At 70.4% G+C, this 56,776-nt stretch carries 53 protein-coding genes (2 of these 53 running past the window's edge); 16 read left to right on the forward strand and 37 right to left on the reverse strand.

The window, feature by feature from the left end; genetic code table 11:
* The 12 genes from ICC28_RS04490 to ICC28_RS04545 all read right to left on the reverse strand — a co-directional run.
* Positions 1 to 696: the 5' portion of a DEAD/DEAH box helicase gene (locus ICC28_RS04490; protein ID WP_188287056.1), read on the reverse strand. The gene continues 2,157 nt to the left of window position 1, outside the view; 696 of the gene's 2,853 nt are visible here — the first part of the coding sequence; it begins with the start codon at positions 694 to 696; its stop codon lies beyond the left edge, outside the window.
* 40 nt (positions 697 to 736) lie between these two features.
* Complete coding sequence (locus ICC28_RS04495) at positions 737 to 1,627, reverse strand: diacylglycerol kinase (protein ID WP_188287057.1); 891 nt, start codon at positions 1,625 to 1,627, stop codon at positions 737 to 739.
* Positions 1,628 to 1,658: 31 nt separating this feature from the next.
* The gene (tatC, locus tag ICC28_RS04500; protein WP_188287058.1) at positions 1,659 to 2,606 is read right to left on the reverse strand and encodes a twin-arginine translocase subunit TatC; all 948 of its coding nucleotides are present in this window, start codon (positions 2,604 to 2,606) and stop codon (positions 1,659 to 1,661) included.
* A 47-nt stretch (positions 2,607 to 2,653) separates the two neighbouring features.
* Positions 2,654 to 2,944, reverse strand: a complete 291-nt coding sequence (gene tatA, locus ICC28_RS04505) for a Sec-independent protein translocase subunit TatA (protein WP_188287059.1) — start codon at positions 2,942 to 2,944, stop codon at positions 2,654 to 2,656.
* A 276-nt stretch (positions 2,945 to 3,220) separates the two neighbouring features.
* Positions 3,221 to 3,415, reverse strand: a complete 195-nt coding sequence (locus ICC28_RS04510; RefSeq protein WP_188287060.1) for a hypothetical protein — start codon at positions 3,413 to 3,415, stop codon at positions 3,221 to 3,223.
* 10 nt (positions 3,416 to 3,425) lie between these two features.
* Positions 3,426 to 3,719, reverse strand: a complete 294-nt coding sequence (locus ICC28_RS04515) for a hypothetical protein (protein WP_188287061.1) — start codon at positions 3,717 to 3,719, stop codon at positions 3,426 to 3,428.
* Between the two features lie 120 nt (positions 3,720 to 3,839).
* Complete coding sequence (locus ICC28_RS04520) at positions 3,840 to 4,841, reverse strand: helix-turn-helix transcriptional regulator (RefSeq protein ID WP_188287062.1); 1,002 nt, start codon at positions 4,839 to 4,841, stop codon at positions 3,840 to 3,842.
* An 18-nt stretch (positions 4,842 to 4,859) separates the two neighbouring features.
* Positions 4,860 to 5,813 carry a helix-turn-helix transcriptional regulator gene (locus ICC28_RS04525; protein ID WP_188287063.1) on the reverse strand — a complete coding sequence of 318 codons (954 nt, stop codon included), beginning with the start codon at positions 5,811 to 5,813 and terminating at the stop codon, positions 4,860 to 4,862.
* Positions 5,814 to 6,061: 248 nt separating this feature from the next.
* A complete protein-coding gene (locus tag ICC28_RS04530; RefSeq protein WP_188287064.1) occupies positions 6,062 to 6,433 on the reverse strand; it encodes an FKBP-type peptidyl-prolyl cis-trans isomerase in 372 nt (123 codons plus the stop codon).
* A 61-nt stretch (positions 6,434 to 6,494) separates the two neighbouring features.
* Positions 6,495 to 7,490, reverse strand: coding sequence for an FKBP-type peptidyl-prolyl cis-trans isomerase (locus ICC28_RS04535; RefSeq protein WP_188287065.1), 996 nt, complete (start codon positions 7,488 to 7,490; stop codon positions 6,495 to 6,497).
* Between the two features lie 128 nt (positions 7,491 to 7,618).
* Positions 7,619 to 8,980 (reverse strand): Pup--protein ligase, encoded by a 1,362-nt coding sequence (gene pafA / locus ICC28_RS04540; RefSeq protein ID WP_059196529.1) that lies wholly within the window; start codon positions 8,978 to 8,980, stop codon positions 7,619 to 7,621.
* A gap of 9 nt (positions 8,981 to 8,989) precedes the next feature.
* Positions 8,990 to 10,249, reverse strand: a complete 1,260-nt coding sequence (locus tag ICC28_RS04545; protein WP_188287252.1) for an MFS transporter — start codon at positions 10,247 to 10,249, stop codon at positions 8,990 to 8,992.
* Between the two features lie 64 nt (positions 10,250 to 10,313).
* Here ICC28_RS04545 and ICC28_RS04550 point away from each other — a divergent pair, with 64 nt between their 5' ends.
* The gene (locus tag ICC28_RS04550) at positions 10,314 to 11,375 is read left to right on the forward strand and encodes a LacI family DNA-binding transcriptional regulator (RefSeq protein ID WP_188287066.1); all 1,062 of its coding nucleotides are present in this window, start codon (positions 10,314 to 10,316) and stop codon (positions 11,373 to 11,375) included.
* A gap of 69 nt (positions 11,376 to 11,444) precedes the next feature.
* On the opposite strand, the gene prcA is transcribed toward ICC28_RS04550, so the two are convergent.
* The 6 genes from prcA to arc form a co-directional block, all read right to left on the reverse strand.
* On the reverse strand, positions 11,445 to 12,191 hold the full coding sequence (gene prcA / locus ICC28_RS04555; protein ID WP_188287067.1) for a proteasome subunit alpha: 747 nt from the start codon (positions 12,189 to 12,191) through the stop codon (positions 11,445 to 11,447).
* A gap of 62 nt (positions 12,192 to 12,253) precedes the next feature.
* A complete protein-coding gene (gene prcB / locus ICC28_RS04560; RefSeq protein ID WP_188287068.1) occupies positions 12,254 to 13,099 on the reverse strand; it encodes a proteasome subunit beta in 846 nt (281 codons plus the stop codon).
* Positions 13,051 to 13,644, reverse strand: coding sequence for an endonuclease VII domain-containing protein (locus ICC28_RS04565; RefSeq protein ID WP_317453957.1), 594 nt, complete (start codon positions 13,642 to 13,644; stop codon positions 13,051 to 13,053). Before ICC28_RS04565 ends, prcB begins: the two co-directional genes overlap by 49 nt.
* 41 nt (positions 13,645 to 13,685) lie before the next feature.
* On the reverse strand, positions 13,686 to 13,904 hold the full coding sequence (locus tag ICC28_RS04570) for a ubiquitin-like protein Pup (RefSeq protein WP_188287069.1): 219 nt from the start codon (positions 13,902 to 13,904) through the stop codon (positions 13,686 to 13,688).
* A gap of 199 nt (positions 13,905 to 14,103) precedes the next feature.
* The gene (dop, locus tag ICC28_RS04575; RefSeq protein ID WP_411158567.1) at positions 14,104 to 15,615 is read right to left on the reverse strand and encodes a depupylase/deamidase Dop; all 1,512 of its coding nucleotides are present in this window, start codon (positions 15,613 to 15,615) and stop codon (positions 14,104 to 14,106) included.
* A gap of 234 nt (positions 15,616 to 15,849) precedes the next feature.
* Positions 15,850 to 17,616 carry a proteasome ATPase gene (gene arc / locus ICC28_RS04580; protein ID WP_188287070.1) on the reverse strand — a complete coding sequence of 589 codons (1,767 nt, stop codon included), beginning with the start codon at positions 17,614 to 17,616 and terminating at the stop codon, positions 15,850 to 15,852.
* 439 nt (positions 17,617 to 18,055) lie between these two features.
* Here arc and ICC28_RS04585 point away from each other — a divergent pair, with 439 nt between their 5' ends.
* Positions 18,056 to 18,361 carry a ferredoxin gene (locus ICC28_RS04585; protein ID WP_188287071.1) on the forward strand — a complete coding sequence of 102 codons (306 nt, stop codon included), beginning with the start codon at positions 18,056 to 18,058 and terminating at the stop codon, positions 18,359 to 18,361.
* A gap of 21 nt (positions 18,362 to 18,382) precedes the next feature.
* On the opposite strand, the gene ICC28_RS04590 is transcribed toward ICC28_RS04585, so the two are convergent.
* From ICC28_RS04590 to ICC28_RS04600, 3 genes are all read right to left on the reverse strand, one after another.
* Positions 18,383 to 18,961, reverse strand: coding sequence for a hypothetical protein (locus ICC28_RS04590; protein ID WP_188287072.1), 579 nt, complete (start codon positions 18,959 to 18,961; stop codon positions 18,383 to 18,385).
* A gap of 206 nt (positions 18,962 to 19,167) precedes the next feature.
* Positions 19,168 to 20,070 carry a tRNA (adenine-N1)-methyltransferase gene (locus tag ICC28_RS04595; protein WP_188287073.1) on the reverse strand — a complete coding sequence of 301 codons (903 nt, stop codon included), beginning with the start codon at positions 20,068 to 20,070 and terminating at the stop codon, positions 19,168 to 19,170.
* Positions 20,071 to 20,108: 38 nt separating this feature from the next.
* Positions 20,109 to 21,728, reverse strand: coding sequence for a site-2 protease family protein (locus ICC28_RS04600; protein ID WP_188287074.1), 1,620 nt, complete (start codon positions 21,726 to 21,728; stop codon positions 20,109 to 20,111).
* A gap of 174 nt (positions 21,729 to 21,902) precedes the next feature.
* Here ICC28_RS04600 and ICC28_RS04605 point away from each other — a divergent pair, with 174 nt between their 5' ends.
* Entirely contained in the window at positions 21,903 to 23,027 is a 1,125-nt protein-coding gene (locus ICC28_RS04605) for a RecB family exonuclease (protein ID WP_188287075.1), read from the forward strand.
* Between the two features lie 14 nt (positions 23,028 to 23,041).
* On the forward strand, positions 23,042 to 23,713 hold the full coding sequence (locus tag ICC28_RS04610; protein ID WP_188287076.1) for a response regulator: 672 nt from the start codon (positions 23,042 to 23,044) through the stop codon (positions 23,711 to 23,713).
* 86 nt (positions 23,714 to 23,799) lie between these two features.
* On the opposite strand, the gene ICC28_RS04615 is transcribed toward ICC28_RS04610, so the two are convergent.
* From ICC28_RS04615 to metH, 4 genes are all read right to left on the reverse strand, one after another.
* The gene (locus ICC28_RS04615; RefSeq protein WP_188287077.1) at positions 23,800 to 25,380 is read right to left on the reverse strand and encodes an ABC transporter substrate-binding protein; all 1,581 of its coding nucleotides are present in this window, start codon (positions 25,378 to 25,380) and stop codon (positions 23,800 to 23,802) included.
* 69 nt (positions 25,381 to 25,449) lie between these two features.
* Positions 25,450 to 27,051, reverse strand: a complete 1,602-nt coding sequence (locus ICC28_RS04620; protein WP_188287078.1) for an ABC transporter substrate-binding protein — start codon at positions 27,049 to 27,051, stop codon at positions 25,450 to 25,452.
* 420 nt (positions 27,052 to 27,471) lie between these two features.
* A complete protein-coding gene (locus tag ICC28_RS04625) occupies positions 27,472 to 28,173 on the reverse strand; it encodes an HAD family hydrolase (protein WP_188287079.1) in 702 nt (233 codons plus the stop codon).
* Positions 28,174 to 28,334: 161 nt separating this feature from the next.
* The gene (gene metH, locus ICC28_RS04630; protein ID WP_188287080.1) at positions 28,335 to 31,853 is read right to left on the reverse strand and encodes a methionine synthase; all 3,519 of its coding nucleotides are present in this window, start codon (positions 31,851 to 31,853) and stop codon (positions 28,335 to 28,337) included.
* Positions 31,854 to 32,177: 324 nt separating this feature from the next.
* On the opposite strand from metH, the gene ICC28_RS04635 reads away from it, so the two are divergent.
* The 6 genes from ICC28_RS04635 to ICC28_RS04660 all read left to right on the forward strand — a co-directional run bounded on the left by ICC28_RS04635 (position 32,178) and on the right by ICC28_RS04660 (position 39,341).
* Positions 32,178 to 32,942: an IclR family transcriptional regulator gene (locus ICC28_RS04635; RefSeq protein ID WP_188287081.1), complete on the forward strand. Its 765-nt coding sequence runs from the start codon at positions 32,178 to 32,180 to the stop codon at positions 32,940 to 32,942.
* Positions 32,943 to 33,282: 340 nt separating this feature from the next.
* Entirely contained in the window at positions 33,283 to 34,083 is an 801-nt protein-coding gene (locus ICC28_RS04640; protein WP_188287082.1) for an MIP/aquaporin family protein, read from the forward strand.
* A 91-nt stretch (positions 34,084 to 34,174) separates the two neighbouring features.
* Positions 34,175 to 35,713, forward strand: coding sequence for a glycerol kinase GlpK (glpK, locus tag ICC28_RS04645; RefSeq protein ID WP_188287083.1), 1,539 nt, complete (start codon positions 34,175 to 34,177; stop codon positions 35,711 to 35,713).
* A gap of 8 nt (positions 35,714 to 35,721) precedes the next feature.
* On the forward strand, positions 35,722 to 37,338 hold the full coding sequence (locus tag ICC28_RS04650) for a glycerol-3-phosphate dehydrogenase/oxidase (protein WP_188287084.1): 1,617 nt from the start codon (positions 35,722 to 35,724) through the stop codon (positions 37,336 to 37,338).
* A gap of 211 nt (positions 37,339 to 37,549) precedes the next feature.
* Positions 37,550 to 38,221 carry a FadR/GntR family transcriptional regulator gene (locus ICC28_RS04655; protein ID WP_188287085.1) on the forward strand — a complete coding sequence of 224 codons (672 nt, stop codon included), beginning with the start codon at positions 37,550 to 37,552 and terminating at the stop codon, positions 38,219 to 38,221.
* A 142-nt stretch (positions 38,222 to 38,363) separates the two neighbouring features.
* The gene (locus ICC28_RS04660) at positions 38,364 to 39,341 is read left to right on the forward strand and encodes a PAC2 family protein (RefSeq protein WP_188287086.1); all 978 of its coding nucleotides are present in this window, start codon (positions 38,364 to 38,366) and stop codon (positions 39,339 to 39,341) included.
* Between the two features lie 45 nt (positions 39,342 to 39,386).
* Here the strand turns inward: ICC28_RS04660 and ICC28_RS04665 are convergent, their stop codons facing one another.
* The gene (locus ICC28_RS04665) at positions 39,387 to 40,346 is read right to left on the reverse strand and encodes an SMP-30/gluconolactonase/LRE family protein (protein WP_188287087.1); all 960 of its coding nucleotides are present in this window, start codon (positions 40,344 to 40,346) and stop codon (positions 39,387 to 39,389) included.
* A 295-nt stretch (positions 40,347 to 40,641) separates the two neighbouring features.
* Between ICC28_RS04665 and ICC28_RS04670 the strand changes: the two genes are divergently transcribed.
* Complete coding sequence (locus ICC28_RS04670; protein ID WP_188287088.1) at positions 40,642 to 42,372, forward strand: S8 family peptidase; 1,731 nt, start codon at positions 40,642 to 40,644, stop codon at positions 42,370 to 42,372.
* 14 nt (positions 42,373 to 42,386) lie between these two features.
* Here the strand turns inward: ICC28_RS04670 and ICC28_RS40300 are convergent, their stop codons facing one another.
* A complete protein-coding gene (locus ICC28_RS40300) occupies positions 42,387 to 42,911 on the reverse strand; it encodes a hypothetical protein (RefSeq protein WP_223188340.1) in 525 nt (174 codons plus the stop codon).
* On the opposite strand from ICC28_RS40300, the gene ICC28_RS40305 reads away from it, so the two are divergent.
* Positions 42,906 to 43,100 carry a hypothetical protein gene (locus tag ICC28_RS40305; protein WP_223188341.1) on the forward strand — a complete coding sequence of 65 codons (195 nt, stop codon included), beginning with the start codon at positions 42,906 to 42,908 and terminating at the stop codon, positions 43,098 to 43,100. The two genes, ICC28_RS40300 and ICC28_RS40305, sit on opposite strands and share 6 nt — an antisense overlap.
* A gap of 84 nt (positions 43,101 to 43,184) precedes the next feature.
* On the opposite strand, the gene mshC is transcribed toward ICC28_RS40305, so the two are convergent.
* From mshC to ICC28_RS04695, 4 genes are all read right to left on the reverse strand, one after another.
* Positions 43,185 to 44,414, reverse strand: coding sequence for a cysteine--1-D-myo-inosityl 2-amino-2-deoxy-alpha-D-glucopyranoside ligase (gene mshC / locus ICC28_RS04680; RefSeq protein ID WP_188287090.1), 1,230 nt, complete (start codon positions 44,412 to 44,414; stop codon positions 43,185 to 43,187).
* 241 nt (positions 44,415 to 44,655) lie between these two features.
* Complete coding sequence (locus ICC28_RS04685; protein ID WP_188287091.1) at positions 44,656 to 45,474, reverse strand: SCO1664 family protein; 819 nt, start codon at positions 45,472 to 45,474, stop codon at positions 44,656 to 44,658.
* Positions 45,438 to 46,028 (reverse strand): DUF3090 domain-containing protein, encoded by a 591-nt coding sequence (locus ICC28_RS04690; RefSeq protein WP_188287092.1) that lies wholly within the window; start codon positions 46,026 to 46,028, stop codon positions 45,438 to 45,440. Before ICC28_RS04690 ends, ICC28_RS04685 begins: the two co-directional genes overlap by 37 nt.
* Before the next feature lie 97 nt (positions 46,029 to 46,125).
* Positions 46,126 to 46,812, reverse strand: coding sequence for a histidine phosphatase family protein (locus tag ICC28_RS04695; RefSeq protein ID WP_188287093.1), 687 nt, complete (start codon positions 46,810 to 46,812; stop codon positions 46,126 to 46,128).
* A gap of 62 nt (positions 46,813 to 46,874) precedes the next feature.
* Here ICC28_RS04695 and corA point away from each other — a divergent pair, with 62 nt between their 5' ends.
* Positions 46,875 to 47,870: a magnesium/cobalt transporter CorA gene (gene corA, locus ICC28_RS04700; RefSeq protein ID WP_188287094.1), complete on the forward strand. Its 996-nt coding sequence runs from the start codon at positions 46,875 to 46,877 to the stop codon at positions 47,868 to 47,870.
* Positions 47,871 to 47,882: 12 nt separating this feature from the next.
* Here corA and ICC28_RS04705 read toward each other — a convergent pair whose 3' ends face one another.
* Both ICC28_RS04705 and ICC28_RS04710 read right to left on the reverse strand, forming a co-directional pair.
* Positions 47,883 to 48,671, reverse strand: a complete 789-nt coding sequence (locus tag ICC28_RS04705; protein WP_188287095.1) for a ferritin-like domain-containing protein — start codon at positions 48,669 to 48,671, stop codon at positions 47,883 to 47,885.
* A 214-nt stretch (positions 48,672 to 48,885) separates the two neighbouring features.
* Positions 48,886 to 49,941: an LLM class F420-dependent oxidoreductase gene (locus ICC28_RS04710; RefSeq protein WP_188287096.1), complete on the reverse strand. Its 1,056-nt coding sequence runs from the start codon at positions 49,939 to 49,941 to the stop codon at positions 48,886 to 48,888.
* A gap of 132 nt (positions 49,942 to 50,073) precedes the next feature.
* Here ICC28_RS04710 and ICC28_RS04715 point away from each other — a divergent pair, with 132 nt between their 5' ends.
* Positions 50,074 to 51,057, forward strand: a complete 984-nt coding sequence (locus tag ICC28_RS04715; RefSeq protein WP_188287097.1) for an aldo/keto reductase — start codon at positions 50,074 to 50,076, stop codon at positions 51,055 to 51,057.
* Positions 51,058 to 51,545: 488 nt separating this feature from the next.
* Positions 51,546 to 53,726 carry a helix-hairpin-helix domain-containing protein gene (locus tag ICC28_RS04720; RefSeq protein ID WP_188287255.1) on the forward strand — a complete coding sequence of 727 codons (2,181 nt, stop codon included), beginning with the start codon at positions 51,546 to 51,548 and terminating at the stop codon, positions 53,724 to 53,726.
* 82 nt (positions 53,727 to 53,808) lie between these two features.
* Here ICC28_RS04720 and ICC28_RS04725 read toward each other — a convergent pair whose 3' ends face one another.
* Positions 53,809 to 54,564, reverse strand: coding sequence for a hypothetical protein (locus tag ICC28_RS04725; RefSeq protein WP_188287098.1), 756 nt, complete (start codon positions 54,562 to 54,564; stop codon positions 53,809 to 53,811).
* A gap of 47 nt (positions 54,565 to 54,611) precedes the next feature.
* Here ICC28_RS04725 and ICC28_RS04730 point away from each other — a divergent pair, with 47 nt between their 5' ends.
* On the forward strand, positions 54,612 to 54,800 hold the full coding sequence (locus ICC28_RS04730; RefSeq protein ID WP_030053310.1) for a DUF5703 family protein: 189 nt from the start codon (positions 54,612 to 54,614) through the stop codon (positions 54,798 to 54,800).
* A 67-nt stretch (positions 54,801 to 54,867) separates the two neighbouring features.
* On the opposite strand, the gene ICC28_RS04735 is transcribed toward ICC28_RS04730, so the two are convergent.
* The 3 genes from ICC28_RS04735 to ICC28_RS04745 form a co-directional block, all read right to left on the reverse strand.
* Entirely contained in the window at positions 54,868 to 55,776 is a 909-nt protein-coding gene (locus tag ICC28_RS04735) for a chaplin (protein WP_188287099.1), read from the reverse strand.
* Between the two features lie 115 nt (positions 55,777 to 55,891).
* Positions 55,892 to 56,125, reverse strand: a complete 234-nt coding sequence (gene chpH / locus ICC28_RS04740) for a chaplin ChpH (RefSeq protein WP_188287100.1) — start codon at positions 56,123 to 56,125, stop codon at positions 55,892 to 55,894.
* Between the two features lie 167 nt (positions 56,126 to 56,292).
* A protein-coding gene (locus tag ICC28_RS04745; protein ID WP_188287101.1) for a M20/M25/M40 family metallo-hydrolase crosses the window boundary here: on the reverse strand, positions 56,293 to 56,776 show its final stretch. The gene runs 842 nt beyond the window's last position; the window shows 484 of its 1,326 coding nt (coding positions 843-1,326); the start codon falls outside the window, past its right edge — the gene reads right to left on this strand; the stop codon is at positions 56,293 to 56,295.

Consider the following 56,776-nt stretch of genomic DNA (forward strand, 5'->3'; position numbering starts at 1 on the left):
CACGTGCTGGAACAGCGGCACCGGCCGGTGCTCGGAGACGATCACTTCGGTGTCGCCGCGGACGGTGTCGAGCCAGTCGCCGAACTCCTCGGCGTTGGACACGGTGGCCGAGAGGGACACCAGCGTCACCGACTCGGGCAGGTGGATGATCACCTCTTCCCATACGGCGCCCCGGAACCGGTCGGAGAGGTAGTGCACCTCGTCCATCACCACGTACCCGAGCCCGATCAGGGTCTGCGAGCCCGCGTACAGCATGTTCCGCAGCACCTCGGTGGTCATCACGACGACCGGGGCCTCGGAGTTGACGCTGTTGTCGCCGGTGAGCAGGCCGACCTTGTCGGTGCCGTAGCGGCGGCACAGGTCGGCGTACTTCTGGTTCGACAGCGCCTTGATGGGCGTGGTGTAGAAGCACTTCTTGCCCTGCTGGAGGGCGAGGTGGACGGCGAACTCGCCCACGATCGTCTTGCCGGAGCCGGTGGGCGCGGCCACCAGTACGCCCTTGCCCGTCTCAAGTGCCTGGCAGGCCTCGATCTGGAAGGGGTCGAGGCCGAAGTCGTACATCTCGCGGAAGGAGGCGAGCGCGGTGGCCTGCTCGGCAGCCCGCAGGCGGGCAGCCGCGTACCGCTCGGCCGGTGAGAGGTCCTCTGTCATCGTGCGTTCGAGCGTACCGGGCCTCACTGACAACAGGACGATCATTATCCGGATCCGGCTGCGGCAAACCCTGGATCCGCCCAGCTCACGGCCCTACGACGCGCAGCGCGCCCGGTACGCAGCGCGCGGTCAGCGGCAGCGGCCCGAGCGGCTCGCCGTCGGCGTAGCCGGTGACGTGCTCCGCCGCGATCTCGACCTTCGCGGCCCGCACCACGCTGACCTGCGGGTGGTCGACGTGCCCGCCCCGGTAGACGCTCGGGAACACCCTGAGCAAGGTGGCGCGGGAGCAGTCGCCCACGATCGTGACGTCGAACAGTCCGTCGGTCAGGTCGGCGCCCGGGCAAATGCGCATGCCGCCGCCGTACGACGGCCCGTTCCCGACGGCGACCAGGGTGGCCTCGGTCTCGCGCACCTCGCCGTCGTCGAGCGTGATCCGGTACGGCAGGGGCCGGAAGGCGGCCAGCTCGGCGAGCATGGCGAGGTCGTACTTCAGGCGGCCCGCGGGCCATCGCATGCGGTTGCCCCGGTCGTTGACCCGGGAGTCGAAGCCGGAGGCGAGGACCGTGCCGAACCAGCGACCGCCCACCTGCCCGAGGTCGATGTCGCGGACGCGGGCGCCCTTGAGGGCGGCGGCGATACCGCGTCCGGCGGCGGCCGGGTCGCGGACCGGCAGGCCGAGGGCGCGGGCGAGGTCGTTGCCGGTGCCGACGGCGACCAGGCCCAGCGGGGTCCGGGTGCCGGCCACCGCCTGGAGCGCGAGGTTCGCCATGCCGTCGCCGCCGACGGCGACCAGCGCGCCGGTGCCCTCCTCGACGGCGGCACGCGCGCGCGTGAGGGCGTCGGCGGCGTTCTCCCCGAGGACCGTGCGTACGGTGAATCCGGCCGCCCGCAAAGCGGAAGCGGCCGGCTGCGCCGCGCGGGCGCCCCGGCCGCGGCCCGCGGTGGGGTTGACGAAGAGGGTGAGCTCGCTGGTCACGTCAGAGACCTTATGAGCTGCTTGCCGATCTTCAGGTCACGTCGTCATAACCGTTGACCCGGTCCGGTCCGGCCTGCTCGGGCAGGGCGCGGGCGGCGGGGACGCTCTCGATCTCCCCGATGTCCTCGGGGGTGAGGTCCAGCTCGGAGGCCTCGTCGTCGGCGGGGCCCATCGCGTCACGCAGACGCCTGCGCCGGTCGTTGAGCAGCGAGATGGCGACCGCGCCGAAGTACAGGATCCAGATGGGTCCGGCGAGCGCCATCATGGTCAGCGGGTCGGTGCTCGGTGTCGCGACCGCCGCGAACACGGTGATGCCCATGATCATTCCGCGCCACCAGCCGAGCATGCGCTTGCCGGTGATGACGCCGCTGAAGTTGAGCATGACCAGCAGCAGCGGCAGCTCGAAGGAGAGACCGAAGACGACCACCATGCGCGTGACGAGGTCGAGCAGGTCGTCCAGCGGCAGCAGGTTCTGCACACCGAACGGCGTGAACTCGATCAGCACCTTGGCGGTGGTGGGCAGCACCTTGTACGCGAAGAAGGCACCGCCGAGGAAGAGCGGGAAGCCGGTGGCGACGAACGCGTAGGCGTACTTCCGCTCGTGCTTGTGCAGGCCGGGGGCGACGAAGGCCCACAGCTGGTAGAGCCAGACCGGGGAGGCCAGCACGATGCCGGCCATGAGCGACACCTTCAGTGCCAGGGTGAAGGGGGTGAGCAGACCGTTGATGGTGATCTGCGCGCAGCGCTTCCCTTCGGCCGCTTTGGCCAGTTCCTCGAAGCTCTCCTGGCAGCCGACCGACTTGAGGATCGGATCGGTGAAGAAGTCGATGATCTCCATGTAGAAGAAGGCGGCGACGATCGTCACGGCGACGATGGCCAGCAGCGCCTTCGCGAGCCGGTTGCGGAGCTCGCGAAGGTGTTCTCCGAGGGGCATCCGCCCCTCGGGATCCTTCTCCTGCTTGCGGGCAGACTTCAGCAACCCACGTTCCCATCTCGTGCGGCGGGCCGGAGGTCACCGGCCCTGCGTCAGCGCTTGGTCGTGTCCGTCGGCTCGGTGACCGGGCGCGAACTCGTCACGTCGCCGGGGGCCGCCTGGATGGTGCGCTGGGCCGGGGGCTGCTGCTCGTCGTTGGGCGGCGCGGCGGGCGCGGACGCGTTGTCCTGGCCGTCGGACTTCATGGCCTTCGCCTCGCTCTTGAGGATGCGGGCGGACTTGCCGAGCGACCGAGCCATGTCCGGAAGCTTCTTCGCGCCGAACAGCAGGATGATGACGACGAGGATGAGAATGATCTCGGGGGCTCCGAGCCTTCCGAACATAAGTCTTTACCTTCTCACCGAGGCGGCTTGGGTGGGGTGCTGTTGTCCGACCGGTCGGACAGGTGTCCGAACGATCGTGTTAGCAGCGATCGTAACGCTCAGGGGTGAACGTGAGGCAATCCCCGTGCGTACTCCCGGTCCGCGATCCGGGCCTCGTTCTCCGGGCCGCGACCAGCAGCGTACCCGTCGGGAGCACCAACTTGACAGGGCGAAGTGGCCCAAACCGTACGCGGCGCGGGACTCGCACCCGAACTCACACCCAACTCTCAGACGGGCTCACAGCGAGTCCGCGGCACGCGCCGTACTCACGGCCGCCCGCTCCAGATCCTCCGCCGCCCTGTTGATGCGCCGCGCGGAGTCCGACACCTGCCTGCCGAGGCGGTGCGCCTCCAGGAACACCCGCACCGCGAGCACGCCGAGAACGACGAGACCCAGGAAACCCACAGCTACCGCGAACATCGGCCAGAACATGACGCCGAGCCTAGAGGGTGGAGTGCAGCCGCAGGGTCCTGACCCCGCCGCCCGTCAGCAGCTCCACGATCCGCTCCCCGGCCGGCTTGCGGACCGAGGCGCCGCAGTCGGGGCAGGTGAAGGAGTAGAAGGTGGTGCGGCTGGTGGCACCGATGGCCAGGCGCAGGGCGCCGGCGGCCAGTTCGAAGCTGCCCCGGCAGTCCGGGCAGCCCGCCTTGAACACCACGGGGTTCACGCTCCGCATCCCCGCGAACGCGGACGCCACCGACACTCCCGACCCGCCAGACGTCGCCGACTCGCTCACAGCCCCTGCGCTCCTCTCCCTTGGTCGATCGCCCCGAGGCGCCCCGGCCGCCGGCGGCGGACGGACCGTGCCCGGCCCTGCGGGCGCCCGCGACCCTCGCCGCCGGAGCGCCCGTGCGGCTCACTCCCGCCTGTCGCCCTGCGCCGGCTCCTCGACCCCGTCGTACGCCGCCAGCGCCTCCCGGGCCGCCTGCCGGGCGCTGTCGGCCAGCTCGGGCGGGGAGACGATGCGGCCGTCGCGCCCGAGCCGCAGCGCCAGCCGGCGCAGCGACGCCGGGTCGGGGGTGCGCAGAGTGATACGCAGCCCGCCGTCGGGAAGCTCATCCGCACTGTCGTGCGGGTAGTACTCGGCGACCCAGCGCCCGCCGGGGCCGACCTCGACGACGACCTCCGGGTCCTCGGCGGCGGGCTGCACCAGCCCCTCGGACAGGTCACGCAGCTCGACCTCGGGCGGTGCGGACGGCTCGTCGAGGATCTTGATCTCGGCGACCCGGTCGAGCCGGAAGGTACGGCGCGCCTCGGAGCGGCGGCACCAGGCCTCCACATAGGTGTGGCCGACGCTGACGAGGCGGATCGGGTCGATCTCGCGCTCGGTGACCTCGTCGCGGGCGGGCGAGTAGTAGCGGATCCACAGCCGCCGCCGCTCGGAGATCGCCCGGTCGACGTCGGCGAAGACGCCGCCCTCGGACTCGAAGGTCACCGACAGCCGGGCGCTGGCCCCGGCGGCCTCGCCGGCCGCGGCCTCCACCTTCGCGGTGGCCCGCAGCAGCGCCTGCCGGTCGCCCTCCCGCAGTCCGGGCAGGGTGGACACCGCGCGGGCGGCCACCAGCAGGGCGGTGGCCTCGTCGGAGGCGAGCCTGAGCGGCTCGGCGACGTCGTCGGGGTTGTGCCACCAGATGCGCTCGCCGTCGGTGTCGATGTCGAGCAGGTCGCCGCCGCGGAAGCTGGTGCCGCACATGGGCAGCACATCGAGGTCCGAGACCAGCTCGTCCTCGGTGATGCCGAAGGCGCGCGCGACGTCCTCGACCCGGGCGCCGGGGCGCTCCTTGAGATACGTCACCAGGGAGAGCATCCGTCTGGTCTGGTCGATGGCGTTCACGGGCCTGACCGGTTTGCCTGCCACTGCTTCGTCCGCTCCCCCTCAGCCCTTGGCCACGGCACGCAGCCGGTCCACCACGTCGGCCCGCAGCTCGGCGGGCTCCAGCACCACCACGTCCGGCCCGAACTCCACCAGCCAGGCGTCCAGCCCGTGCCCGTACGGAATCTCCAACTCGTCCCAGCCGTCGCCGAGTTCCCGCACCCGGGTGGCCTTCGCCCGCAAGGGGTACCCGGCGCCGGCGCGCAGCCGGATCAGCGCGGAACGGTCGGCGGTCTCCCCCGCCCAGCTCGCGACGGTCTCGCGCACGGTGACGACATCGGGCACCGCGGCGGTGAACTTCCCCGCGCGCGACCGCACTTTGCCGGTGATCCGCGACAGCCGGAAGACCCGCTCGGCACCCCGGTCGCGGTCCCAGCCGGCCAGGTACCAGTGGCCGCGCCAGCACTCCAGCGCCCACGGCTCGACATGCCGGGGCTCGGGCCGGGCGGCGGTGGCCTTGCGGTAGTCGAAGACGACGGGACGGCGGTCGCGGCAGGCCAGCATCAGCGGCTCGAAGGCGGCCTCGTGCACGGGGATACGGGGTTCCAGGGCGCCGTGGGCCTCGTAGGGGTCGACGTCCTCGGGCAGGCCCGCCGCGCGCAGCTTCTGCAGGGCGCCGCTGGCGGCTCCGGCGAGCCGGGCCTGCTGCCACACCTTGGCGGCCAGGCCCAGCGCGGCGGCCTCCTCGGCGTCGAGGGTGATGGGCGGCAGGCGGTTGCTGTCCCGGCGGGCCAGGTAGCCGACCTCGCCGTCGAGGTTCTCGACGGTCTCGATGACCAGGCCGAGCTCGCGCAGGTCGTCCTTGTCGCGCTCGAACATGCGGCTGAAGGAGTCGTCGCTGCCCGCTTCGAGATAGGCCTCGATGGACTCACGCAGCTCGCGCTTGCTCAGCGGCCGTCGCGTCCCGAGCAGACACAGCGACAGATTCATGAGCCGCTCGGCCTTGGCAATGGCCATCGATGCCCTTCGCCTTCCTATGGTGCTTACGACCGATGACCGTACCGCCCCGCGGTGGCGCGGCAAAAGCCGAGGGCCCATGCCCGGACAGGCATGGGCCCCAGGTGATCGGGTCCGGTCGTATGACGATCAGACCCCACATGATCAGACGTCCAGTGATCAGACGCCCGGCGATCGGACATCCAGTGATCAGACGCCCGGCGATCGGACGTCCAGCGGTCGGACGTCCAGCATCGGACGCCGGGAGATCAGACCCCGAGGAGGTCGACCACGAAGATCAGCGTCTCGCCCGGCTGGATCGCCGGAGTCGGGCTCTGGTTGCCGTAGGCGAGGTGCGCCGGAATGGTCAGCTGGCGGCGGCCGCCGACCTTCATGCCCTGCACACCCTGGTCCCAGCCCTTGATGACACGGCCGGCACCCAGCGGGAAACGGAACGGCGTACCGCGGTTCCAGCTGGCGTCGAACTCCTCACCCGTGCTGAAGGCGACACCCACATAGTGCACGGTGACGTTCTGGCCCGCCTGGGCCACCTCGCCGTCGCCCTCCCAGATGTCCTTGATCTCCAGATCCGCCGGGGGCTCGCCGCCCGGGAAGTCGATCTCGGGCTTGTCGATGCTCACGTCTCTAGCTCCATGCTTGGTGTCGAAAGGCAACGGACACACTCTCACATCCCCGACCAGGTCACATCTTCGCCAGGATGTCCACCGAGAACACCAGCGTGGAGTCCTTCTTGATCTCGCTGCCCTGCGGAGGGTTGTCGCCGTAGCCCAGGTCCGGCGGGACGACGACGAGGACACGGCTGCCGACCTTCTTGCCCGTCAGACCCTGCGACCAGCCCTTGACGACCTGCTGCAGGGAGAACGACGCGAGCTGCTTGTTCGTGTACGTCGCGTCGAACTCCTTGCCGCCGTCCCACAGCACGCCCTTGTACTGCACGAGCACAGTGTCCTCGGCGCCGACCTTCTCCCCGTCGCCCTCCAGGACATAGTTCGCCACCAGCTTCGTCGGCGCGTCGCTGTCGGGGATCTCGATGGAGGGCGCCTTGCCGTCGGTGTTGACACCGACCTTGGGCAGGTCGATGTTGTCCTGGGCGACCGGCGTGCCCTCCGCGGAACTCTTGGCGTTGAACGTGCCCTTCAGGTCCACCACGAACACCAGCGTGTCGGTGCCCTTGATCCCCGCCTGGCTGTTGCCCTGCTCGCCGTAGCCCATCGCCGGCGGCACCGCCATCTCCACCCGGCTGCCGACCTTCCGGCCCGCGAGCCCATGACGCCAGCCGTCGATGATGCTGCCCTGGGCGAGCTGGATGACCAGCGGGGTCTTGCGGTCGTAGGAGTTGTCGAACACCTTCGCCGTGGCCCAGACCTGACCGAGGTAGTGCGCCTGCACATAGTCGTTCTCCGCGACCGTCCGGCCGCTGCCCGCGATCACCGTCTTCACCGCGAGATCCTTCGACGGATCACCGCTGCCCTTGGCCACGGTCGGCTTCTCGTCGAACTTCGTGCCCGCCGTGATCGCCGGCAGCGGACCGTCCACAATCTTCGTCGACGGGCCGGCCGACGAGTCCGAGGGCGACACGCTGTCACCGGGCTCGGCGGAATCCGCCTTGTCGTCGCCACACGCGGCGAGCGTGGCCAGTCCAGCGGGAACGGCAATGAGAAGTGAGCGTCGGCGCACGGTGGGGGCCTCGTAATCGGTCGATCTTGCAGATGGCGTGCGCGCAACTCTACGGCGTGAGAAGGGCGCCGTACGGTAAACGTACGGCGCCCGTGTTGCGTTCCGGCGCTTGGGCCGAAACGCATCGCTCACATACCGGCGATCAGCTTCTCCACCCGGTCGTCCACCGAACGGAACGGGTCCTTGCACAACACGGTGCGCTGCGCCTGGTCGTTGAGCTTCAGATGGACCCAGTCGACGGTGAAGTCCCGGCGCTGCTCCTGGGCCCTGCGGATGAAGTCACCGCGCAGCCGGGCCCGAGTCGTCTGCGGTGGAACGGACTTGCCCTCGAAGATCTTCAAGTCGTTGCAGATCCGGGCTGCTTGCCCCTTCCTCTCCAGCAGGTAGTACAGACCGCGACGGCGGTGGATGTCGTGATACGCGAGGTCTATCTGCGCGACCCGCGGATGCGACATCGTCATGTTGTGCTTCGCCCGGTACCGCTCGATGAGCTTGTACTTCATCACCCAGTCGATCTCGGTGCCGATCCGGTCCAGATCCTCCGCCTCGATCGCGTCCAGCGTCCGGCCCCACAGCTCCAGCACCTGCTCCACCGTGCCGGTCCGGATACCGCGACGCTCGCAGAAGTCCACCGCCTTCTCGTAGTACTCCCGCTGCACCTCCAGCGCCGACGCCTCCCGGCCACTGGCCAGCCGCACCTTGCGCCGGCCCGTGATGTCGTGACTGACCTCCCGGATCGCCCGGATCGGGTTCTCCAGCGTCAGGTCCCGCATCACCGTGCCCGCCTCGATCATGCGCAGCACCAGGTCCGTCGCACCGACCTTCAGCAGCATCGTCGTCTCGGACATGTTCGAGTCGCCCACGATGACATGCAGCCGCCGGTAGCGCTCCGCGTCCGCGTGCGGCTCATCACGCGTGTTGATGATCGGCCTCGAACGCGTCGTCGCCGAGGAGACGCCCTCCCAGATGTGCTCGGCCCGCTGACTCACGCAGTACACGGCACCGCGCGGCGTCTGCAGCACCTTGCCCGCACCGCACAGCAACTGGCGCGTGACAAGGAACGGAATGAGGATGTCCGCGAGCCGGGAGAACTCCCCGTGCCGCGCCACCAGATAGTTCTCGTGACAACCGTAGGAGTTGCCCGCCGAGTCGGTGTTGTTCTTGAAGAGGTAGACGTCGCCCGCGATTCCCTCCTCGTGCAGGCGTCGTTCGGCGTCCACCAGGAGTCCTTCCAGAATGCGTTCGCCGGCCTTGTCGTGCGTGACCAGCTCGGTCACGTTGTCACATTCGGGTGTCGCGTATTCCGGATGTGATCCCACGTCTAGATACAGGCGAGCGCCGTTCCGCAGAAAGACATTGCTGCTGCGGCCCCATGACACGACACGGCGGAAGAGGTACCGCGCCACCTCGTCAGGCGACAGGCGGCGCTGTCCCCTGAACGTGCACGTGACGCCGTACTCGTTCTCCAGCCCGAAAATGCGGCGGTCCATGACTGAACATTACGCCCGATCCCCTGCGCTGAAACGGGGTTCGACGGCACGGTTTGGATCATTTTCCGATGAAGCCGCAACAACCGCTCCACCGGCGGACGCTGCCAGAACCCGCCCCGTGGCCAGCAGGACCAGCAACGACACACCCCCCGCGACACCCGGAACCGCGAACCCCCACAAGGTCCCGCCCGTCTCCACGACCGGACCCGTCAGCCCCGTACCCACCGACGCCCCCACGGTGAACGTCGTCACAAGCCAGGAGAACGCCTCGGTGACCGTACCCCGCGGCGCGTGCCGGTCCACCAGCACGAACGCCACCGCGATGACCGGCGCCAGGAACACACCCGACAGCACCGACAACAGCACCATCGACACCGTCCCCGGCATCAGCATCAACGGCAGGTAACACACCGCCAGAAGTGCCACCAGCACCGTCAGTCGCCGCGCCGGCTCACCCGCCCACTGCCGCGCCCCGTACACCAGACCGCCCACCAGCGCACCGAGCCCGAGCCCCGCCATCAGCCAGCCGTACACCGCGTCCCCGCCGTGGTCGTCCGCGTACGACACCGATGCCACCGTGATCGAACCCAGCGCGATCCCCACGAACAGGAACGCGCCCAGCAGCGCCAGCAGCCCCCGCGAACGCAGCGCGCCCAGCCAGTGCGCCTCACGCGGCGCCGAACGCCACGCGCGCGAAGGCGGCGAGAGGACCACGGACAGGGCACCGAGCACACCGATGACGTTCAGGACCAGCAGAGCCGCCTGCGCCGACCACAGCGCCGTGCACAGCGTCACCAGCAGCGGCCCGACCGTGAACATCACCTCCTGCGCCACCGCGTCCATCGCGTACGCCGTGTGCACCTGGTCCTCCCTGCGCAGGACCGACGGCCACAGCGCCCGCAGACCGCCCTCCAGCGGCGGCGTGAAGAGCCCCGCCGCCGCCACCGCCGCGTACGCCAGCGGCAACGGCCCGACCCCGACGAACGCGAACACGGCCATCGCCAGCGCCGACAGCACCGCCGCCGGCAACTGCACCCGCGGCTGCCCGTGCAGATCCACCAGCCGGCCCAGCAACGGCTGCCCGACGGCATTGGACACGCCGTACACCGCCGCCAGCGCCCCGGCCAGGCTGTACGTACCGCCCTCCGCCCGCACGAACAGCACGATCGCGATCGCACCCGTGGCGTTCGGCAACCGGCCCACCAGCGTCCCGGCAAGCAGGCGCGTGGCATGCCTCGCTCTGAGGATCTCCAGATACCCCGCGGCCATGATCCGCCCTCTCCTCGCCGTACCACCGGAAGTTTTACGTATAACTTCGCCCGTCATACGTACCATGAGCGCTGTTCACGAGTCCAGACGAAAGCGCAGGCACACAGTGGCACGAGGCAGCAGCACCCGCCCCACGAGCCGCGACGTCGCCCACGCCGCCGGCGTCTCCCAAGCCGCCGTCTCCCTCGTACTCGGCGACAAATGGCGCGGCCGCGTCTCACCCGCCACCGCCGAACGCGTACGCCAAGCCGCCCGCGACCTCGGCTACCGCCCCAACCTCGCCGCCCGCAACCTCCGCCTCGGCCGCACCCGCACCGTCCTCCTCGTCGTCCCCGCCCTCACCACCGAATTCTTCGCCGGCGTCTACACCGGCGCCGCCCGCATCGCCGCCACCCACGGCTTCGGCGTCGTCCTCTACCCCTCCCCCGAAGGCATCGGCCCCGCCCGCGACCCCTTCGCCTCCGCCCAAGCCGCCCTCGACGGCGTCATCGCCTCCTCCATGGCCGCCGACGCCCTCACCGCCATCCGCGGCGACCAACTCCCCCTCGTCATGCTCGACAGCGACCCCACAGGCAGCCTCGGCGCCGCCACCGTCAACCTCGACATCGCCGACGGCATACGCCAGATCGCCGACCACCTCCTGGACCTGGGCCACCACCGCTTCCTCCACCTGGCCGCCGACGTACCCTCCTGGACCTTCGAAGTCCGCGCCCGCGAACTCCACACGCGCCTGAACGCCGCCCCCGGCACCTCCCTGCGGACCGCCCGCGCACCCATCTCCATCGAAGGCGCCCAGCAAGCGGCCGAAACCGCCCTCTCCACCCCTGGTCCCCGCCCCACCGCCCTCGTCTGCGACGACGACAAACTCGCCGCCGGCGCCTACAAAGCCGCCCGACGCCTCGGCCTGCGCATCCCCGAGGACCTCTCCGTCACCGGCCTCGACGACCTCGCCCTCGCCACCGCCATCGACCCCGAACTCACCACCGTCCGCCTCGACGCCGAACTCTTCGGCGAACGCGGCATGAAAGCCCTCCTCGCCGTCCTCGACGGCCGCCCACCCGAAGCCGGCGACATCCCCGTCCACCTCGTCGTACGCGGCTCCACAGCCCCACCCAGCACCCCCTGAAACGCCCTGTGCCCCGACCGAGGACTCGGCCGGGGCACAGCAGGGTGAGGTATGGCAGGTACGGGCGGACTACTCCTCGTCGGCCCCCTCGGCACTCTCCGCCTCGGTCGCCGCACCACCGCTCTCCAGCAACCGATCCAGCTGCCGACCCACAATCCGCTTGAACTTCCGCTGCTGCGGACGCGTACGATCCAGCACCGCAACCTCCAGCCGCTCCGCCGGAATCTCCCGCTGCGTACCGTTCGTATCCCGCGACAACGCCTGCACAGCCAGCTTCAGCGCCTCCGCAAGACTCATCCCGTCCTGATGACGCTGATCGAGGTAACTGCTGATCTGCTCCGCATTGCCCCCGACCGCAACCGAACCGTGCTCATCCACGATCGACCCGTCATGCGGCAACCGGTAGATCTGATCACCCTCCGGCGTCTCACCGACCTCGGCGACCACCAGCTCCACCTCGTACGGCTTCTCCGCCGCGGAAGAGAAGATCGTGCCGAGGGTCTGGGCATACACGTTCGCAAGACCGCGAGCGGTCACGTCATCCCGGTCGTACGTGTACCCACGAAGATCGGCATACCGCACCCCACCGATCCGCAGATTCTCGTACTCGTTGTACTTGCCCGCCGCAGCGAAACCGATCCGGTCATAGATCTCGCTGAACTTGTGCAGCGCACGGGACGGATTCTCCCCGACGAACACGATGCCGTCGGCATACTGCAGCACAACCAGGCTGCGACCACGCGCAATACCCTTACGGGCATACTCCGCCCGATCGGCCATCGCCTGCTGAGGTGAGACATAGAACGGCGTCGACACCGGTTATCCGTCCCTTTCTGTGGAAGTCACTGCCATCACCAACCAAGAACCGTGCGCGCCGGCTACAGCAACGCCGCCCGCGGCCCGTCCGGCTGCTGCAGACGCCGCTCCAGGATCGAACGAGCGATCTCGGAGGACTCCTCATCCGTCAGCCGACGGAAACCGTCATCAGTGATCACAGTGACGATCGGGTAGATCCGGCGGGCGACATCAGGACCACCGGTCGCCGAGTCGTCGTCAGCCGCGTCATACAGAGCCTGCACCACCAACGTCGTGGCCTCGGCCTCACTCAGATCCTCACGGAACAACTTCTTCATCGCGCCCCGCGCGAAGATCGAACCGGAGCCGGTGGCGGCATACCCCTGCTCCTCGGAACGACCACCGGTCACGTCGTAGGAGAAGATCCGCCCCTTCTCCCGGTCGACGTCGTACCCCGCGAAGAGCGGCACGACCGCCAGCCCTTGCATGGCCATGCCGAGGTTGGAACGGATCATGGTCGACAGCCGGTTCGCCTTGCCCTCCAGCGAGAGCTGCGCCCCCTCGACCTTCTCGAAGTGCTCCAGCTCCAACTGGAACAGCTTCACCATCTCCACCGCGAGACCCGCGGTACCCGCGATACCGACGGCCGAGTACTCATCGGCAGGGAAGACCTTCTCGATGTCACGCTGCGCGATCACATTCCCCATCGTCGCGCGCCGGTCACCGGCCAGCACCACACCACCCGGGAACGTCACCGCCACGATCGTGGTGCCGTGCGGCGCCTCGATCACACCCTGCGTGGGCGGCAGTTGACGCTTCCCCGGCAGCAGCTCCGGCTGGTGCTCCGAGAGAAAATCCATGAAGGACGAGGACCCAGGCGTCAGGAAGGCAGCTGGTAGACGCCCGGTGCTACGAGTGTTGGCTTCCACGCGATTCCTTCCAAGTAAGCGGCGGCCCGGCGGACGGCGTCGGGGTCGTCTCCCAACTTGCCGATGGCCGAATTGCAGTTGAAGCACAGTACGCCACGGACCTTACCCGTCTCGTGGCAATGATCCACATGCACGGCCGGAGCCTTCAGGCAGATCACGCAGAGCCCCATCTGAGAGGCGACCATCTCGTCACGCTCAGCTTCGGTGAGGCCGTAGTGGCGCTTGAGGTGACCAGCCCGCCCGTCGGCTGCCTTGCACGCTTTGCATCGGCTCGCGAGCCCATCCGGAGCGCTGGTCTTCTCGTGCCAGGCGCTGTGCGGCTTCACCTCACGACACCCTCGACAGTATTTGTGCCCCTCGGGCACATCGCCCTTGCGATGAACCTCCAGGCCCCGCGCCTGCCTACGCTCGCGGTATTGCTCTGCCTGGCATTCACGGCAGTAGGCCTGAAGGCCGTCTCGCATCGCCTTGTTGCTGGCGAAGGATGCTCGCGGCTTGGTCGCGCCGCACCGCGAGCAACGCTTCCCCTCTTGCGCGTCAGTCACCCACCCGCTCCGTCCACCTTCGATCCGAAGGTCAAATGACCCTACTGGCCACCCTTTTGAACGAAGCTTCGAACGAAGTCCTCGGCGTTCTCCTCCAAGACATCGTCGATCTCGTCCAGGACCGAGTCCACGTCATCGCTCAGCTTCTCGTGCCGCTCCTTGAGGTCCTCCGAGCCCTGCGCCTCCGCAGTCTGCTCCTCGACCTCCTCGGTGGAGCGCGTGGCCTTCTGCTGTCCGCCGCCGGTGTCCTTGGTTGCCATAACCCTCACCCCGCTCAGTTCGCCCGACATGGTCGCCAGGTCGGCATTCCTGCCGATCGGTGATGATCAGACCCTACAAGCCCGGTCTGACATCGGCCCCGCACTTTCCACAACGTGCGGGGGCCATCTCGATGATTCCCGGACGGGCGGTTTTCCCACCCTGTCCGGCCCCCTGATTCCGTGGGTTCCGTGTACCCGTTCAGCCGCCGGACAGCACCCTGACCAGGTCTTCCGCGGTGCGGCAGCGGTCGAGGAGCTCCTTGACGTGATTACGCGTTCCGCGAAGCGGTTCGAGGGTTGGGACGCGCTGGAGGGAATCGCGTCCCGGGAGGTCGAAGATGACGGAGTCCCAGGAGGCGGCGGCGACGTCGTCGGCGTACTGCTCCAGGCAGCGGCCGCGGAAGTAGGCGCGGGTGTCCTCCGGGGGCTTGGCGCAGGCTCGCTCGACCTCGGCCTCGGTGAGGAGTCGTTTGATGCGGCCGCGGGCGGCGAGGCGGTTGTAGAGGCCCTTCTCGGCGCGTACGTCGGCGTACTGGAGGTCGAGGAGGTGGAGCTTGGCGGCGTCCCAGTCGAGGCCGTCGCGGCGCCGGTAGCCCTCCATGAGTTCGCGTTTGGCGACCCAGTCGAGTTCGCCGGCGAGGCTCATGGGGTCGTTCTCCAGGCGGTTGAGGGTGTCCTCCCAGCGGGTGAGGATGTCCTTGGTCTGTTCGTCGGCGTCGGCGCCGAAGCGTTCCTCGACGTATTTGCGGGAGAGCTCGTAGTACTCCATCTGGAGTTGGACGGCGGTGAGTGTGCGGCCGCTGCGCAGCGTGACGAGGCGCTGGAGGGTGGGGTCGTGGGAGACCTGGTGGAGGGTGCGGACGGGCTGGTCCACGGCCAGGTCGACGGCGATGAAGCCGTCTTCGATCATGGAGAGGACGAGGGCTGTGGTGCCGAGTTTGAGGTAGGTGGAGATCTCGGAGAGGTTGGCGTCGCCGATGATCACGTGCAGGCGGCGGTACTTCTCGGCGTCGGCGTGCGGCTCGTCGCGGGTGTTGATGATCGGGCGTTTCAGCGTCGTCTCCAGGCCGACCTCGACTTCGAAGTAGTCGGCGCGCTGGCTGAGCTGGAAGCCGTGTTCGTGGCCGTCCTGGCCGATGCCGACGCGGCCGGCTCCGGCGAAGACCTGGCGGGAGACGAAGAAGGGGGTGAGGTGGCGCACGATGTCGGAGAAGGGGGTTTCCCGCTTCATCAGGTAGTTCTCGTGCGTGCCGTAGGAGGCGCCTTTGTTGTCGGTGTTGTTCTTGTAGAGGTGGATGGGCTGGGCGCCGGGGAGCTGGGCGGCGCGGTCGGCGGCTTCGGCCATGATGCGTTCGCCGGCCTTGTCCCAGAGGACGGCGTCGCGGGGGTTGGTGACTTCGGGGGAGCTGTATTCGGGGTGTGCGTGGTCGACGTAGAGGCGCGCTCCGTTGGTGAGGATGACGTTGGCCAGGCCGATGTCCTCGTCGGTGAGCTGGCTGGCGTCGGCGGCCTCGCGGGCGAGGTCGAAGCCTCGGGCGTCCCGCAGGGGGTTTTCCTCTTCGAAGTCCCAGCGGGCCCGGCGGGCCCGGTGCATCGCCGCTGCGTAGGCGTTGACGATCTGGGACGAGGTGAGCATGGCATTGGCGTTGGGGTGGCCGGGGACGGAGATCCCGTATTCCGTCTCGATGCCCATTACTCGCCGTACGGTCATGCGGCCCTCCTTGCCCGGCGGCGCCCTCGGTCGGGGGCGGCGCTCAAGTACCGCTGGCGCTCCGGTGCGTGTGCGGTGCCCGTCCCCGCACTGCGCGACTCGGCGGTAGGAAAGAGCCTAGAGCGCCTTTGCGCTGGTGGGGAGATCATTTGCGTCTTTGCCTTGGTTGGGTGGTGGCCGGAAAAGCAGTCGGCTGCGGGTGCCCGGTGGGGGCACCCGCAGCCGCCCTGGTTTTTACAGGTACTGACCGGTGTTGGCCACTGTGTCGATGGAGCGTCCGGTGTCTGCGCCCTGCTTTCCGGTGATGAGGGTGCGGATGTAGACGATCCGTTCGCCCTTCTTTCCGGAGATGCGGGCCCAGTCGTCGGGGTTGGTGGTGTTGGGGAGGTCTTCGTTCTCCTTGAACTCGTCCACGCAGGCCTGGAGGAGGTGGGAGACGCGGAGGCCCTTCTGGTTGTGCTCCAGGAAGTCCTTGATCGCCATTTTCTTGGCGCGTCCGACGATGTTTTCGATCATGGCGCCGGAGTTGAAGTCCTTGAAGTAGAGGACTTCCTTGTCTCCGTTGGCGTAGGTGACTTCGAGGAAGCGGTTTTCCTCGGATTCGGCGTACATCTGTTCCACGGCGGTCTGGATCATGCCCTGGACCGTGGCTCCCTTGTCGCCGCCGTGTTCGCCGACGTCCTCGGGGTGGAGGGGGAGGCGTTGGGTGAGGTACTTGCCGAAGATGTCCTTGGCGGCTTCGGCGTCGGGGCGCTCGATTTTGATCTTCACGTCGAGGCGGCCGGGGCGCAGGATGGCGGGGTCGATCATGTCCTCGCGGTTGGAGGCGCCGATGACGACCACGTTCTGCAGGCCTTCGACGCCGTCGATCTCGGCGAGGAGCTGCGGGACGATGGTGTTTTCCACGTCGGAGCTGACGCCGGAGCCGCGGGTGCGGAAGAGGGATTCCATCTCGTCGAAGAAGACGATGACGGGGGTGCCCTCGGAGGCCTTCTCGCGCGCACGCTGGAAGACGAGGCGGATCTGTCGCTCGGTCTCGCCGACGTACTTGTTGAGGAGTTCGGGGCCCTTGATGTTGAGGAAGAAGCTCTTGCCCTGGGCCTGGCCGGTGACTTCGGCGACCTTCTTGGCCAGCGAGTTGGCGACGGCCTTGGCGATGAGTGTCTTGCCGCATCCGGGGGGCCCGTAGAGCAGGACGCCCTTGGGCGGGCGCAGTTCGTGCTCCTTGAACAGGTCCGGGTAGAGATAGGGGAGCTCGACGGCGTCGCGGATCATTTCGATCTGGTTGCCGAGGCCGCCGATCTGTTCGTAGCCGATGTCGGGGACTTCTTCGAGGACGAGTTCCTCGACTTCGCTCTTGGGCACGATCTCGTAGACGTAGCCGGAGCGGGGTTCGAGCAGGAGGGCGTCGCCGGGGCGGATGGTGACGCCCAGGAGGGGTTCGGCGAGCCGTACCACGCGTTCTTCGTCGGTGTGTCCGAGTACCAGGGCGCGTTCGCCGTCCTCAAGGATCTCCTTGAGGGTGACGATGTCGCCGACGCGCTCGAATTCCATGGCTTCGACCACGTTGAGCGCTTCGTTGAGCATGACTTCCTGGCCGCGCCGCATGTCGTCGAGTTCGACGCTGGGGCTGACGTTCACGCGGAGTTTGCGTCCTCCGGTGAAGATGTCGGCGGTGCCGTCTTCGTTGGCTTGCAGGAAGACTCCAAAGCCGGCCGGTGGCTGTGCGAGCCGGTCGACTTCTTCCTTGAGGGCGACGATCTGGTCGCGGGCCTCGCGGAGTGTGTTGGCGAGTCGTTCGTTCTGGGCGGAGACGCCGGCCAGGTTGGTCTGCAGCTCGACGATCCGCTCTTCGAGAATCCTCGTGTGTCGCGGAGAGTCGGCGAGCTTGCGTCGCAGGACGGCGATCTCCTGCTCAAGGTAGGCAATCTGCCCGGCAGGGTCTTCGGACCCTCGTCCCGGGCGGATGCCGCGGTTCATGTCGTCGTCGTGGGCTGCCACGGTCCTCACCTCCTCCAAGGGGAGCTGGACGCTTCCAGACCCTACCTGGGTGGGTATCGATTGAAACCCCTAGATCACAAAGACTGTCAAGGTGTGTCGTCGGCCACACCCTGAGTCCTTCCTTACGCGGAGTGGATACCCACTCAACGCGATTCAGAAGCGGGCTGTTCCTGGCCGGGGTGGTGGAACACCGTCGCGGTGGGCCGGAGTTGCTGCTGCCGGGCGGGCCGGCGGGCGGTCGGGAGGGGGTGTGGTGACGGGTCGCGGAGGGGTGTTCCCGGTTCACCGAGGGGTGACGCAGGGGTGGTGTGCGGGCACGGTGCGTTAGCGGTGGTGGTGCCGTTGTCGGGGGTGGGGCGGGGGTCGGTCGGCCTCGGGTCGGGAGGGGGCGGAGGTAGGGTCGAGGCGTTATTTCAAAGCAGTGGAGACGGCGGGAGACATGGGCGTGCAGCAGGAGGCCGGGGTCGGTGGCGAGGCACTGGAGGTCTGGATCGACCAGGATCTCTGTACCGGCGACGGCATCTGTGTGCAGTACGCGCCGGAGGTGTTCGAGCTGGACATCGACGGGCTGGCGTATGTGAAGGGCTCGGACGACGAGCTGCTGCAGGACAGGGGTGCGACGACGCCGGTGCCGTTGCCGTTGCTGACGGATGTGGTGGATTCGGCGAAGGAGTGTCCTGGCGAGTGCATTCATGTGCGCCGGGTCGCGGACCGGGTCGAGGTGTTCGGGCCCGACGCGGAGTGACGGCCTGGTTGCGGGGGCCGGTCAGACGCTGCGGGCTCCGGCAGGGGTGGTGCGCTGGAAGGCGCCGTCCTTCCACTGCCATTTCGCGCGGTCGGTGACGTCGGGGCAGCAGCGGGGGACGTCGTCGGAGGAGTAGCCGAGGAGGGTGGCGTGGACGGCTCCGTCGCGTAGGTCGAGGGTGTCGACGGTGAGGTGGTCCTTGGGGTCGGCGAGGGTGGCGACGACGCGGGGGCGTTCGGTTTCGCTCGCGCGTGTGAGGACGTAGACGCCGTCGGGTGGTGTGCCCATGGGGGCGTCGCAGTGGACGACGGCGACGGTTTCGGGGCGTCCGTCACCGTCGAGGTCGCCTGACGCTTTTTTGACGACAACCGCTTTGACGGGGCCGCATTCCAGGGGGAATGTGACGTCCGCGGGGTTGGGCGGGGTGAGGTCGGTGTGCGTGGTCTGCGTCTGGGGGCCGGCGGCCTGGGCGGCGGTCGCGGAGTCGGGTTGCAGGGCGGCGGAGAGCGCCATGACGCCGGCGAGGGCGGTGGCGGTCGCGAGCCAGTGGATGGGGCGGGTGTGGGTGTGTGCCAGTTCCGGGACGGCGGGGTGCTGCACTAGGAGTGTCTCCTGTGAGGGCTGTGCCGGTGGGTGCCAGGCATGGTGCCACACGTCACAGGGCGGGGGAACGGCGGGGTGTGCGGTTCGGGTGCCGGAGTGTGCGGGGGTGGTGTGCCGTCCGGGGGAAAGTACGGTGGCCGAGTTCCCGTGTGGTTCGGGAACTCGGCCGTGGTGTTCGTACGTTGGGGGCGGCGGGGGCCGGGTCAGCGGCCGGTGCCTCCGTCGGCGTTGGGGCCGGCGTAGTCCTCGCCGTAGGCGCCCTTGGCGGGGCGGCGGCGGCGCATGGGCGGTTCGACGCCGTCGGCGAGGCGTCGGGCGGTGAGCAGGAAGCCGGTGTGGCCGATCATGCGGTGGTCGGGGCGGACGGCGAGGCCCTCGATGTGCCAGTTGCGGATCATCGTCTCCCAGGCGGTCGGCTCGTTGAAGCTGCCGATCTCGCGGATGGACTCGACGGTCCGGGCGAGCTGGGTGGTGGTGGCGACGTAGCAGCAGAGGATGCCGCCGGGGACGAGTGCCTTGGAGACGGCCTCCAGGCATTCCCAGGGGGCGAGCATGTCGAGGATGACGCGGTCGACGTCGGTGTCGCTCAGGTTGTCCTGGAGGTCGCCGACGGTGAGCTGCCAGGCGGGGTGGGGGCCGCCGAAGTAGCGCTCCACGTTCTGCTTGGCGATCTCGGCGAAGTCCTCGCGGCGCTCGTAGGAGTGCAGCATGCCCTGGTCGCCGATGGCACGCAGCAGGAAGCTGCTGAGCGAGCCGGAGCCGACGCCGGCCTCGACGACGCGGGCGCCGGGGAAGATGTCGGCGAAGGCGAGGATCTGCCCGGCGTCCTTGGGGTAGACGACGGCTGCCCCGCGGGGCATGGACAGGACGTAGTCGGGGAGCAGGGGGCGCAGCGCGAGGTAGGCGACGTTCCCGGTGGTGCGGACAACGCTGCCCTCGGGTGCGCCGATCAGTTCGTCGTGCGGGAAGGAACCCTTGTGGGTGTGGAAGTTCTTCCCGGCTTCGAGCGTGAACGTGTAGTGGCGGCCCTTGGGGTCGGTCAGCTGAACCTGGTCCCCGACCTTGAAGGGCCCGCGCCTGCGGGCGGCACCGGTCGGTTCGGACATGTGAACAGACTACCGGGGTTTGTGGGGGCCGCCGACCATCAGGAGGGGCGGGCCATGGCCTTGACGAAGGCGCGCTCGACGTCGGCGGCGGAGAGGACGCCGTAGATCTCGCCGGTTTCTTCGACGACGAGGTATTCGGTGGCGGGGGTGGCTCGGAGGGCGTCGAGGAGTTCTTCTCCGGCGAGTTCGGCGGAGACGCGCATGCCTTCGGTGAGCTCTTGGGCGAGGCCGCTGACGGCGACCCAGGGGCGGCGGTGTTCGGGGACGCCGACGATGGCGGCTTCGCGGACGAGGGAGAGGGGGGCGCCGTCGGTGTCGACGACGACGAGGGCGCGGGCGCCGGCGGCGTTGGCGCGGCGCAGCGCTTCGGAGAGGGGGGTGTCGGATTCGACGGGGACGGCGCGGCGGGTGAGGGTGCGGGCGCGCAGTTCGGGGAGGTGTTCGCGCAGGCGGGCCATGCGGAGGCTGTTGCCGGCGCCGGTCCAGATGATGGCGGCGAGGATGGCGGCGAGCAGGGCGTCCATGACGGTGTCCATGCCGACGTTGTCCTCGGCGTTGGAGCCGAGGGCTCCGGACTGGGTGAGCAGGGGGAGGCCGATGAGGACGGAGACGGCGAGGGCGCGGCCGACCCAGGCGGCGGCGATGGTGCCGCTCATGGGTTTGCCGGTGATCTTCCAGACGACGGCGCGGAGCATGCGGCCGCCGTCGAGGGGCAGGCCGGGCAGGAGGTTGAAGCCGGCCACGATGAGGTTGGAGATCATCAGGCCGGCCAGCAGGACGCCGGGGACGGTGCCGGGTTCCACGGTCTGCATGACGGCGTAGAAGACGCCGGCGAGGGCGAGGGAGAGCAGGGGGCCGACGAAGGCGAGGATGAATTCGCGGCCCGGGGTGTCGGACTCCTTCTCGATCTCGGAGACGCCGCCGAAGAACTGGAGCTGGATGCGGCGGACGGGGAGTTTGAAGCGGAGGGCCGCGACGGTGTGGGCGAGTTCGTGGACGAGGACGGAGGCGTAGAAGGCGACGGCGAAGAAGAGGGAGACGAGGTAGCGGGCGGCGCCGAGTTCGGGCAGCACGCGGTCGAGCTGGCCGCCGAAGACCCAGGTGATGAGGGCGGCGACGAGGAACCAGCTGGGTGCGACGTACACGGGCACGCCGAAGGGGCGGCCCATGAGCAGTCCGCCCCGGCTCTCCGGGGGTCGCTGGGGCGGGCGCGTCTTGGCCGTCCCGGAGTGCGCGAGGGTGCGGTGGTCGGCGTCGGCGGGGGCCTGGTGGTCGGCGTCAGCCGGGGCCCGGTGATGGGTGTCGGCGGGGGCCCGGTGATGGGCGTCTGCCGGGGCCGGGCGGTCGCCGTCTGCCGGGGCCGGGCGGTCGGCGTCGGCGGGGGCCCGGTGATGGGCGTCGGCGGGGGTCGGCTCGGACGAGTGGGGCGGTTTCTCGGCCTGTCGGGCTTCGGGGGCGTCCGGGGCGTCGGTGGTTGCCGGCTTGGTGAACTTCCCCGCCGCGGTGGGCTGTTCGTCGGGTGCGGAGGTGTTGTCGTGGTGGCGCTGGTCCGAGTCGGTGTGCACGGGGTCGGCGGCCGGGGCCTTCGGCCCTGTGTGGCGCCGGTCCGTCTCCTCGCTGTCGGACCGCGGCTGCCCGCTCCCGCCGCTCTCGTCCACGATGTCCCCTCGTTCGAAGCGTCTTCCGCGCCTGCCGGGCGGAAGGGTCTCGGGTCGATGGTATGCGTCCGTCGCTGCGCGTTCCGCCCCGGCACCCCCTGTGTTCGCGCGCTGTCGGGCCGTCGGGGGCCGGGGCGGGGGTGACTGTCGGTGGTGGGCCGTATGGTCTGTGGCATGGAGACGAGCACGGAGGGCGCGGCGGCGGGCCTCAGCGGTGGTGTCGTGGATGCGGGGCGGGCCGTGTCCGGCGGGGACGCGACGGCGCGGGAGCGGACGGCGGCCGCGCCGACGGATGCCGTGGCGACGGATGCCGCGGCGGCGGCCCCGGGCAGGGAGGTCGTGGACCCGGGGCGGGCCGTGCCCGGCGAGGTCACGGCGGTGGCGGGGCAGGCGGTGGCGGGGCAGGCTGCGCCGGGGCAGGCGGTGGCGGGGCCGGGGGATGCCGTGGCCGTGGTGCCCGGCTCGTTGTCGCCTTCGCGTGCCGGGGACTTCATGCAGTGTCCGTTGTTGTATCGGTTCCGAGTGATCGACCGGTTGCCGGAGAAGCCGAGTGAGGCGGCGACGCGGGGGACGTTGGTGCATGCGGTGCTGGAGCGGTTGTTCGATGCTCCGGCGGCGGAGCGGACGGCGTCCCGGGCCCGGGCGCTGGTGCCGGGGCAGTGGGAGCGGCTGCGGGAGAGCAGGCCGGAGGTGGTGGAGCTGTTCGCCGACGATCCGGAGGGCGAGCGGCTGGCGCGCTGGCTGGGTGAGGCGGAGCGGCTGGTGGAGCGGTGGTTCTCGCTGGAGGATCCGACGCGGCTGGAGCCGGCGGAGCGTGAGCTGTTCGTGGAGGCGGAGCTGGAGTCGGGGCTGCGCCTTCGCGGGATCATCGACCGGGTGGACGTGGCGCCGACGGGCGAGGTGCGGATCGTCGACTACAAGACGGGCAAGGCTCCCCGGCCGGAGTACGCCGAGGGTGCGCTGTTCCAGATGAAGTTCTACGCGCTTGTGGTGTGGCGGTTGAAGCGGGTGGTGCCCCGTCGGCTGCAGTTGGTGTATCTGGGCAGTGGGGATGTGCTGACGTACGACCCGGTGGTGGCCGATCTCGAGCGGGTCGAGCGCAAGCTGTTGGCGCTGTGGGAGGCGATCCGGCTGGCGACGGAGACGGGTGACTGGCGGCCGCGGCCGACGAAATTGTGCGGCTGGTGCGATCACCAGGCGCACTGTCCGGAATTCGGTGGTACTCCCCCGCCCTACCCGCTGCCGGCGAGGGCGGCCGAGTCGGGTGGGGGCGCACAGGGCAGAATGGGGCCGGACTAGCGAAGGAGACTTACGTGGCCATCCGCGTCCTACTGGTCGACGACCAGCCGCTGCTGCGTACCGGCTTCCGGATGATCCTGGAGGCGGAGCAGGATCTCGCGGTCGTGGGCGAGGCCGGAGACGGCCTTCAGGCCCTCGACCAGGTGCGCGCGCTGCAGCCCGATGTGGTGTTGATGGACATCCGTATGCCGCGGATGGACGGTGTGGAGGCGACCCGGCAGATCACCGGGCCGGGGCGGGACGGCCCGGCGAAGGTGCTGGTGCTGACGACGTTCGATCTCGACGAGTATGTGGTGGAGGCGTTGAAGGCGGGGGCCAGTGGGTTTCTGCTGAAGGATGCCCCGGCCAATGAGCTGGTGCAGGCGATCCGGGTGGTGGCCGCGGGTGAGGCGATGCTCGCGCCGAGTATCACGCGTCGGCTGCTGGACAAGTACGCGACGCATCTGCCCTCGGGTGAGGAGCCGGTTCCGGACACGCTGCACTCGCTGACCGAGCGTGAGGTGGAGGTGCTGAAGCTGGTGGCGCGGGGGCTGTCCAACGCGGAGATCGCGGCGGATCTGTTCGTCAGTGAGACCACGGTGAAGACGCACGTGGGGCATGTGCTGACCAAGCTGGGCCTGCGGGACCGGGTGCAGGCCGCGGTGTACGCGTACGAGAGCGGGCTGGTGCGTCCCGGGGCGCAGTAGCCGGTGGTGGCCGTACCTCAACCGCACAAGGGCGCCCGCTTCCCTCATGGAAGCGGGCGCCCTTGTGCGGTGTGCGGCGGAGAGGGTCAGGCCTTGCTGAGTTCCCAGAACCGGAACACGGTGGAGGCGTCGAGGCAGTACTCCAGGCCGTAGACGTTGTCGCGGACGACCGCGTACTGCTTGGCCTGCCAGACGGGCAGTACGGGGAGTTCCTTGGCGACGATGTCCTGGAGCCGGCGGTAGTCCTCGTTGGTGGCGGTGCGGTCGCTCTGGGCGGCGGTGCGCGGGATGAGCGTGCCGGTGATGGAGTCGTTGCTGTAGTTGTTGTCCAGCACGTTGCCCTCGCCGAAGAAGGGTGCCGTGAAGTTGTCGGCGTCCGGGTAGTCGGGTACCCAGCCCTTGACGTAGACGCCGTACTTGCCGGCGGCGACGTCCTTCTCGTACTGGTCGAAGGCGACGGACTTGACCTGGGCGTGGAACAGGCCGCTGTCGTTGAGCTGTCCGGCGATGGCCTTGAGTGCCTGGTCGGTGGCGGGGCCGTAGCGCGAGGGGGTCGACCAGAGGGTGAGTTCGACCTTGTCGGTGATGCCGTCGGCGTTCAGGGCGGCCGCGGCCTTGGCCCGGTTGGGGCGGGCGCCGTAGGTGTCGAAGAAGGCGGTGTTGTGGCCGCCGATGCCGGCCGGGATGATCGAGTAGAGCGGGGTGGCGGTGCCCTGGTAGACGTCCTCGATGAGGGCGTCGCGGTCGATCAGGTAGGCGATGGCCTTGCGGACGCCGAGTCGTCCGGCGACGGGGTCGTCCATGTTGAAGACGAGGTGCTGGACCTCCGCGCTGGTGCCTTCGACGATGTCGATGCCGGAGTCGGGGTCGGACTGCTCGGCCTCGGCGATGTCGTCGGCGCTGAGTCCGCGGTAGGCGATGTCGATCTCGCCTTGGGTGAGGGCCGTCTTCAGGGCGGTGCGGTCGTCGTGGAAGAACTTCAGGGTGACGCCGGAGTTGTTGACCTTGGCGTTGCCCTTGTAGTGCTCGTTGACGGAGAAGACGGCTTCGTCGTCGTTGAACGAGTCGAGCTTGTAGGGGCCGGAGCCGACGGCTCCGCCGTCCTCGCGGAGGCTCTTCGCGTCGTAGCTGCGGTGGTCGACGATGGAGCCGGCGCCGGAGGCGATCTTGCTGGGGAAGGTGGCGTCGGGGGTGTTGAGGCGGAAGACGACCGTCTTGTCGTCCGGTGTCTCGACCTTGTCGAGCATGGGGAACATGATGGCCGGGCCGTCGGCGTCGTCGATGTCCAGCATGCGGTCGAAGGAGAACTTCACGTCCTTCGAGGTGAGCGCGTCACCGTTGCTGAACTTCAGGCCGTCCTTCAGCGTGCACTTGTAGACGGTGGTCCGGGTGTCGGTGAACGCGCACTTCTCGGCGGCGTCGGGTTCGGGGTCGGTGCCGCCCTTGGGGAAGCTGAGCAGGGACTGGAAGACGTTGTTGAACAACAGCCATGAGCCGGGGTCGTATCCGGACGCCGGGTCGGTGGCGAGGACCTCGTCGGACATTCCCATGACCACGGAGGAGCCGTTGCTCCCGGAGCCGCCGGCCTGCGTGCCGCAGCCGGTCAGCAGGCCGGAGGCCAGCCCTGCCACGACGGGCAGGACCGGCCACTGGTTGCGCATGTTCACGTGCAGGTGCCTTGTCTCGGGTGTCGGAAATCGTGGGGCCGCCGTCCCGGGGCCCCGGCACGGGAGATGTCAGCCGCTCACGCCGCGGCCGAGCTCCCACAGTTGGAGGGTCGAGGAGGAGTTGAGGGCGTACGCGGTGCCGGTGACGTTGTCGCGGACAGCGAGGTACTGCCTGCCCTGCCACAGCGGGATGACGGGGACGTCCTCGGCGACGATGTCCTGAATGTCCGTCAGGCTGGTGACGGCGGACTGACGGTCGGCCTCGCGGCGGGACTGCGGGATGAGCGAGTTGCGGATCTCGCTGTTGGCGTAGGGCGAGCCGAGGAAGTTGTCCTTGTCGAGGAAGGGTGCGAGGAAGTTGTCGGCGTCGGGGAAGTCGGGGAACCAGCCCATGCCGTAGACCTCGTACTCGCCTTCCTGTTCGGCGGGGCGGAAGGTGGACCAGGGGACGCCCTTGATGCCGACGTCGAACAGGCCGCTGTCGTTGAGCTGCCGCCGCAGCAGCTCGAACTCCTTCTTGGTGGCGCTGCCGTAGTGGTCGGTCGTGTAGTACAGGGTCAGTTTCACCGGGGTGGTGATGTTCGCGCGGGTCAGCAGTGCGCGGGCCTTGGCGACGCTGGGTTCGCCGTATGTGTTGAAGAAGGCGTTGGAGTGGCCGGTGAGGCTGGCCGGGACCAGGGAGTAGAGGGGTTCGGCCTGGGTGCCGTAGACCTTGGAGACGAGTTCGCTGCGGTTGATGACCTGGGCCATGGCCTGGCGGACGGCCTTGCTCTCGACGCTGGGGGCGTCGGTGTTGAAGGCGAGGTAGCGGATCTCCAGGCCGGACATCTCGACGAGGTCGACGTCGCCGTCGGCGGTGGACAGGGCCTGGATCTGGTCCGGGGACATGGCGCGGGTCATCAGGTCGATGTCGCCCTTGTCGAGGGCGTCGCCCATGGTTTCGGCGTCGTCGAAGGGGCGCAGTTCGACCTTGTTGTTGTTGACCTGCAGTGAGCCCTTGTAGGAGGGGTTCTTGGTGAAGACGGCCTTGACGAGCTTGCCGTCCTTCTCCTCCGCCTGCAGCGTGTACGGGCCGGAGCCGCTGACCTGGAAGCCGCCGCGCAGCTTGTCGGCGGCGTAGTCGTCGGGGTTGACGATGCCGGCGACGGGCGTGGTCAGCTTGTAGGGGAAGGTGGCGTCGGCGGTCTTGAGGTGGAAGATGATCTCGCGGTCGCCCTTGGTCTCGACCGTGTCGACGGTGGAGAGCAGGGCGACGACGCCGCCGGGGTCGTTGATCTTCAGGGCGCGGTCGATGGAGTACTTCACGTCGGCCGCGGTGATGGTGTCGCCGTCGGCGAACTTCAGGCCTTCGCGCAGGGTGCAGACGTAGCGTTCGTTGCCGGTGTCGGTGAAGCCGCACTTCTCGGCTGCCTCGGGGACCGGGTCGCCCTCGCCGCGGGGCTGGATCATGAGGGTCTGCACGGTCTGGCGCAGGATGTTCCAGGTGCCGACGTCGTAGGTGGCGGCCGGGTCCAGCGGGGCGGGGTCGTCGCTGGAAACCTTGAACTGGTCGGTGGTGCCGACAACGATGGCGCCGCCCGAGCCGCTGCCGCTGTCCGATCCGCCACAGGCGGCGAGGACCGGGGCGAGCAGGCCGATGACGGCCGGCAGCACCAGAGTCTTGCGGTTCATGCGCGGGTTTCTCCAGCTGTCACGTCCGTGTACCCGGCATGCATGGGTGGTGCGGCGAGTCACGGGGGTAAGGGGGATGTTCTCGCGAACGAGATTAGTCCGCGCCCGCAGGGGGGTTCGCGGCCACCGGAGTTGGGCGCTCATCACGCAGCGAAACCAGGTGTGGACCCTACGAAAAACCGACAGTGGAAGGATTCGTGCAGCGGCGGCCCAATCGGGACACAAGGGCACGCGGGTGGGGCCGGAAAAGGGGTGAACAGCACACGCCGTCACCCCTGTCGAGGCTGCGCGAGGTGGGGAACGTCACAGCCTCAACGGGTTGGACGGACGCCGGAATTCGGCCATGGGCCGGGCGGGAGTTTCTTTCGGTGCCGGCCGTCGAATTCCGGTGTTGTCGTGTCTGCGACGCTGGGTGAACGGCTAGCGCATTTCCGTCATGAGGCCGCGCAGAAATGCCAGGTCGACCTCTTCCAGGGAGCCGACGACGGTGCGGCGGTGGGCCGGGGAGATGGGTGCGACGGAGGGCACGGCCACGACCTGGCAGCCGGCCGCCTCGGCCGCCGCGACGCCGGTCGCGGTGTCCTCGACGACCGCGCATCTGGCCGGATCGACGCCGAGTCCGGCCGCCGCGAACAGGTAGGGGTCGGGGTGGGGCTTGGTGCGCGGCACCTCGTCGCCGGCGACCGTGAGCGCGAAGTGCTGCGGGCCGAGCGAGGTGAGGACGCGGTCGATGATGCGCCGGTGCGAGGCGGAGACGAGAGCCGTGGGGATCTCGTGGGCGGCCAGTTCGGCGAGCAGCCGGGTGGCGCCCGGCATCAGCGGCAGGGTGCGTCCGATGCGGTGCTCGAAGCCCTCGTTGAGCAGCACCGTGAGTTCGGCGAGGGTGATGTCGGCGCCGGTGGCCTCGATCAGGAACCCCGCGCTGCGGCTCATCGGGCCGCCGACCACGACATGGCGCCAGGAGTCGTCCAGGGTGTGCCCGAGCCGGGCGAAGACCTCGACCTCGACGTCCCACCAGAAGCCCTCGGTGTCCACGAGGGTGCCGTCCATGTCGAGGAGCACGGCCTGCAGGGCTGAGCCTTGTGCCGTACGGGTTACTGGCGCGGGGACCGTGCTGGTCATCCGGGCGCACCTCCTTGAGGGACGGTCAGGCCGGTTCCCACGGGGGGAACCGGCCTGCGGTGGACCGACAAGTGTACGTCGTGCGGCGGTGCGCTGCCTTGTTTAATCGACGTGGGCCGGGGGACACGGGAGTCGCGGTCGATCCGGGGTCGTGGCGGGCTTCAGCGCGCGTTGAAGTACTTCGCCTCCGGGTGGTGGATGACGATGGCGTCCGTGGACTGCTCGGGGTGCAGCTGGAACTCCTCGGAGAGGTGGACGCCGATGCGTTCCGGCTGGAGGAGTTCGGCGATCTTGGCGCGGTCCTCCAGGTCGGGGCAGGCGCCGTAGCCGAGCGAGAAGCGGGCGCCCCGGTACTTCAGGGCGAACATGTCCTCGATGTCGCTGGGGTCCTCGCCGGCGAAGCCCAGTTCCGAACGCACGCGCGCGTGCCAGTACTCGGCGAGCGCCTCGGCCAACTGCACGGACAGTCCGTGCAGTTCGAGGTAGTCGCGGTAGGCGTTGGCCTCGAACATGCGGGCCGTCTCCTCGCCGATGCGGGAGCCGACGGTGACGACCTGGAGGCCGACGACGTCGGTCTCGCCGGACTCCTCGGGGCGGAAGAAGTCGGCCAGGCACAGCCGGCGGCCGCGGCGCTGGCGGGGGAAGGTGAAGCGGGTGCGTTCGTTGCCCCGGTCGTCCAGGATGATCAGGTCGTCGTCCTTGGACACGCAGGGGAAGTAGCCGTAGACGACGGCCGCTTCCAGCAGGTTCTCGGTCTGGAGGCGGTCCAGCAGGCCGCGCAGGCGCGGGCGGCCCTCGGTCTCGACGAGTTCCTCGTAGGTGGGTCCTTCGCCGGTGCGGGCCTGCTTCAGGCCCCACTGGCCCTTGAACAGGGCGCCCTCGTCGAGCCAGCTGGCGTACTCCTTGAGCTGGATGCCCTTGATGACGCGGGTGTTCCAGAAGGGCGGGGTGGGGACGGGGTTGTCGGTGGCGACGTCGGAGCGGACGTGGCCCTCCTCCGGGCGCTCCTCGACGGCTACGGTGGCGGCGCGCACCCGGCGCTGCCTGAGTTCGGGCAGCTTGGCGCCGGGCACGCCCCGCTTGACGCCGATGAGGGCGTCCATCAGGCGCAGTCCCTCGAACGCGTCGCGGGCGTAGCGGACTTCGCCCTCGTAGATCTCGTGCAGGTCCTGTTCGACGTAGGCCCGGGTCAGGGCGGCGCCGCCGAGGATGACGGGGTAGTTCGCCGCGAGGCCGCGCTGGTTGAGCTCCTCCAGGTTCTCCTTCATGATCACCGTGGACTTGACCAGGAGGCCGGACATGCCGATGACGTCGGCGCGGTGTTCCTCGGCGGCGTCCAGGATCGCGGAGACGGGCTGCTTGATGCCGAGGTTGACGACGTTGTAGCCGTTGTTGGACAGGATGATGTCGACGAGGTTCTTGCCGATGTCGTGGACGTCGCCGCGGACGGTGGCGAGCACGATGGTGCCCTTGCCGGCCTCGTCGCCCTCGACCTTCTCCATGTGCGGCTCCAGGTAGGCCACCGCGCTCTTCATGACCTCGGCGGACTGGAGGACGAACGGCAGTTGCATCTGGCCGGAGCCGAAGAGTTCGCCGACGACCTTCATGCCCTCCAGGAGGGTGTCGTTGACGATGTCGAGGGCGGGGCGGTCCTTGAGTGCGTCGTCGAGGTCGGTTTCGAGGCCGTTCTTCTCGCCGTCGATGATGCGGCGCTTGAGGCGTTCCTCCAGCGGCAGGGCGGCGAGTTCCTCGGCCTTGCCGGCCTTGAGGGACTTGGCGGTGGCGCCCTCGAACAGGGCCATCAGCTTCTGCAGCGGGTCGTAGCCCTCGGTGCGGCGGTCGTAGATGAGGTCGAGGGCCGTACGGACCTCTTCCTCGCTGAACCGGGCGATCGGCAGGATCTTGGAGGCGTGCACGATCGCCGAGTCCAGGCCGGCCTTGACGCACTCGTCGAGGAAGACGGAGTTGAGCAGGATGCGGGCGGCCGGGTTGAGGCCGAAGGAGATGTTGGACAGGCCGAGGGTGGTCTGTACGTCGGGGTGGCGGCGCTTGAGTTCGCGGATGGCCTCGATGGTGGCGATGCCGTCCTTGCGGGACTCCTCCTGGCCGGTGCAGATGGTGAAGGTGAGGGTGTCGATGAGGATGTCGGACTCGTGGATGCCCCAGTTCCCGGTGAGGTCCTCGATCAGCCGTTCGGCGATCTCGACCTTCTTCTCGGGGGTGCGGGCCTGGCCCTCCTCGTCGATGGTCAGCGCGATCAGCGCGGCGCCGTGCTCCTGGGCGAGCCGGGTGACCTTGGCGAAGCGGGACTCGGGGCCGTCGCCGTCCTCGTAGTTGACGGAGTTGATGACCGCTCGGCCGCCGAGCTTCTCCAGGCCGGCCCGGATGACGTCGACCTCGGTGGAGTCGAGGACGATGGGCAGGGTGGAGGCGGTGGCGAAGCGGCCGGCGAGTTCCTCCATGTCGGCGACGCCGTCGCGGCCGACGTAGTCCACGCACAGGTCGAGCATGTGCGCGCCCTCGCGGATCTGCTCGCGGGCCATCTCGACGCAGTCGTCCCAGCGGGCGTCCAGCATGGCCTCGCGGAACTTCTTGGAGCCGTTGGCGTTGGTGCGCTCGCCGATGGCCAGGTAGGAGGTGTCCTGGCGGAAGGGGACGGTCTGGTAGAGGGAGGCGGCGCCGGGCTCGGGGCGCGGGTCGCGTTCGGTGGGGGTGAGGTCGCGGACGCGTTCGACGAGCTGGCGCAGGTGTTCGGGGGTTGTGCCGCAGCAGCCGCCGACGAGGGAGAGGCCGTAGTCGCGTACGAAGGTCTCGTGGGCGTCGGCCAGCTCCGGTGCGGTGAGCGGGTAGGTGGCGCCGTCCTTGCCGAGGACGGGCAGGCCCGCGTTGGGCATGCAGGACAGCGGGATGCGGGAGTGCCGGGAGAGGTAGCGCAGGTGCTCGCTCATCTCGGCGGGGCCGGTGGCGCAGTTCATGCCGATCATGTCGATGCCGAGCGGCTCCAGCGCGGTGAGCGCGGCGCCGATCTCGGAGCCCAGCAGCATGGTGCCGGTGGTCTCGACGGTGACGGAGACGATGATCGGCAGGTCGAGGCCGGAGATCTCGCGGGCGCGCTGGGCGCCGATGACGGCGGCCTTGGTCTGCAGCAGGTCCTGGGTGGTCTCGACGATCAGCGCGTCGGCGCCGCCGGAGATGAGGCCCTCGGCGTTCTGCTGGAAGGCGTCGCGGATCGTGGGGTAGCCGATGTGGCCGAGGGTGGGCAGCTTGGTGCCGGGGCCGATGGAGCCCAGGACCCAGCGCCGGCGTCCGTCGCGGGCGGCGTAGCCGTCGGCGGTCTCGCGGGCGATGCGGGCGCCCGCCTCGGACAGCTCGTAGACGCGCTCGGGGATGTCGTACTCGGCCATCGCGGCGTAGTTCGCGCCGAACGTGTTCGTCTCGACGCAGTCCACGCCCGCGTCGAAGTACGCCTCGTGCACCGAGCGCACGATGTCGGGCCGGGTCAGGTTCAGGATCTCGTTGCAGCCCTCGAGGTTCTGGAAGTCCTCAAGGGTGGGGTCCTGGGCCTGGAGCATGGTGCCCATCGCTCCGTCGGCGACCACCACTCGGGTGGCGAGCGCCTCGCGGAGGGCGGACACGCGGGTCCGGCTGTCGGCGGAAGGGGTCTGTGGCGACGAGGCCATGAAAGGGCTCCCTCAAGGTGCGACGGCTGTCGGCTTTGCGCCCTTGCGGTCCGTTCCGCGGTGGGCGCACGCCGCCAGGGTAGCCGGGACCGGGGAAGGATGTTCAGGGCGTCCACGGGGCGGACGGGGATGACGGGCAGGTCATCCGCGGGGTACGAGTGACGCAGGGGGTCGCGGCCCGCGAGGCGTGGTCGGCCGGGGTGGTGCAATGGATCGCTGCCAACCATTGGCGGTGGGTCGACATCGACCGGTAGTGTTCGGCATTGCCGAACAACGGCAACGACGTCGAGGTCGACGGTCGATGGGGACGGAGGCAGGACGGCGATGGCACGGAACATCCAGTCGCTCGAACGGGCGGCCGCGATGCTGCGGCTGCTCGCGGGCGGCGAGCGACGGCTCGGCCTGTCGGACATCGCCTCGGCCCTGGGCCTGGCCAAGGGCACCGCGCACGGCATCCTGCGCACCCTGCAGCAGGAGGGCTTCGTCGAGCAGGACGGCGTCTCGGGCCGCTATCAGCTGGGCGCCGAGCTGCTGCGCCTGGGCACCACCTATCTGGACGTGCACGAGCTGCGGGCGCGGGCGCTGGTGTGGACGGACGATCTGGCCCGTTCCAGCGGCGAGAGCGTCTATCTCGGGGTCCTGCACCAGCAGGGCGTGCTGATCGTGCACCACGTCTTCCGTCCGGACGACAGCCGTCAAGTGCTGGAGATAGGGGCGATGCAGCCGCTGCACTCCACGGCGCTGGGCAAGGTGCTGTCGGCATACGACCCGGTGGCGCACAGCGAGGCGATCGAGGCCGACCGCAAGCCCTTCACGGACCGGACGGTGTGCGAGCTGGAGGAGTTCGAGCATCTCCTCGACATCACGCGCGCGCGGGGCTACGCGGCGGACGTGGAGGAGACCTGGGAGGGCGTCGCCTCCCTGGCCGCGCCGATCCACGACCGGCGGCGGATGCCGGTCGGCGCGGTCGGGGTCACGGGCGCCGTGGAGCGGCTGTGCCGGGACGGCGAGCTGCGGCCCGAGCTGATCGCGGCGGTACGGGACTGCGCCCGCGCGGTGTCGCGGGATCTGGGCGCGGGCCGGTTCTAGAACCTGGTGAGGGAACGCCGGGACGTCTGGGCGACGTTCCGGCGTTCGGCATACCCTGGGGTGGACATAACGGGCAGGGGTGACAAGTCTCCCGCCCGAAGATCGATAACTCGCGGCGATCAATAACGATCGTGCTTTCGATAACAGAACCCTTGACGCACCCGTAACGCCGGAGCAAGACTCCCGTCCATCGGTCGGCATTGTCGAACACCTACCGGCAATACGCGCTAGAGTGTGACAACGCCAAGGGCCGGCATCGCTCTCACCCCACGAGGGCGCTCGAACCCCCGGAGGGACCCGGGGTTCGCGCTTCCCTGGACGAAGGACAAAGGAGTCGCGGGTGTCCAGCTCCGACATCTTCATCGGCGAGACCATCGGTACCGCCATACTCATCCTGCTCGGCGGCGGCGTGGTCGCGGCCGTCGTACTCAAGGCCTCGAAGGCCCGGAACGCCGGATGGCTCGCCATCACGTTCGGGTGGGGCTTCGCCGTCATGACGGCTGTCTACACCTCGGCCCCGCTCTCCGGCGCCCACCTGAACCCGGCCGTGACCCTCGCGCTGGCGCTCAAGAAGAACGGCATCGACTGGAGCGACGTCCCGACCTACATGGGCGGACAGCTGCTCGGCGCCATGCTCGGCGCCACTCTGGTCTGGGTCGCCTACTACGGCCAGTTCCACGCCCACCTGACCGACAAGGAGATCGTCGGCGGTCCCGGCGCGCAGGCCTCCACCGTCAAGGCCGTGGAGGCCCAGGAGAAGGGCGCGGGCCCGGTCCTCGGTGTCTTCTCCACCGGTCCGGAGATCCGGGTCGCCTGGCAGAACGTGGCCACGGAGGTCATCGGCACCATCGTGCTGGTCCTCGCCGTGCTCACGCAGGGCCTGAACGCCGAGGGCAACGGCCTCGGCATCCTGGGCGGGCTCATCACCGCGTTCGTGGTGGTCGCGATCGGTCTGTCCCTCGGCGGCCCGACCGGTTACGCCATCAACCCGGCCCGTGACCTCGGTCCGCGCATCGTGCACGCCCTGCTGCCCCTGCCCAACAAGGGCGGCTCCGACTGGGGCTACGCCTGGGTCCCGGTGGTCGGCCCGCTGCTCGGCGCGGCGATCGCCGCAGGCATCTACAACGTCGCCTTTGCTTAGAGAAGCGTCGCATTCTTCCTCAAGAAGCATCGATACGCACAGCACGCGCCGTACGTAAGCCTCTTCACCACGGATTCTTCAGGAGCACACAGTGACCGACGCCCACACCGCCGGCCCGTTCATCGCCGCCATCGACCAGGGCACCACCTCCTCCCGCTGCATCGTCTTCGACCGCGACGGCCGTATCGTCTCCGTCGACCAGAAGGAGCACGAGCAGATCTTCCCCAAGCCGGGCTGGGTGGAGCACAACGCCACCGAGATCTGGACCAACGTCCAGGAGGTGGTCGCCGGTGCCATCGAGAAGGCCGGCATCACCCGTGACGACATCAAGGCCATCGGCATCACCAACCAGCGCGAGACGACGCTGCTGTGGGACAAGAACACCGGTGAGCCCGTCCACAACGCCATCGTCTGGCAGGACACCCGCACCGACGCCCTGTGCAAGGAGCTCGGCCGCAACGTCGGCCAGGACCGCTTCCGCCGCGAGACGGGCCTTCCCCTCGCCTCGTACTTCGCCGGCCCCAAGGCCCGCTGGCTGCTGGACAACGTCGAGGGCCTGCGCGAGCGCGCCGAGCGCGGCGACATCCTCTTCGGCACCATGGACACCTGGGTCATCTGGAACCTGACCGGCGGCGTCAACGGCGGCAAGCACTACACCGACGTCACCAACGCCTCCCGCACCATGCTGATGAACCTCCACACCCTGGAGTGGGACGCGAAGATCGCCGAGTCCATCGGCGTGCCGCTGTCGATGCTCCCGGAGATCCGCTCCTCCGCCGAGGTCTACGGCGAGGTCACCGGCGGCAAGCTGGGCGACCTGCTCGGCGGCATCCCGGTCGCCTCGGCACTGGGCGACCAGCAGGCGGCGCTGTTCGGCCAGACCTGCTTCGCCGAGGGCGAGGCGAAGTCCACGTACGGCACCGGCACGTTCATGCTGATGAACACCGGTGAGAAGATCATCAACTCCTACTCGGGCCTGCTGACCACGGTCGGCTACCGGATCGGCGACGAGAAGCCGGTCTACGCCCTGGAGGGCTCGATCGCCGTCACCGGCTCGCTGGTGCAGTGGATGCGCGACCAGATGGGCCTGATCTCCACGGCCGCCGAGATCGAGACGCTGGCGCTCTCGGTCGAGGACAACGGCGGCGCCTACTTCGTGCCGGCCTTCTCCGGCCTGTTCGCCCCGTACTGGCGCTCCGACGCCCGCGGTGTGATCGCCGGCCTGACCCGGTACGTCACCAAGGCGCACCTGGCGCGTGCCGTCCTGGAGGCCACCGCCTGGCAGACCCGTGAGATCACCGACGCCATGACGAAGGACTCCGGCGTCGAGCTCACCGCCCTCAAGGTCGACGGCGGCATGACCTCCAACAACCTGCTGATGCAGACGCTCTCCGACTTCCTGGACGCCCCCGTGGTGCGCCCGATGGTCGCCGAGACGACCTGCCTCGGTGCCGCCTACGCCGCCGGTCTCGCCGTCGGCTTCTGGACCAGCACCGACGACCTGCGCGCCAACTGGCGCCGGGCCGCCGAGTGGACCCCCCGCATGGACGCGGAGACCCGCGACCGTGAGTACAAGAGCTGGCTCAAGGCCGTCGAGCGGACCATGGGCTGGATCGAGGACGAGGAGTAAGAACCCGAATGACCAGTCAGTCCACCCTGCAGTCCGTGCCTGCCCTGGGGACGCGCCCGGCCTCCGGCTCCCACCCGAGCCGCGCCGAGACCAGGGAGCAGCTCTCCAAGGCGTCGTACGACCTCCTCGTCATCGGCGGCGGCATCCTGGGCATCTCCACCGCCTGGCACGCCGCGCAGTCCGGGCTCAGGGTGGCTCTGGTCGACGCCGGTGACTTCGCCGGCGCCACCTCCTCCGCCTCCTCCAAGCTGCTCCACGGCGGTCTGCGCTACCTGCAGACCGGTGCGGTGAAGCTGGTGGCGGAGAACCACTTCGAGCGCCGTGCGGTCTCCCGCCAGGTGGCCCCCCACCTGGCGAACCCGCTCACGTTCTACCTGCCCGTGTACAAGGGCGGGCCGCACGGTGCCGCGAAGCTCGGGGCGGGTGTCTTCGCCTACTCCGCGCTCTCCGCGTTCGGTGACGGCGTCGGTCACCTCCTGTCCCCCGCCAAGGCGGCGCAGGACGTGCCCGAGCTGCGCACCGAGAACCTCAAGGCCGTGGCCGTGTACGGCGACGACCAGATGAACGACGCGCGCATGGCGCTGATGACGGTCCGCGCGGCCGTCGAGGCGGGCGCGGTCGTCCTCAACCACGCCGAGGTCAAGGGCCTGCGCTTCACCCGGGGCCGGGTGACCGGTGCCGAGCTGCGCGACCGGCTCTCCGGCGAGGAGTTCGGGGTGAACGCCCGCCTGGTGCTGAACGCGACCGGCCCGTGGGTGGACCACCTGCGCCGGATGGAGGACCCGGACGCGGCCCCGTCGATCCGGCTGTCGAAGGGCGCGCATCTGGTCCTGAAGCGGACCTCGCCGTGGAAGGCGGCGCTGGCCACCCCGATCGACAAGTACCGCATCACCTTCGCGCTGCCGTGGGAGGACATGCTGCTGCTGGGCACCACGGACGAGGAGTTCGAGGGCGACCCGGCGGACGTCGCGGTCAACGACAAGGACATAACCCAGATCCTGGACGAGGCGGCCTTCTCCGTCCGCGACCAGCAGCTGGACCGCGATCTGATCACCTACGCCTTCGCGGGGCTGCGGGTGCTGCCGGGCGGCCCCGGTGACACCGCCAAGGCCAAGCGCGAGACGGTGGTGACCGAGGGCAAGGGCGGGATGCTGTCCGTCGCGGGCGGCAAGTGGACCACCTTCCGGCACATCGGCCGTACGGTGATGCAGAAGCTCCAGGCGCTGCCCGGCCACCCGCTGGGCGACGACTTCGAGCCGGTCGCCTCGCTGCCGAAGAAACTGCCGCTGCCCGGTGTCGCCAACCCGCGCGCGGTGGCCCACCGCCTGCTGGTGGACGGCCCGGCGCCGGGTCCGCGCATGGCGGCCGACACCGCCAAGCACCTGGCCACGCACTACGGTTCGCTGGCCTTCGACATCGCCCGGCTGGCCAACGACAACCCCGAGCTGGCCGAGCGCGTCCACCCCGACGCGCCGGAGATCTGGGCGCAGGTCGTCTACGCCCGGGACCACGAGTGGGCCGAGACCGCGGACGACGTGCTGCGCCGCCGTACGACGCTGACGATCCGCGGCCTGGCCACGGACGAGGTCCGCGGGAAGGTCCAGGACCTGCTGGACAAGAAGTAGGCCGAGGTCCAGGACCCGCTGGACACGGCGCAGGCCTCGGTGCCGGCCCCTCTTCCCTGACCGGGGCCGGTACCGCCGGAACGGCCCCCTCCCCTGGGGCCGGCACGCGAAGGGGCGGCTCCCTGCCGACGGAGCCGCCCTTTTCGCGTACGGTACGGCCGCATAATGGGGGCTGATAGATCGGATGTCTGAGCGCACGGGAGGCGCCGCCATGACCGTCACCGACGAGGCGATCGAGAAGATCAAGGGAATGATCGTCTCCGGTGCGCTGCGCCCGGGCGACCGCCTGCCCAAGGAGAGCGAACTCGCCGCCGAGCTGGGGCTGTCCCGCAACTCCCTGCGCGAGGCGGTGCGCGCGCTGTCGCTGATCCGGATCCTGGACGTGCGGCAGGGCGACGGCACCTATGTGACGAGCCTCGATCCGCAGCTGCTGCTGGAGGCGATGAGTTTCGTCGTGGACTTCCACCGCGACGACACGGTGCTGGAGTTCCTGGCGGTGCGCCGCATCCTGGAGCCGGCGGCCACCGCGATGGCGGCCGCCCGGATCAGCGAGCGGGAGCTGGACGAGCTGTCGGAGCGGCTGGACGCGCTCGGCGACGCCCCCTCCGTGGAAGAACTGGTCGCCTGCGATCTGGAGTTCCACCGCGCGATCGTGCTGGGCTCCGGCAACTCGGTGCTGTGCTCGCTGCTGGACGGTCTGTCCGGGCCCACCACCCGGGCCCGGATCTGGCGCGGGCTCACCCAGCAGGACGCGGTCGAGCGCACCCTGCGCGAGCACCGGGCGATCCTGGACGCGCTGCGCGACCGGGACGCGGACGCGGCCCGGTCCTGGGCGACGGTGCACATCGCGAGCGTGGAGCAGTGGCTGCGGACGCGCTTGTGAGCGGCACCGGACGGGGGGTGTTCCGGGGTGGCGATCGGGGCAGTGATCCGTTCACTCCCCCGTGCAAGGGGGCTGCGGACGCCCCCGCCGCACGCCGTAAGGTTGGTTCGTCAGGCGAGGGCACGTCGGAAGGAGGCGCTGGGTGATCGAGCTGGAGGGAGTTCCCGAGCTGATCGACCCAGTCATGGTGGCCGCGTTCGAAGGCTGGAACGATGCCGGTGACGCCGCCTCCACCGCGGTCGCGCATCTGGACAGGGAGTGGAAGGGCGAGGTCTTCGCGGCGCTGGACGCCGAGGACTACTACGACTTCCAGGTCAACCGGCCCACGGTGTGGATGGACGCGGGCGTGCGGAAGATCACGTGGCCGACGACAAGGTTGTCGGTGGTCCGGGTCGGCGGGGAGAAGCCGCGCGACCTCGTGCTGGTCCGCGGTATCGAACCGTCCATGCGCTGGCGCTCGTTCTGCAACGAGCTGCTCGGTTTCGCGCACGAGCTCGGTGTGGAGCTGGTGGTCGTCCTGGGCGCCCTGCTCGGCGACACCCCGCACACACGTCCGGTGCCGATCAGCGGGACCACCTCGGACGCGGACCTGGCCCGCCGGATGGACCTGGAGGAGACCAAGTACGAGGGCCCCACGGGCATCGTCGGCGTCCTCCAGGAGGCGTGCACGCACGCGGGCGTGCCGGCCGTCAGCCTGTGGGCGGCCGTGCCGCACTACGTCTCACAGCCGCCCAACCCCAAGGCGACGCTGGCCCTCCTCAACCGTCTCGAGGACCTCATCGACGTGCGGATCCCGCTGGGCGAGCTGCCCGAGGACGCGCGCGCGTGGCAGGTCGGCGTGGACCAACTGGCCGCCGAGGACAGCGAGGTCGCCGAGTACGTGCAGACGCTGGAGGAGGCCCGGGACACCGCGGAGCTGCCCGAGGCGTCGGGCGAGGCCATCGCCCGCGAGTTCGAGCGGTATCTGCGGCGCCGCGACGGGGGCGGCCCGCCGCTGCCCGGCGGCCATGCGACGGACGGCGGGGAGGGCACGTACCTGCGGGACAACCCCAGCGGTCTGACCCGGCCGCCGAAGCCGCCGAAGGCCGGTCCGGAGGACGAGGATTCATCGGAGGACTGACGTCGTGTGAGGGCGGTGCGCACGGAAGCGCACCGCCCTCGGGCGTCACTTGGGCACGGAGACGATGTCGTACGTCGTCCCGGGCGTCGGCGTCGTGGTGAACCGCGCGTTGGGCAGGTAGAGCCGGTCCCGGTGGGCGGCCACCGTCGTCGGCACGTCGAAGGCGGGGTCGGTGATGCGGCGCCGGAAGACACCGCTGCGACCGTCGGCGGCCAGGGTGAAGACGTCGACGGCGTTCTGCCGGTTCTGCACGACGTACAGGGTCCGGCCGATGAGGAGCAGTCCGTCGCCGTTGGTGAGGGGGGCCGCGTCGCCGAGGTCGACGAGTTCGGTGATGCCGGTGCGCGGGTCGACCCGGTGCAGGGCGCCGACGCCGGACTGCACGACGAGCAGCGCCGAGCCGTCCGGGGTGCGGGTGATGCCGTTGGCGTTCACGACCTCGCCGGGCACCTGGCTCCAGGCGCCGCCGAGCGGGATCGTCACGACGTCGTCCGCGCCGGGCAGCCGTCCGTGCCGGCCGAGCGGGAGGGCGTACAGCGCGGGCCGGTAGGAGTCGGTGAACCAGGCCGCGCCGGGGGTGAGGAACACGTCGTTGGCGAAGGTGGGGGTGGTGGTGCTGAGGACGTAGGAGGCGAGGATCTCGCCGCTGCGGGCGTCCACGACGCGGGCGCCCTCGCCGCGTCCGGCGACGAACAGCCGTCCCCGGTCGTCGAGTTTGAGTCCGACCGAGGGTGTGCCGGGTCCGGTCGAGACGATGCGGCCCGCCCCGGTGCGCAGGTCGGCGCGGTAGATGGAGCCGTCGCCGAGGGAGCCGAGGTAGGCGTACGGTCCGCCGCCGATCGTGATGCCCTCCGGACGGAAGCCGTCCGGCAGCGGGATCACGGCGGGCCGGCCCGCGGCGGCCGCCGGCGGGCCCGCCAGGGCGGCGCCGGCCGCGACCGCGCCGGCGGTGAGCAGGCCGCGGCGGCTGAGGGGATGTGCGAAGGAACCGTGTGTGGGTGCCACGGGGAGTCCTTCCGCGGAAAGGGGACCGGCAGTTGGCCGGTCCAGCGGTCAACTACCTGTCCACCCCACCACATACGCCGCCCTGGCTACAGCGTCAGCCAGTTGTTCGACAGCGTCTCGACAGCATCTGGCCGGATTGCGACGTGACAGCTGTTTCAGGCCGGATTGCACACGTTGCCCAATTCAACTTGTTCTCAAACCAAGTTGACGAAAACAGTCTGGACGCGCCGCCGCGTGAGTGCTTGGTTGTCCCACGAAGGCGACCACCCGCACGGACCGAAGGGAGCGGTACCCGATGACCGAGCAGGTACAGCCGGCGCAGGGCCCGGGGGCCTCCGGGCCGGGGCCCGACGGAGCGGGATTCACCTACCGAGGAGCCGAGCAGGAACTGATCGTCGTCGCCCGTCCCGAGGCCCGGCTGCGTGCTCGGACCGAGGGCGTACGGTCGGCCGCGGGCGCCGACGTGTCGGCCCTCAACATGTTCCTCGACGACGAACAGCTCGCCCTGGAGCCGCTGTTCGGCAGCGAGGAACGCCTGCAGCAGTCCGCGCCGGCCGGCGCGGAGAACGTGCCCGACCTCGCGCTGTTCTACCGGGTGCGGGGCGGGGAGAGCCGGGCCGCGGAGCTGCGCTCGCGCATCGCCGCGCTGCCGGGCATCGACACGGCGTACGTGAAACCGGGCGCCGTACCGGCCACCCTCGGGCAACCGAGCCCGGAGGAGAAGCGGTTGAAGGAGGGCGCGCCGGTCACCCCCGACTTCAGCAGCCGCCAGGGGTATCTGGGGCCCGCGCCCGAGGGCATCGACGCCCACTGGGCCTGGCAGCGGCCCGGCGGCACCGGCCGGGGCGTGACGGTGATCGACGTGGAGGGCGCCTGGCAGCTCGGCCACGAGGACCTCACCGCCAAGCTGTCCGGCGTTGTCGTCGGCACCCCGGTCAACGACCTCGCCTGGCGCAACCACGGCACCGCCGTCATCGGGGTGATCGGCGGTGACCGCAACGAGTACGGCGTGCACGGCGTCGTCCCGGACGCGGTGACCGCCGCCGCCTCCTTCCAGGGCGTGGGCACCGCGGCCGCGGTCCACGCGGCGGCGGAGCGGCTCGGCCCCGGTGACATCGTGCTGGTCGAACTCCACCGCCCGGGGCCCCGGTTCGAGTTCGCCGAGCGCGACGACCAGCGCGGCTACGTCGCCCTCGAATGGTGGCCGGACGACTTCGCGGCCGTCCGGCACGCCACCGCCCGGGGCGTGATCGTCGTGGCGGCCGCGGGCAACGGTGCCGAGTCGCTGGACGACGCGGTCTACGAGCGCCGTCCGGACGGATTCCCGGAGTGGTGGCGCAACCCGTTCAACCCGTCCAACCAGTCCTCCGGTGCCGTCCTGGTCGGCGCGGGCGCTCCGCCGCCCGGCACGCACGGCCGGGACCACGGCCCGGACCGGTCGCGGCTGGCGTTCTCCAACTACGGCTCGCGGGTGGACGCGCAGGGCTGGGGGCGCGAGGTCACGACCACCGGCGGCTTCTGGGACCGGCCCGGCGACCTGCAGGGCGGGCCCGAGGAGATCGCCTGGTACACGGACACGTTCTCGGGGACCTCCGCCGCCTCCCCGGTGGTGGTCGGCGCACTGGCCGCACTGCAGGGGATACTCAAGGCGGCCGACCAGAGCGCGATGTCCCCCGAACGCGCCCGCGCGGTACTGCGGGCGACCGGTTCGCCGCAGCAGGACGCGCCGGGCCGGCCCGCCTCGCAGCGGATCGGCAGCCGGCCCGACATCAAGTCGGCGGTCACGCACCTGCTGCCGCACGCGGTCGGCTCGGGCCAGGCCGAGCGGTACTGGGACGAACTCCTGCCGTACCCGCGTGAACTTCCGCCGAGGCTCCGGCTGTTCGTGTCCGGCGGCTGGCGGAACCTGAACCACCCGTCCCCCGAGATCCGCCAGGCGGTGCACTCCGCCTTCGCGGGGGGACGCCCCGACGTCCGAGTGTGGTTCTCGGACGACGAGATCGTCGGCCTGGTGATCACCGGCTGACGCAGCCCACGAGATCAAGGGAAGGTGACACCCGCATGAGCACCACCCCGCAGATGGGTCAACTGGGACAGCAGCAAGGCCAGCAGTTCCCGAGCACGTCGCCGTTCGGCCAGCAGGGCCAGCAGGGCCAGCAGGGCTACGGCCAGCAAGGCCAGCAGGGCTACGGCCAGCAAGGCCAGCAAGGTCAGCAGGGCCAGCAGGGCTACGGCCAGCAGGGTCAGCAGCCGTTCGGCGGCGGCATGGGCGGCGGCAGCGGCATGGGCGGTATGGGCGGCGGCTCGCTGGAGCAGCTCCAGCAGCTCGGCCAGCAGCAGCCGTACCAGCAGTTGCTGCAGCAGCTCGGCCAACAACAACAGCAGCAGCAGCCGTACGGCCAGCAGCAGACGCAGCAGCAGGACCAGCAGGCGCAGCAGTTCGAGCGGCAGATGCAGCAGGAGCTGCAGCAGGTCGTGCAGGCGGCCGTCCAGCAGGCCCAGCAGCAGGTCCAGCAGCAGGCACTCGCCGCCGGTGTGGCCAACGGCTACATCGACATCGTGCACCCGCTCCAGGGGCAGCCGCGGGCAATCTACCTGCGCATCAACAACCAGCTCCGCATCCTCATCAACCCGACCCCGCAGGCCCACGACGAGGTCCAGGAGGCCTTCGCGTTCGGCCACCAGGTGATCGGCGTCTGGGACACCCAGTCGCCGCACATCCTGCGGAGCGTCAGGGTCCAGAGGTTCATGTGACCCCGGCCGCGGGCCGGTGAGGGACCGGTGAACGACGGGGCGCTTCCTCCCCACGGAGGAAGCGCCCCCTTCGTGGGCGTACGCCTACAGGGCCACGCCGAGCAGTGCGTCGACGGCCCGGGACACCACGCCGGGGGCGGCGGTGTCGTCGCCGCCGCGCTCCTGCTGGAGCGCCGCCCAGCGGTCGACCGCGGCGAGCGCGGCCGGGGCGTCCAGGTCGTGGGCGAGGGCGTCGCGGATCTCCTCGACGAGCGCGTCGGCGGGCGGGCCGTCGGGGCGGGAGACGGCCGCGCGCCACCGGCCGAGGCGCTCAAGGGCGTCTTCGAGCACCTGGTCGGTCCATTCCCAGTCGGCCCGGTAGTGGTGGGACAGGAGCGCGAGCCGGATGGCGGCCGGGTCGACGCCGTCGCGGCGCAGCGTGGAGACGAAGACCAGGTTGCCCTTGGACTTGGACATCTTCTCGCCGTGCAGGGCGACCATGCCGGCGTGCACGTAGGCCTTGGCCATGGGGAACTCGCCGGTGAGCGCCTGGGCGTGCGAGGCGCCCATCTCGTGGTGCGGGAAGGCGAGGTCGGAGCCGCCGCCCTGGACGTCGAAGCCCATGCCGAGGTGGTCGAGGGCGATGGCGACGCACTCGATGTGCCAGCCGGGGCGTCCGCGGCCGAGCGAGCCGCCGTCCCAGCTGGGCTCGCCCTCGCGGGCGGCCATCCACAGCATCGGGTCGACCGGGTTCTTCTTGCCCGGCCGGTCCGGGTCGCCGCCGCGCTCGGCGGACAGCAGCCGCATCGCCGCGGCGTCGAGGCCGGAGACCTTGCCGAAGTGCGGGTCGGCCTCGACGGAGAAGTAGATGTCGCCGTCGATGTCGTAGGTGGCGCCCGCGTCCCGCAGCCGCTCGACGAGCGGCACGATGCCGGGTATCGCCTCGACGGCGCCGATGTAGTGCTGCGGGGGCAGCATGCGCAGGGCGGTCATGTCCTCGCGGAAGAGGGCGGTCTCCTTCTCGGCGAGGGCCACCCAGTCGATGCCGTCGCGCTCGGCGCGCTCCAGCAGCGGATCGTCGACGTCGGTGACGTTCTGCACGTAGTGGACCTGCCGCTTGGTGTCGAGCCACACGCGCTGCACGAGGTCGAACGCGTTGTAGGTCGCCGCGTGACCCAGGTGGGTCGCGTCGTACGGGGTGATGCCGCAGACGTAGATACGGGCGACGGGACCGGGGTCGAGGGTGACGAGGCCGCCGGTCGCGGTGTCGTGGATCCGGAGGTCGCGGCCCTTGCCGGGCAGGGCGGGGACCTCAGAAGCGGGCCAGGCATACATGTCATGAGCGTAACCGGACCGAGGTTCCATATACGAACCGGACGGGCCCGGATGGCCGGGGAGGCCCTCTTGCGCGCCGGAGGCCTTTGTGCCGTGCGCTCCTGCGGAGGTGCCGTGCGGTGTCGTGGTTCGCCTGCGGACTCGTCGTGGCTGGTCGGGCCCCGCGGCGGAGCCGCTGACGGATACAGCCCCGCGCCCCTTCGGGGCGCTGCCGCACCGCGGTCGAACGCGCAAGGTCCGCTCAGACCGGGGGCCAGGGGATCGCGGGCCACTCGCCGCTCGGTTCGGGGTGGCGGCCCGAGGTGAGCAGGGCGTCGACACGCGCGCGTGTGGCGTCGATCTCCGCCGGGGTGATCAGGCCGGGCAGGGTGGTGGCGAGCTGGCCGTCCGGCTCCAGGGACTCCTTGAGGGCCTTGAGCACCTCGACGGCCTCGCCGGTCAGGGGCTCCCCCGCCCAGCCCCACAGCAGGGTGCGCAGCTTGTTCTCCACGTTGAAGGTGACCCCGTGGTCGATGCCGTACAGGCGCCCGTCGGGAGCCGGCAGCAGGTGGCCGCCCTTGCGGTCGGCGTTGTTGACCACGGCGTCGAGGACGGCGAGCCGCCGCAGCCGTTCGTCGTCGGCGTGCACCAGCAGGGCGGTGCGGCCCTCACCGACCTCGGCGAAGCCGATCGCCTTCCAGCCCGGCTCCGGTTCCTCGGCGTCCACCAGGGCGAGGAGTTCGGAGTCGGGGGCGGCGTCGATCCACAGCTGGCACATGCCCTCGCCGTACGGCCCGTCCCGCAGCACGGTGGGGGGTACCAGTCCCCAGCCGGTCGCCTCGGAGACGGCGTACGCGGCGACCTCGCGCCCGGCGAGGTTGCCGTCGGGGAAGTCCCACAGGGGCCGCTCCCCGGCGACCGGCTTGTAGATGCAGGACGCCTGCCGTCCCTCGTGGGTGACCGTGCACAGCAGCGCCGCGTTGGACGCCTCACGGATGCGTCCGCGTACGGTCAGCTCGCCCTCGGTGAGCAGGTCCACCGGGGTCACGCTCCGCGGCGGTATCCGTTCTGGCGCGGACATACGTGTCCCTCCGGGTCCAGGGGCAGGCTGCACAGCGGGCACGGCGGCCGCCCGGCGTTGACGATGTCCAGGGCGCGCTTGGCGAAGGCCCGGGCCTGCGCGCCGGTGAGCCGGACCCGCAGCATCGGGGGGCCGTTCTCCTCGTCCTGCAGCAGCCGCTCCTCGGCCTCGGCGAGGTCCTCCTCGGACTCGGCGTCGAGCTCGACCAGCGCCTGCGCCTCGACGATCATGCGCTGCTCGTCGCCGTCCCAGGCCAGCGCCATGGTGCCGACCCGGAACTCCTCCTCGATCGGCGTGTCGAGGGGCGCGGTGTCGGCGACCTCGGCGGGGGCCACGGCGGGCACGGCCGCGCTGCCGCCGCTGCGGCGCACGACCTCGTCCAGCAGTTCGTCCATGCGCTCGGCGAGCGCGGCCACCTGTGTCTTCTCCAGGGCCACGCTGGTCACCCGGGGGCCGGCGGAGGCCTGGAGAAAGAACGTACGGCGTCCGGGCAGTCCGACCGTGCCGGCCACGAAACGCTCCGGCGGGTCGTAGAGGAACACCTGACGGGACACGTCCTGTCTCCATGGGAATCGTGAGTACGTGCGTGTGTACGTGCCTATGTACGGCAACGCGCTTGTGCGGACCGCTTCACCCTACTGCGCCCGACGATCACGGTGCGCCCGCACCGCCCCCGACCGGAGCGTCGCCGGCCGGCGGTTCCTCGCGCGGCGCCAGGGACGCGAAGTCACCGGTGTCGCCGAGGCGGACGAGAAACGGCCGCAGCCGGGTGTAGCGGATCGCGGTGATGGAACACGGTTCGACGGAGATCCGCTGGAAGAGGTCGAGATGAAGCCCGAGCGCGTCCGCGACGAGGGACTTGATGATGTCCCCGTGCGAGCACATGAGGTACACGGCGTCGGCGCCGTGCTCGCGCTCCACGCGCGCGTTCCACTCGCGTACGGCCTCGGCCGCACGGGTCTGCATCGCCCGCATGGACTCGCCGCCGGGGAAGGCGGCGGCGGACGGGTGGGCCTGGACGACCTCCATCAAGGGCTCGTCGCCCAGTTCGGAGAGCTTGCGGCCGGACCAGTCTCCGTAGTCGCACTCCCCGATCCGGTCCTCGGTGCGGGGTTCGAGTTCCGGCCGGGCGTCGAGCAGGGGTCGGATCGTCTCCCGGCAGCGCTGCAACGGGCTGGTGACGACCTCGGAGATCGGCAGTCCGGCGAGGCGTCCGGGCAGCGCGGCGGCCTGGGCGGTCCCGCGCTCGTCGAGGGCGACGCCGGGCATCCGGCCGGCCAGCAGGCCCTCGGTGTTGGCGGTGGAGCGTCCGTGCCGGACCAGGATCAGCGTGGGCATGCGGCCCAGGGTAGGCGCACTCGGGGGTGCGCCGGCCGGGGGCGGACGGGAGAATACGCTCCGTGATCGTCGACTGCGCCATCTACCGTGACGGGCACCGCCGGGAGGGCCCCGAGGACCTCTCCGCCGCGCTCGGCGAGGCGCGCGCCTCGGGCGGGTTCGTCTGGATCGGGCTGCACCAGCCGTCCGAGCGGGAGTTCGACCTGGTCACCCAGGAGTTCGGCCTGCACCCGCTGGCCGTCGAGGACGCCCTCAAGGCCCATCAGCGGCCCAAGCTGGAGGTCTACGACGACTCGCTCTTCCTGGTCCTCAAGCCGGTCGTCTACGAGCCACGGAGCGACGTGGTCTCCACGGGCGAGGTCATGATCTTCATCGGTGAGGCGTTCGTGGTCACCGTCCGCCATGGCGAGGGTTCCCCGCTGAAGGCCGTACGGCAGCGTCTGGAGCGGGAGCCGGAGCTGCTCGGCAAGGGGCCCACCTCGGTGCTCTACGCCGTCTCGGACGCGACCGTCGACCACTACCTGGAGGTGGCGACCGAACTGCAGACGGACCTGGAGGAGTTGGAGGCGGAGGTCTTCTCGCCGGACGGCGGGGGCTCCCGGCGGACCGCGTCCCGGATCTACGGCTTCAAGCGGCAGGTTCTGGAGTTCCGGCGGGCGACGGGACCGCTGGCGATGCCGCTCGCCCGGCTCTCCGGCACGGGCGTGTTCGGCGGCCCGGTGCCGTTCGTGGACGACCGGGCGCGGCCCTTCTTCCGGGACGTGAACGACCATCTCACGCGCGTGAACGAGTCCGTGGAGAGCCTGGACCGGCTGGTCTCCGACATCCTCTCGGCGCATCTGGCGCAGATGAGCGTCCGGCAGAACGACGACATGCGGAAGATCTCCGCGTGGGCGGCCATGGCCGCGGTCCCCACGATGATCGCGGGGATCTACGGCATGAACTTCGACCACATGCCCGAGCTGCACTGGATGTGGTCGTATCCGGCCGTGATCGCGCTCATGGCCGCCCTGGAGGTGCTGCTGTACCGGCTGTTCAAGAGCCGGGGGTGGCTGTAGGGCCGGGCGGGGTCAGGCGAGTTCGGGTGCCGAATTCGCCGGGCCGCCCAGGGCGTCGCGGCGCTCGGGCATCTTCAGTGACACCATGCGTCGCCAGCCCGCGGCGCGCTCCCAGACGTACACCGCGTGGATGCCCGCCGCGAGCGTCGCCGACTTCGCTCTCGGCCAGCCGAGGATGCGTCCCATGCGGGCCATGACCGCGAGGCTGACGTTCCGGTAGATGCGGATCTCGGCCAGGGCGCACTCCCGCAGGGTCTGCTGGATGGCGCGGCCGTGGCCGGCGCGGGCGAGGCGCAGCAGTTCCTCGTGGCAGTAGGCGAGGTGGTTGTCCTCGTCGTTGGAGATCATCCTGACCGCGCGGCCGAGGTCGGGATGGTCCGCGAAGTGCTTGCGCAGCAGCTCCATCTCCTCCGAGGCGCGCTGCTCGGTGACCCTGCTGTGGGCGAGGTAGGTGACGATGTCCTGCACCGTCAGCGGCTCCTCGCCCTTGAGCTTCTCGTGGGCGAGGCCGATGCCGTGCTTCTCCAGCAGCATCGTGTAGTCGGTCTCGGGCGGGACGGGGACGGGTTCGAGGCCGCGCTTCTTCATCAGGGCGTTGAAGATCCGCCCGTGCTTGTCCTCGTCCGCCCCGTGACGGGTGATCTTGGGGGCGAGAGCGCGCTCGCTCTCGGGAACGAGCGCGGCGATACGGGCGTTCTCCCAGCCGCCCTGGGACTCCCCGCTCGCGGCGATGGAGCAGAACAGGGCGAAGGACTCGTCGTTGTCGAGGATCTCCTGGAACAGGCTCTTGGCCGAAAGCATGGTGGGCACCTCTCTGCAGGATCCGCGAGGGACGAGTCAAATGCGGCGCGAGGGGTGCTGCAACAGTTGTGTCGGACAACTCCGCCAAAAGGAGGACCCGAACGGGGGCGCGGGGGCGTAACCGGGCGGCCTCACAGGCGTTGTTCTGCGTGACGGCCGTGGCGGGGAAGACCCCCGAGCCCCCACCACGGCCGCAGAGACCTTCCGCCGCCCGTTATGCCAGTCCGGCCCGCTCCAGGGCCTCGGTGCCGGCGCGCAGCGAGGCGAGGCGCTCGTCGAGGGTGAAGCCCGCGGGGGCGAGGGAGAGGGTGGTGACTCCCGCCTCGGCATAGGCCTTCATGCGGTCCGCGATGCGGTCGACCGAGCCGAGGAGGGTGGTGCTGTCGATCAGGTCGTGCGGGACGGCGGCCGCCGCACCCTGCTTGTCGCCGGAGAGGTACTTGGCCTGGATCTCGGCGGCTTCCTTCTCGTAGCCCATGCGCTGGGCGAGCTGGTTGTAGAAGTTCTGCTTGGGGCTGCCCATGCCGCCGACGTAGAGCGCGGTGTAGGGGCGGAAGGTGTCGGCGAGGGCGGCCACGTCCTTGTCGTCGCCGACGGCGAGGGGCACGGTCGGGCAGACGTCGAAGCCGTCGAGCGTCTTTCCGGCCTTCTCTCGGCCCGCGCGCAGGTACTTGATGGTGGTGTCCTCCAGGTGCTCGGCGGAGGGGAAGATCAGCAGCGCGCCGTCGGCGATCTCACCGGTCTGTTCGAGGTTCTTCGGGCCGATCGCGGCGATGTACAGCGGGATGTGCTCGCGGGTGGGGTGCACGGTGAGCTTGATGGGCTTGCCGGGGCCGCCGGGGAGGGGGAGTGTCCAGTGCTCGCCGTCGTGGGTGAGGCGTTCGCGGGACATGGCCTTGCGGACGATCTCGACGTACTCGCGGGTGCGGGCGAGGGGCTTGTCGAACTTGATGCCGTACCAGCCCTCGGAGACCTGGGGTCCGGAGACGCCGAGGCCGAGGCGGAAGCGGCCGCCGGAGAGCGAGTCGAGGGTGGCGGCGGTCATCGCGGTCATCGCCGGCTGGCGGGCCGGGATCTGGAAGATGGCCGAGCCGACGTCGATGCGCTCGGTCTGGGCGGCGACCCAGCTGAGTACGGTGGCGGCGTCCGAGCCGTAGGCCTCGGCGGCCCAGCAGACGGCGTAGCCGAGCCGGTCGGCTTCCTGGGCCACGGCGAGGTTGTCCCCGTCCATTCCGGCGCCCCAGTAGCCGAGGTTGATCCCGAGCTGCATGGCCGATCCCCTTACTGGTCAGTAACGTCCCTGTGTGCAGACCATAGCGCGCCGACGACGGCCCGTGCGGAGCGGGAACCGGTTATCCACAGGTACCCACACGACAGGTTCTGGCCAGTAATCTCGGCGTCCATGGAGCAGAGGCATCTCGGCCGTACCGGCCTTCGTGTGTCCCGTATCGGACTCGGCACGCTCACCTGGGGCAGGGACACCGACGAGCACGACGCCGCGGACCTCTTGAAGACGTTCTGGGAAGCCGGGGGCACGCTCGTCGACACGGCCGACGTCTACGGTGACGGGCAGGCCGAGTATCTGCTCGGACAGCTCATAGAAGGGCTCGTGCCGCGCCGGGACCTGGTCATCTCGACCAAGGCGGGCAGCGTGCCGGATCCGGACCGCCGGTTCGACGGCTCCCGCGGGCATCTGCTGGCTGCGCTGGACGCCTCGCTCGCCCGGCTCGGCACGGACTACGTGGATGTGTGGCACGTCCACGCCTTCGACCCGGACACCCCGCTGGAGGAGACCCTCCAGGCGCTCGACCTTGCGGTCAGCAGCGGCCGCGCCCGCTATGCCGGTGTCTCCAACTTCTGCGGCTGGCAGCTCGCCAAGGCGGCGACCTGGCAGTTGGCGGCGCCGGGGGCGCGCACCCGGCTGGCGAGCACGCAGCTGGAGTACTCGCTGCTCCAGCGCGGTGTCGAGCGGGAGGTGCTGCCTGCCGCGCTCGACCTCGGCATCGGGCTGCTGCCCTCATCGCCGCTCGGCCGCGGCGTCCTCACCGGCAAGTACCGGGACGCCACACCGCCCGACTCCCGCGGTGCCTCCGAGCATCTCGCGCCCTTCGTCGCGCCCTACCTCGACGACACGGCCGGCAGGATCGTGGACGCCGTGCAGACCGCGGCGGACGGGCTTGCGGTGACCCCGCTCCAGGTGGCCCTCGCCTGGGTGCGCGACCGGCCCGGGGTGACCGCGCCCGTGGTCGGCGCGCGCAACGCGCAGCAGCTCACGGCGGCATTGTCAGTGGAGACGCTTAGTCTTCCTGACGAGATCTGCCGGGCGCTGGACGATGTGTCGGCGCCCGTGCACCGCTATCCCGATCACGACTGGAGCACGCTGTGAGCACGGAGCCCGACCACACGGAGGACACCGAGCCGCGACCGCCGGCCGCTGCCGACGGTGACACCGCCGGGGGCGGCGGGTCCGAGCCCAAGGTCGAACCCGAAGGCGACGGCGCGCCCCGCACACCCGAGGCCGACGCCGACGGCACGGACCGGACGCCCGACGCCCGCGCAGCCGGAACCGACAGCACGAGCACCGCCCCGGACGCCGGCAGCACCGACACGGCCCGAACGGCAGCCGACGCGGGAAGCAACGCGGGCGAGGCGGCCGGGACTGACGGGGGCCGGGACGCCGAGGCCGACAGCACGGGCACCGCCCCGGACGCCGGCAGCACGGACACGGCCCGAACGGCAGCCGACGCGGGAAGCAACGCACCCGAGGCAGCCGGGACTGACGGGGGCCGGGACGCCGAAGCCGACAGCACAGGCACCGCCCCGGACGCCAGCAGCACGGACACGGCCCGGGCGAGCGCAGTCGACGAAGACCACGTGGCCCGGCCGACCGGCGGCGACCGTGTGGACGTAGCGGCCGGGTCTGGCGGCGGACAGGCCGTCGGGGCCGACGGCGTCGGTGCGGTGCCGGATGCCGGGAGCGAAGGGACGGGCCGGGTGGCCCAGCCCGACGGAAGCGACGGCGCAGGGGCGGGACAGGAGGACGCGGGCGGCGGGGCCCAGTTGTCCGAGGCCGAGGCCGAGCTTGCCGCGCAGCGGGTGGAGCGGGAGCGGATCGCGCGGCGGAAGGCCGAGAAGAAGAGCCCCGTCGAGGCCGGCGCCAAGCTCAGTGGCACGGCTGCCGATCTGCTGGCCGCCGTTCGGGCCGTGGAGAGCGGTGCGAAGCCCGCGGCCACCGTCTTCAGCGAGCCCCCCGCGCCGCGGCGGCCCGCTCCGGAGCCGGTGCGCCGGGCGCAGCCCGTGGCGGTCGACGCTCCCCCGGCCCCCGCGCCGGAGGCCGTCGAGGGCGTGCGGCGCGTGCTGGTCGAGGGGGGCGCTCCCGACACCCTCGCGTCGCAGGTCGCCGCCGCTCTCGGAGAGGGCGCCGAGGACCGGCTGCGGTCCGATCCCTGGCAGTTGCTGCGGGTCGGCGGCGTGCGGCCCGAGCAGGCCGACGGGTTCGCGCGGGCGCTGCTCGGGGCGGAGTGCCGGCCGGACGACGAGCGGCGCGGGCGGGCCGTCACCGGCTGGCTGTTGGAGCAGGCCGCCGTCGCCGGGCACACCGCGCTGGAGATGCCGACACTCACCGCGGCGCTCCAGCGGCAGGGCGTGCCGGATCCGGACGCGGCCGTGCAGAGCGCGATCGCCGAGGGCGAGGCGCTGGTCTTCCAGGACGCCCTGGACGGCGCCCCGGCCGAGGCGGACGGGGAGGAGGACGAGGACGAGGCGCGCCCGGTGCGGATCCTCGTCGGGCTCGAACGGTACGCCCTCGCCGAGGAGAGCCTCGCCGACGGCCTGGGCCGGCTCGTCAACTCGGTGCCCAAGCAGGACGGTTCGGCGGAGCAGTGGGAGGCCGCCGCTGCCGCGGCCGAGGGTTCCGCCGCTGACCTGATCCGCGCCGTCGCGGGGCACGGGCTGGTCCTGCACACCGGTGGGGCCGCCGCCCTGGCCGAACCGGCGGCGCTGCTGCGCGCGGCCGACGGTCTCGGCGTACGCGCCTGGGCCGCCGCCCACGGCCCGCTGGGCCGGGACCGGTGCGCGGCGCTCGTCGGGGACGGCCCGGGCGTGGCCACCGTGAGCGGACTCCTGTCCGGCGCCGAGGGGCCCGGGCGGGACGCCGACGGAGCGCTGGACCTCGACCTCCTCGTCGTGCTCGACGCGCCCCAGCTCGACGTCGAGACGGGGGCGCTGCTCGCGGAGTCGCTGCCGGACGGGGCCCGGCTGGTGCTGTCCGGGGACCCGGGCGTGCTGTGGTCGGCGGGCCCGGGGCGGGTGTTCGCGGACCTGCTGGCGGCGCGGGTCTGCCCGCAGGTCGCCTCCCGGCGGCCGGACCCCGGTCCGCTGGGCGAGCTGGTCTCCGGGGTCGGCATCGGCGAGCTGACCCAGGTCGAGGCCCCCGGCAAGGAGGTCGTGATCGTGCCCGTGCGGGACGCGGGCGAGGCCGTGCACCGGACCGTGCAGCTCGTCGCGGACTCGGTGCCCCGGGCGATCGGGGTGCCGGCCGAGGAGACGCAGGTGATCACTCCAGGGCACGGCGGTGCGGCCGGCACCCGTGCGCTGAACGCGGCGCTGAAGGAGCGGCTCAACCCGGGGCCCGGCCGGTTCGGCGGCTTCGACCCCGGCGACCGGGTCGCCTACTCCCCCGCGCCGGGACGCACGGTGCCCGGCCGGGTGGTGAAGGCCGACGCCGACGGGCTGCACCTGTCGTGTGCGGGCGCCTCCGTCGTCGTACCGAAGGAGCGGGTGGAGCGGACCGTGCGGCACGGCTGGGCGCTCACCGCGCACCAGGCCGTGGGCGGCCGGTGGCCCGCGGTGGTGGTCGTGCTCCCCGGGGACGCGGCGGCGGCGCTCAGCAGACCGTGGGTGTACACGGCGTTCGGGCGGGCCGAGCGGCATCTGTCCGTGGTGCACGGCGTGGAACAGGCGCTGGCCAGGGCCGTGGCCGAGGTCCCGGCCAAGCCGCGCACGACCCGCCTGCCGGCCCTGCTCGCCCCGCAGGTGCCCGCCACCGCCCAGTAGCGCGCGGTAGCGGATACGACGAGGGCGGCGGACCGGAGTGTCTGCTCCGGTCCGCCGCCCTCGCGCCGGTGGACGCGTCCGGTCAGCGCCTGCCTTCCACGTCCAGCGGCTCCAGGTCCTCGTCCTCGTCCAGGTCCGCGTCCAGATCCTCGTCGAGGTCGTCGTCCACGTCCTCGACGTCCTCGACGTCCTCGACGTCCTCGGTCTCGTCCACGGAGTCCTCCGCGTCGAGGTCGTCGTCGAAGACCGCGCTGACGTCGAAGCGGCACACCACCCGCTGCGGGTCGGTCTGCTCGAACGGCGCCTCCAGCCATTCGCCGGGGTCGGCCGGCTCGTCCGCCGCGGTCACCCACAGCGTGGAGTCGCCCTCCTCAAGGCCGAACTCCTTGTGCCGGGAGGCGATCTCGTCCGGCTCGAACTCGCCGAACAGGATGCCCAGCGCCCCGTGGACCGTGCCGGAGACCTCGCCGTCCGCGCCCTCGTCGTAGTCCGCCGCCTCCACCCGCTGGGCCTGCGCCATCAGCCGCTGCGGTTCCGCCACGGCGTAGTCGCGGCGGATCAGGACGCTCAGCGCGCTGGGTTCCTCGGGCCCGGTGTACGGCGGCAGGGCGTCGTCCGACCCCGGGATCTCGAAGGGCGTGACCTCGTCGTAGCGGTCGTAGAGCAGCTCGTCGTACGCCTCCGCGGCCGTGGCCAGCTCGTTGAACGCCTCGTAGACGGCCGGGTCGTCCTCGCCCGACCTGCGTTCGACCGCGGCCAGGTGGCGGTCGAGCGCGGTCTTGACCGCCTCAGCGGCGGCGCGTACCTCGGCAGCTGTGGGCTGCGCAGCATCAGACATAGTGCAGACGCTATCCGTACCGGGCCCCAGCCCGCACAATAGATGCGATGCCGGAATACGAATTTGTCGACGTGTACGTACCGCGCGGGGTCTCCCGCAAGGACGCCACACGCCTGCTGACGGACCACGCCGAGTACGGACACTGGGAATTGGACCGACTGAGCCTGCTGCGCGACGGAAGCCGCAAGGTGCGGCTGCGCCGGAGGATCATCCGCCAGGTGCGCGCCACCTGGTGAGCAGGACGGCCGGAGACGGAGCGGGCCCCGCGCGAGGCGGGGCCCGCTCCGTACCGTGTCCGGTTCGCTACGCCGAGGCCCGCGCCTTGCGGTAGAGCACCGCGCCCGCGAGCAGCGCGCCCGCGCCCACGGGGAGGGCGAGGCCCAGCGGCAGCTCACTGCCGGTGGCGGCCAGCGCCGCGCCGCCCTGGGGCTGGGTGGCGGAGTGGGCTCCGGGCCGGTCGGCCGACGAGGAACCGTCCGGGATCAGAACCCCCGAGGCGGGCGGGACACCAGGGGTTCCCGGGCCGTCCGGGGTGACGCCCGGCGTACCGGGGACGTCGGAGCGCGGGGGCTCCACCGGGTTGCCCGGGACACCCGGGTTGCTCGGGTTGCCAGGGGTGCCGGGGTTGTCGGGATGGCCGGGGTTGCCCGGATTCTCCGGCCCCCCCGGGTTCCCGGGACCGCCCGGCTGCTCCCCCGTCCCGGGCGGAGTGTGGTTCCCCCCGCCGGAATCGCCGCCCGAACCGCCGCCCGGGCCGCCCCCGTTGGAGCAGTCGTTGTCCGTCGTGTAGTTGCCGATCCCGACGACGTTGACGCTGTTGCCGCAGACGTTCACGGGCGCGTGCACCGGAACCTCGACATGGTTGCCGGATCCGATGCCGGGCGAGTCGGTGGCGTGTCCGCCGGAGTGCGCGCCCCCGGAGCCGCCGCCGGAGTCGCCGTAGCCTCCGTGACCCCCCTGCGAGCCGCCCCTGTGGTTGACGCAGGTGTTGCCGAACGCCGGGTTGAGGACCCCGACGACGTTGACGCTGTTGCCGCAGGCGTTCACCGGCGCGTGGACCGGCGCCTGCACGGTGTTGCCCGACAGGACGCCGGGCGAGTTGGAACTGGAGCCGCTCGCGCCCGAGTCGGCGTGGGCGGTGCCGCCGGCCGCGGCGATCACGCCGGTCGCGGCGGCCACGGTCATCAGGCCCTTGCGGGTGACCTGTCGCATTGCTGAATTCCTGCCTTCCCCCTCTGGAACCACGCGAAAAGACCGGTCGGTCCCGGAACGCATGGCGCGCGCTCCGGGACCGACGGTGCCGTGACGAAACCTCAGAAAGGAAGCGTCACTGGTTGATGCAGGTGTTGCCGAAGGCGGGGTTCAGCAGCCCGATCACGGAGACCGTGTTGCCGCAGACGTTCACCGGGACGTGCACGGGAACCTGAACGACGTTGCCGGACAGAACACCCGGGGAGTGCACGGCGGCACCCTGAGCACCGGCGTCGGCGACGGCCATGCCCGCACCCGCGAGAACCAGACCACCAGTGGCAGCCGCAGCAGCGACGACCTTCTTGATCATTATTCCTCCTTGTTGGCAATGCGATCCCAAGCAACGGATCGCATCACCAGTAACGAGGAGGGACTATTGGAGCTACGAGCTTATGGTCGCATTCACTCTTCTCAGTCAATTCCGCACGGGCGGACGATTATTGAAGTTTCGTTTCAGTGGGCGGATTCAGGACGGATTCAGGACGCGTCGAGGAACCGGTCGAGCACCCGCACGCCGAACTTCAGTCCCTCCACCGGCACCCGCTCGTCGACCCCGTGGAACATGCCGGCGAAGTCCAGCTCCGGGGGCAGCTGGAGCGGTGCGAAGCCGAAGCAGCGGATGCCGAGGTCGTCGAAGGACTTGGCGTCGGTGCCGCCGGAGAGCATGTACGGCACGGCCCGGGCGATCGGGTCCTCGGCGCTCAGGGCGCCCTGCATGGCGTCGACCAGCTTGCCGTCGAAGTCGGTCTCCAGCGCCTTGTCGCCGTGCACGTCCTCGCGCCGGACGCGCGGGCCGAGAATGCGGTCGAGGTCGGCGAGGAACTCCTCCTCGTAACCGGGCAGGAAGCGGCCGTCGACGTGGGCGGTGGCCTGGCCGGGGATGACGTTGACCTTGTAGCCGGCGCCGAGCATGGTGGGGGCCGCGGAGTTGCGCAGCGTGGCGCCGACCATCTTGGCGATG

The sequence above is a fragment of the Streptomyces sp. TRM68416 genome (assembly GCF_014596915.1).
Lineage (GTDB): Bacteria > Actinomycetota > Actinomycetes > Streptomycetales > Streptomycetaceae > Streptomyces.

What these genes read in the sequence shown, in the direction of transcription:
- tatA (WP_188287059.1), bottom strand. Translation starts at nt 2,944, where the DNA reads ATGTTCGGAAGGCTCGGAGCCCCCGAGATCATTCTCATCCTCGTCGTC.
- ICC28_RS04510 (WP_188287060.1), bottom strand. Translation starts at nt 3,415, where the DNA reads ATGTTCTGGCCGATGTTCGCGGTAGCTGTGGGTTTCCTGGGTCTCGTC.
- ICC28_RS04525 (WP_188287063.1), bottom strand. Translation starts at nt 5,813, where the DNA reads ATGGCCATTGCCAAGGCCGAGCGGCTCATGAATCTGTCGCTGTGTCTG.
- pafA (WP_059196529.1), bottom strand. Translation starts at nt 8,980, where the DNA reads ATGGACCGCCGCATTTTCGGGCTGGAGAACGAGTACGGCGTCACGTGC.
- ICC28_RS04545 (WP_188287252.1), bottom strand. Translation starts at nt 10,249, where the DNA reads ATGGCCGCGGGGTATCTGGAGATCCTCAGAGCGAGGCATGCCACGCGC.
- ICC28_RS04550 (WP_188287066.1), top strand. Translation starts at nt 10,314, where the DNA reads ATGAGCGCTGTTCACGAGTCCAGACGAAAGCGCAGGCACACAGTGGCA.
- ICC28_RS04570 (WP_188287069.1), bottom strand. Translation starts at nt 13,904, where the DNA reads ATGGCAACCAAGGACACCGGCGGCGGACAGCAGAAGGCCACGCGCTCC.
- dop (WP_411158567.1), bottom strand. Translation starts at nt 15,615, where the DNA reads ATGACCGTACGGCGAGTAATGGGCATCGAGACGGAATACGGGATCTCC.
- ICC28_RS04585 (WP_188287071.1), top strand. Translation starts at nt 18,056, where the DNA reads ATGGGCGTGCAGCAGGAGGCCGGGGTCGGTGGCGAGGCACTGGAGGTC.
- ICC28_RS04595 (WP_188287073.1), bottom strand. Translation starts at nt 20,070, where the DNA reads ATGTCCGAACCGACCGGTGCCGCCCGCAGGCGCGGGCCCTTCAAGGTC.
- ICC28_RS04605 (WP_188287075.1), top strand. Translation starts at nt 21,903, where the DNA reads ATGGAGACGAGCACGGAGGGCGCGGCGGCGGGCCTCAGCGGTGGTGTC.
- ICC28_RS04620 (WP_188287078.1), bottom strand. Translation starts at nt 27,051, where the DNA reads ATGAACCGCAAGACTCTGGTGCTGCCGGCCGTCATCGGCCTGCTCGCC.
- ICC28_RS04625 (WP_188287079.1), bottom strand. Translation starts at nt 28,173, where the DNA reads ATGACCAGCACGGTCCCCGCGCCAGTAACCCGTACGGCACAAGGCTCA.
- metH (WP_188287080.1), bottom strand. Translation starts at nt 31,853, where the DNA reads ATGGCCTCGTCGCCACAGACCCCTTCCGCCGACAGCCGGACCCGCGTG.
- ICC28_RS04635 (WP_188287081.1), top strand. Translation starts at nt 32,178, where the DNA reads ATGGCACGGAACATCCAGTCGCTCGAACGGGCGGCCGCGATGCTGCGG.
- ICC28_RS04650 (WP_188287084.1), top strand. Translation starts at nt 35,722, where the DNA reads ATGACCAGTCAGTCCACCCTGCAGTCCGTGCCTGCCCTGGGGACGCGC.
- ICC28_RS04655 (WP_188287085.1), top strand. Translation starts at nt 37,550, where the DNA reads ATGACCGTCACCGACGAGGCGATCGAGAAGATCAAGGGAATGATCGTC.
- ICC28_RS04670 (WP_188287088.1), top strand. Translation starts at nt 40,642, where the DNA reads ATGACCGAGCAGGTACAGCCGGCGCAGGGCCCGGGGGCCTCCGGGCCG.
- mshC (WP_188287090.1), bottom strand. Translation starts at nt 44,414, where the DNA reads ATGTATGCCTGGCCCGCTTCTGAGGTCCCCGCCCTGCCCGGCAAGGGC.
- ICC28_RS04685 (WP_188287091.1), bottom strand. Translation starts at nt 45,474, where the DNA reads ATGTCCGCGCCAGAACGGATACCGCCGCGGAGCGTGACCCCGGTGGAC.
- ICC28_RS04695 (WP_188287093.1), bottom strand. Translation starts at nt 46,812, where the DNA reads ATGCCCACGCTGATCCTGGTCCGGCACGGACGCTCCACCGCCAACACC.
- ICC28_RS04705 (WP_188287095.1), bottom strand. Translation starts at nt 48,671, where the DNA reads ATGCTTTCGGCCAAGAGCCTGTTCCAGGAGATCCTCGACAACGACGAG.
- ICC28_RS04710 (WP_188287096.1), bottom strand. Translation starts at nt 49,941, where the DNA reads ATGCAGCTCGGGATCAACCTCGGCTACTGGGGCGCCGGAATGGACGGG.
- ICC28_RS04715 (WP_188287097.1), top strand. Translation starts at nt 50,074, where the DNA reads ATGGAGCAGAGGCATCTCGGCCGTACCGGCCTTCGTGTGTCCCGTATC.
- ICC28_RS04725 (WP_188287098.1), bottom strand. Translation starts at nt 54,564, where the DNA reads ATGTCTGATGCTGCGCAGCCCACAGCTGCCGAGGTACGCGCCGCCGCT.
- ICC28_RS04730 (WP_030053310.1), top strand. Translation starts at nt 54,612, where the DNA reads ATGCCGGAATACGAATTTGTCGACGTGTACGTACCGCGCGGGGTCTCC.
- ICC28_RS04735 (WP_188287099.1), bottom strand. Translation starts at nt 55,776, where the DNA reads ATGCGACAGGTCACCCGCAAGGGCCTGATGACCGTGGCCGCCGCGACC.
- chpH (WP_188287100.1), bottom strand. Translation starts at nt 56,125, where the DNA reads ATGATCAAGAAGGTCGTCGCTGCTGCGGCTGCCACTGGTGGTCTGGTT.